Here is a 56255-nt window from a genome sequence, read left to right on the forward strand (position 1 = left end):
CCCCCCCCCCCCCCCCCCCCCCCCCCCCCCCCCCCCCCCCCCCCCCCCCCCCCCCCCCCCCCCCGCGCCCCCCCCCCGCGCCGGTGTCATTCGTGTTGCCCTGAACGCCGTGTCCCCGTTTCCGTGGCAAAGCCATAGATCAGCGCCAGCCGGTCCAGGCATTCACGAAAACGCCGCGCAAAATAGTCGATCCAGCGCTGCGTGCGCACGGCGCGACGTTGGCCGATCTCGTCCATGGTCAGGCCCAGCACCAACACGTCGTGCACTAGCGCGGCACCGTCTGTGCCGAGTTCGCGCTCGATCCGGTTCAGCCGCAGCACCGCCTCGCGTTGGCTCTCGGTGACCGGCTCGCGCGTGCGCGCCCCATCGACATATTCGCGAGTCGGGTCCATTGCCTGAAGGCCTCGTTCGGCCCTCTCCCAATCGTTCTGGAAGGCGCGCCCGCCGCGATACTGCGCCTCGTCGATCTGATGGTGCGCATGCAGCCGGCCGAGCGGATCGCTGCGGATCGACCGCACGGCCACAATCTTCTCGCCGGGGTCGAGCGCCAGCGGATTGTCAACCTCGACTTCCGCCACCTCCGCATTGAACGGTATCTCACGTGAGCGTCGGTCGTAGACATTCGCCAATTTGTAGGACCTGTTGCGTCGGACACGTGCCACTCGGATACTCCTTGCGAAATTGACGATTGAACGGGCGGTGCGTCAGGCGGCAGAGACCAACCGCAGCACGACGGGGCCGGCGACGCGGGCCGATCCAGTTCCGGCGCGGCGCGTTAGGCGCGCATGCGGCGTGCAATAGCTCGAGCCCGGCTCACGCGGATGGCCGCAGAAGGTGATCTCCTCCCCGTCCTTGTCGCCGCCATAAGGATAGCGACAGTCCTCGCCCGCGAGTTCGAACAATGGGACCAGGCGCGGCTGGACGCCGACGCAGCGCAATTTGACCTGCGCGGCAGGCTTCATCGCAGATTTCGGCGGCAGGTTCAGTAACGCGGGACGGTGCGGGAGGATAAGACAGGCTCCAGACGGCAGCGCCGGGACGATCGACGGGCCCGTCGTCCGTATCTGCACGACCAGCCCGAGCCGCTTGGCGCGGCCGACCACCGCGTTGCGCGTGTAAGCCGTTCCAAACCTTGCGTTAATCCGTCTTCCGATCTCAGCATAAGACATTCCCTTGAGAAAATAGTCGCGAAGCGCGTCGGAGTGCTCCGACGACCAATGGCCCGGTTCCATGCTGCTGTCCTGTGATGCGCCTCCTCCGATCGCACGATCGCGAGGCGGAGCCCACATTCCGGTATTCCGAAGTCGAAGTCAAGCGGTAATTCTGATATTCATAATTGCATCAATTCCGAATTTCGGATTACAAGAGACGGACGATAGACAATCGAGGGAATCACCATGTTGGACGCTGCAATGATCGAACGGGGCCTGGAAAAGACGGGCAAGAGCAAGGGCGGCCTGGCGGCTGCCATGGGCGTACGCCCCGGCGCTGTCTCGGAGATCCTCGGCGGCGAACGCCTAGTGAAGGCTTCGGAAATCATACCGATCATGGAATATCTCGAGCTCAATCTCGCGCCGATCATGGGCCGGGTCGGGGCGGGTGCCGTGATCGAGCCGGATTATGAGCAGGTTCCCCCCGAAGGCCTTGGCGACATCGCGCTGCCCTTCCCGATCATGGAGGAGACCATCGCATTCGAGATCGTGGGCGATTCGATGCTGCCCAAATACGAGAGCGGCGACGTCATCGTGGTCTACAAGGACCAGCGCCATCCCCTGTCGAGCTTCTACGGCGAGGAGGCTGTGGTCCGGCTCAAGACCGGTGAGCGCTATCTGAAGACGATCGAGCGGGGCAAATCCCCCTCCGTCGTCAATCTCACCAGCTTCAATGCCAAGCAGATCGTCGGCGTGAAACTGGAGTGGGTCGGCGAGATCTGCCTGTCCATGCCCAAGGGGCAGCTGGAGCGGCTGCGCGCCAAATCGGCTCGCCCTCGCAAGAGGAGCAAGTAGGCCAAAATTCCGTTTTTACGAAATGAAGCTTGACTTGCTTCCGTTTTTCGGAAATACTCTGCCGTGCTCCGCCATGGGGCACGGCAGGATCGTTCCATGCAGTATTTCGTCGTGATGATCGACTATGGACGCCGCGGCCGCGAGGCGGTCGTCGACCCTGAAATCACCAGGCGCGAGGTCATTTCGCGCGTCGCCTCAGGTGAATATCGAAATATCTCGTTCATCCAGGAAATCGTGGAGAATTCGGTCGAAGACGTGACCGAGGCGATCCTCGCTGAGGCTGCCCTGCCCCGGATCCCGCCCGAAGAAGTCGACCTCCAGGCTCTCCGCCTCGATCACGCCCGCGATCTGCGCAAGCACGAGCGGACGTGACGTAGACCCAGGGTCGGCCTTTTCCGGTCCGATCGAATCGGATCGGATCCTAGATTGTTATTTTGACACGCTTTCTTGACGCGAACCGGAATCCACTTCGCTCGAAAACGCTCTGCCAGCGCACCACGCCCCGTTCGGAGATCACACCGTGAGAACGGTTGATCCCGTGGTCTTGCGCGCGGCGAGATCGGCATGGGCCTTGGCGGCGTCCTTCAGTGGATAGGTCTGGTGCACCTCGATCTTGACCGCGCCGGACTTGACGACCTCGAACAACTCGCCTGCCATCGCGACCAGGCTCTCACGCTTGGCGGCGTAGGTGAACAGCGTCGGGCGGGTGACGTAGAGCGAGCCCTTCTGCGCGAGCAAACCGAGATTGAGCGGCTCGACGGCGCCGGAGGACGCACCGAACAGCGCTGCGACGCCGAGCGGCGCGAGGCAGTCGAGCGACTTCAGGAACGTATCCTTGCCGACGGAGTCGTAGACCACCGGCACCTTCTTGCCGCCCGTGATCTCGTCCACGCGCTTCACGAAATCCTCGCGGCTATAGATGATGACGTGGTCGCAGCCATGCGCTTTGGCGAGCTTGGCCTTCTCGTCGTTGCTGACCGTGCCGATCACGGTCGCGCCGAGATGCTTGGCCCACTGGGAGAGAATCAGGCCGACGCCACCGGCGGCCGCATGGAGCAGGATGGTGTCCCCGGCCTTCACGCGATAGGTCTGCCGGATCAGATATTGCGTGGTGAGCCCCTTCAGCATCATCGCCGCCGCGGTCTTGTCGTCGACACCGTCCGGCAGCTTCAGCAGTCGGTCGGCCGGGATCAGCCGCGCTTCGGAATAGGCGCCGAGCGGCGAGGCGCCGTAGGCGACGCGATCGCCCGGCTTCAAATCGGTGACACCGGCCCCGACCTCCTCGACGACACCGGCAGCCTCGCTACCAAGCCCGCTCGGCAGTTGAGCCGGGTAAACGCCGGAACGGTTGTAGATGTCGACGAAGTTGAGACCGACGGCGGTATGGCGGATTCGCGCCTCGCCCGGTCCGGGCTTGCCGACACTGACCTCCTCCCAGACCAGCACTTCCGGACCACCAGTCTTGTGAAAGCGAATGGCATGCGTCATGGGCGTTGCTCCCTTATCGTTGAGGTCAAAGTCTGAACACCGGATCGGGCTTTTGAAATAGGTATTTGGTCCGCTCGTCACAGTACAGAGACGTAACAAGAATGTCACAGCGAACGACAAACCTCCGCCGTTCCGCCTCTGTTCGAAAGAGTTGATGTCGGCCTTTCGCCGGCCGGCAGTAGCCTTCGCGTGGGTTTGGAGGTCGTCTGCGAAGGAGAGCCGAGATGCCAGCTTATGTACAGCATCATCAGGATATCGAGATCGCGCCTGTGATTTGCCCTGCTTGCACGGGGTTCCTTCCAATGTATGTGCGCGAGGTCGAACCGCATTGGAGTCTTGCCAAGATCGACTTCGTCTATGAATGCGCCGATTGCGGTGCCGAGGTCAGACAGACGATCCGCAAGCCGGAGTTGCTGCGGCACTGATCCCGGGGCCGGTAGCCGCCCGACTATTTGCGTTGAGCGGAAAAACGTCATTCGCGCGGGTCTGGGCTCTCCCAAACGAGGCTTGTTCTTTGCCGTGAACGCAGGCAGAACAAGCCTCAATCAAGACCTTTGGGAGCGCCTTTTCGTGGCTGAACAGAAGCCCTCGACAGCGATCGAGGCAGTGGAGAGCGGCCTCGCCGCGCAAGGCTACATCGCGAGCCGGCAGATCGCGACCGCCGTCTATTTGTCGCAACAGATCGAGAAGCCGATCCTGGTCGAAGGACCCGCGGGCGTCGGCAAGACCGAACTTGCCAAGGCGATCGCGGCCTGGCGCGGCCTGAAGATGATCCGCCTGCAATGCTATGAAGGCCTCGACGAGGCCAAGGCGCTCTATGAATGGAAATACGCCAAGCAGCTTCTCTACACGCAGATCCTCAAGGACAAGCTCGGGGAAGTCCTGGGCGGCGCGCAGACTTTGCACGCCGCACTTAATCAGCTTCACGATTTCGGTGACGTGTTCTTCTCCAAGGAGTTCGTCGAGCCGCGGCCGCTGCTGCAAGCGCTGGAGCAGCCGGGCGGCTGCGTGCTCCTGATCGACGAGATCGACAAGTCGGATGCGGAGTTCGAATCGTTGCTGCTGGAAATTCTCTCCGACTTCCAGGTCACGATTCCCGAGCTCGGCACCGTCTCCGCGATCACGCCGCCAACTGTGATCCTCACCTCCAACAGCGAGCGCGATCTCGGCGATGCCTTGAAGCGGCGCTGCCTGCATCTGCACATCGGCTTCCCCGAGCAACGGCTCGAGGAGCGCATCGTCGAGAGCCGCGTCCCCAACATTTCGGAGACGCTGCGGCGGCAGATGGTCGGCTTTATCCACGAAATCCGCTCGCTCGACCTGAAGAAGCTGCCTTCGGTCAGCGAGACCATCGACTGGGCGCGCGTGCTGGTGCTCTTGCAGGCCTCGGAGCTCGACACCGAGATCGTCAAGGACACGCTCAACGTGCTCCTGAAATACGAGGCCGACATCGAGGCGGCTCAGCCTCAGATTACGACCTTCATCGCCAAGGCAGCACGATCCAACGTCTTCGGTTGACGCCGATGCGCGAGAATATCCACCGTTTCTTCCGTGCCGCACGGGGCGCCGGCGTCCATGTCTCGCCTGCCGAAAGCATCGATGCGATGCGCGCGGTCGCGCAGGTCGGCGTTTCCGACCGGACCATCCTGCGCGATGCGCTCCTTCTGACGCTCGCCAAGTCGCAGGACGAAAAGCTCGCGCTCGGTGACTGTTTCGATCTGTTCTTCAGCCAGCCGGAGCCGCGGCAGGAACAATCTGAAGCCAACAGCAACGATGTTTCGGAGGACGCGGATCGATCTCCGTCATCCGGCGAGGCCAGCGATGCGAGCGGCGGTTCGCCCCCCGAGGAATTGGGCCCCCTGGCGCAGATGCTGCTGTCGCAGGATCGCAACGCGATCACCGCCGCGATCGCCAGCGCCTCAGGTGCGGCCTCCCTATCCGACATCCGCTACTCCACTCAGCGCGGCATCTTCTCCAGCCGCATGCTCGACGCCATGGGGCTCCAGCGGCTACGCGACGATCTCGACGAGCTGACCGCGACCAATCCGGCACTGGCCGAGCGGCTTCGCGCCGCGCTCGATGGCTTGCGCGAAGCCGTTCGCGACACCGTCGCGCAGGGGCTTGCGCTCTATGCCCGCGAGGAGGCTGAAAATCTCCGCAACGAGATTCTGCGCAACGCGCCGCTTGCCCGCATCGAGCGGCGCCATGTCGCGGAGATGCGCGCTCTCATCCGCCAGATCGCGCGGCGCCTGCGCGAGCGCTATTCGAAACCACGCAAGCGCCAACGGCGCGGTCATCTCGACGTCCGCCGCACGCTGCGCCGCAACGCCGCCTGGGGCGGCATCCCCTTTCTCACGGCCTGGAAGCGCAAGCATCGCGACCGGCCGAAGATCGTGGCGCTCTGCGATGTCTCGGGCTCGGTCGCGCAGGTCTCGGATTTCTTCCTGCTCCTGATCCACTCGCTGCACGAGGTCGTCGACGACGTCCATTCCTTCGCCTTCTCCTCGCATCTGATCGAAGTCAGCGACATCCTGGAATCGAAACCGCCGGAAGAGGCGATGGCCGAGATCATGTCCAAGGTCGGCTTCGGCTCCTCCGACTACGGCTCTTCGCTGGCCGATTTCGAGAAGGAGTTCATGAGCGCGCTGACGCCGCAGACAACGGTGATCGTGCTGGGCGATGCCCGCAGCAACAATCTCGATCCGCGCGCCGACATCCTGCGCCGCATCTCGGAGCGCTCGAAACGGCTGGTGTGGCTCAATCCCGAAGGACGTCTCGCCTGGGGCTTTGGCGATTCCGAGATGCCGCGCTATGCAACCTTCTGCAGCGTGGTGCGCCAGTGCGCCACCGCGCAGCAGCTCGAGCGCGCGGTGTCCGATATTGTGGCGACTTATCAGTAGGCCTTACTCACAGCCGGCGTCAGTTTCGCACCAGCTCCGTCTGAGCGACATTGCACTCCCGAAAATGATAGGCGATCTCGTCAAGCGCGCGCTGCTCCCATTCTTGAGCTTGCGCAAGCCAGAAAACCCGGCGCTGGAAATCAAGCGCGGCGCGCTCCCGGCACAGAGATTCCTGACTGCGAATTTCGACCAGTCTGTTCATGCACTCCACTCCTGGCGTGTGAAGCCATTCCTCGCGAACAAGCGTAACAGAATTCCGAACCCTTCGTCTCATGATTTCTGTGCATATTGCGACGCAGAATGGGACAGCAGCGCTTCCCGTGCAGTGCGGTGGTTCGCGGACCAACATCAAGCCCACATCATCAATATGTGATCGGGCTCCGGACGATCCTCGTGATCGAGCGGTCTTTAACTCGTGTAGCGCAATGGCGTGCAGCAATTTGTGAAGAGAGGTTCTAAACGCCTCACCGAATTCCCGACTCATTGTCGTCGCACGGTGTTCATGCAGCGCCTCTAACAGAGGCGCACGAACGGCACTGCGGCTTGAGGCAACATGAGCAACGACATCGACTTCGATCTTTCGCCGGACCAATGGGAGGTTCTGAAGGCGCTTCGCAACCCGGTTTCGAACGGTCGTCTTTCCAAGGCCTATATCATCGAGAGCCTCGTCAAGCTTGGTCTTGTCGTCGTCTGCGACGGCGTGCCGGTCATGACGCCGAATGGACGCAAGGTGCTGGTACGTGGATCGTGTCGGTTGCTGGATCTCGCGGCGTGACGTGGCTACCCGCGTGCGGAACGTGACCGTAGGACCGCAAAATCGCCTGTCCACGTGACCTATGACACCTCGAACGGTCTCCCGGTGCCGATGCGCATGCCCAGTCGCACCGCAAAAAGCGACCAATTAGACCTCCTCCTCAGCGAAAACCGCGACAATCTGGCACGCTAGTTGCTCCTTTCGACGATCGAGACGTCGTAAAAACGGGGGAGTCACCATGTCGACCATTGCCGCGGCCCCGGCCGCCGAGCCAAAGCCGCTCTACACATCGCTATTCGTTCAGGTCCTGGCCGCGCTGATCCTCGGCATCATTCTAGGGGTGGCCGCGCCAGATTTTGCGATCTCCCTCAAGATTCTCAGCGACGCCTTCCTGAAGCTAATTTCGATGATAGTGGCGCCGATCGTGTTCTGCGTCGTCGTGCATGGCATTGCCGGCGCGGGCGACCTCAAGAAGGTCGGACGGGTCGGCGTCAAGGCGCTGGTCTATTTCGAGGTGATGACCACAGTCGCGCTCGTGGTCGGTCTTATCCTGGCCTACACTTTCGGCCCCGGTCATGGCATGAACATCGACCCTTCGACGCTGGATGCCAAGGCGCTCAACACCTATGCCGACAACGCCCACAAGCTTCAGGGCGGCGGCATCGGCTCCTTCCTGCTCAACGTGATCCCGAGCACCTCGTTCGACGCCTTGTCGCGCAACGACGTGCTCCAGGTGCTGTTTTTCGCCGTGCTGTTCGGCGTAGGCCTCGCACTGGTCGGCGGCGAGAAAGGCAAGCTCGTCACGTCGATGATCGATGCCGCCTCGACCGTGCTGTTCCGCGTCATGGGGCTTATCGTCCGCGTCGCTCCACTTGGCGTTCTCGGCGCAGTCGCCTACACCGTCGGCAAATACGGCGTCGGCTCGCTCAAACAGCTCGTCTCACTGGTGGCGCTGTTCTACGTCTCGGTCGGCATCTTCGTGCTGGGCGTGCTCGGCGGCGTCATGGCGCTCGCCGGCATCAACATCCTCAAATTCCTCGCCTACCTGCGCGAGGAGTTGACCATCGTGCTCGCGACCGCCTCGTCGGACGCCGTGCTGCCGCAGATCATGAAGAAGCTCGAGCGGATGGGCGTAAAGGATTCCGTGGTCGGCCTGGTGATCCCGACCGGATATTCCTTCAACCTCGACGCCTTCTCGATCTATCTCACGCTCGCGGTCGTCTTCATCGCGCAGGCGACCAACACGCCGTTGTCGTTCGGCGACCTCCTGCTGGTGCTCGGCGTCTCCCTGATCACCTCCAAGGGCGCGCATGGCGTGCCGGGCTCTGCGATCGTGATTCTGGCGGCGACGCTGAACGCCGTGCCGAGCATCCCTGCGATCGGTCTCGTGCTGGTTTTGTCGGTCGACTGGTTCATCGGCATGGCTCGCGCGGTCGGCAACCTCACCGGCAATTGCGTTGCGACCGTGGTGGTCGCCGCTTGGGAAGGCGATCTCGACCGCGCCAAGGCGGCCAAGGTCCTCGACGGTGGCGAGCTTGTGGACGTGACGGCGGGGTAACGACCGCCGTTCAGTCATTCCACTGGAGGAGCGGCGTTCCATGCGCCCTCCTCCAGACGGAGAGGAAACGCGGAAACCAGGAGTGGGCCACGGCGCCCTTGTAGGCCCAGGTGCGATACTTCAGGCCCTGTTCCGAGATCAGTTCCTGATAGCCGCCGTGGACTTCGGTCGCGGTGCGAATGTCCTTCAGAATTCCCTGGGCGCAGGATCGGTAGGTATCGCTCCCCGAGCATTCGTCGTAATCCAGCATGCGATCCGCGAACTCGACGTTGAACGTCGGCCAGGAGGAACGCCCCTGGTAAGCGGGAGCCGCGATCTTGTGGATCATCTTGTTCCGCGGATTATCTGCGGACACCAGGAAGTGGAATGTGCCGGGGATGCGAAAGCGCGGCTCCGCGACGATCAGATCCGCCGTGGCCGCGAACAGGGCGCGCTCGCTTTCCTTGTTCATATCCCAGAAGCCGCGATGCACGCTGACGAAATCCAGCGCAACTGAGAACACCGGTGATTCCGTGGGGCCATCCAGGGAATGCCTGATATAGCCGCCTTTGCCGAACAGGTGGAGCAGGTCCCTCTTGTACTGCGCCAGGTCGCGTCCGAGCCGCCGCTTCAGCTCGTTCTCGTCGACGATTCCGAGCCGCACGCCCCACACGAATGTCGTGTAGACGCAGGCATTGGTGACGAAACGCCTGCGCTCGGCGCGCGTGTCGGTTGCCGCGGAGCGCGGAGCACTAGCGTCGCACAGCAAATACGTGGAGCCATCATCGTTGAACGGCTCGAGCTCGCTTGCGAGCTGGAGGATCGCGCGCTTCAGATCACCGCAATATTCGGCCAGGAGCAGGCGGCCGGCATGCGCGCATTGCGACATCGCCAGATAGGATGACGCTCTCTCCTCGGCAGAGATCATCTGCCGGAGGCCGGCCAGAATGCCGAGCAGCGTATCCGAAGGGCACGAGAAATAGTTCACGCCGAGATACCGGGCGCGCCCGGCCGGAACGATGGTCGTCGTGACGACGTTGGCGCGAACCGCTTCCAGCAGCAGGCGGACGCTCTCTTCGAGCAGACGAGCCCGCCGCACCGCATCCTGCGAATCCATGATGGTGTCGGGGTCGAGGACGTCGGGATAGAACCAGGCGAAGTCGCGCGGATAGTACGCAGAAGCGTGCGGTGCGCCGGTGACGAGAAAGGACTCGGTCAACGAAAAGGCGCTGTCCATCGAATGCCGATAGAGGTCCTCGATGGACGTGAACGGATGATGCGACTTCCTCAGGAATCGATCGCCGAGAAAGTTCACGGCCTGAAGCGCGTTGGCAACGAAGGTCGCCATCACGCCCTGGTAAAACCGGTTTCCGCGATGGTATGGAGAAGAGATGCAGCTGTTCATAGGCGCCGTCGAATGGTCTCTCGTGGTTCGGCGGGAAGCCGTCGCGGCTCTAGACCTGTCTGATTCGTGTCTCTATCCCGTGACTTGCGGGTTCAGTTTAGCCCTCCCGCGGCCGGAAGTTCTCGATGACGCACAGCAACACCCGCGCGCCGGCGTCGGCATCGGCGAGCTCGACATGCTCGTCCGGGTGATGGCTGATGCCGCCGCGGCAGCGGACGAAGATCATGCCGACGTCGGCAATGTCGATCATGGCCATACCGTCATGCCCCGCTCCGCTCGGCAGCTCGAACACGGAAAAACCTTCCGCTTGGATGGCCTGCGCGATCTGCTCCTTGAGCCAAGGCGCGCAGGGCGCGGTGCGGTTCTCGTGGGTGACGCCGAGCTGAAGTGTCAATTGGCGACGCTTTGCGATGGCTTCGATCTGCCTGACGACATCGGCGACCGCGCGCTTGCGGTGCATGTCGGTCGGCGCCCGCATATCGATGGTGAACGACACCTCGCCCGGAATGACGTTGGTTGCGCCGGGCCTCGCCTGGATGTAGCCGACGGTGCCGACCAGCCCACCTTCGTCGGTGCGACAAAACTGCTCGATCGCGCCGATGCATTCGGCCGCGCCCGCCAACGCATCGCGCCGGAGCGCCATCGGCACCGTGCCCGCGTGCCCCGCCATGCCGGTCAGCCGCGCGGCAAGCCGTGTCGCGCCCGCGATCGCGGTGACCACCCCGACGGGCAGGTTTTGTGCTTCCAGCACCGGCCCTTGCTCGATGTGCAGCTCGAGATAGGCAAGCAGCTCGCGCCGCGCCCGAGCGGCCGCGCCGATATGATCAGGATCGAGCCCGAACTGCACCAGCGCATCGCGCATGGCGACGCCATCGCTGTCGCGTGTGTTGAGGACGCTTTCGTCAAACGTGCCGGCCACCGCGCGGCTGCCGAGCAGGGTCGAGGCAAAACGTACCCCTTCCTCATCCGCAAAACCGACGATTTCGATCGCGAACGGCAGGCGCTTGCCGCGACGGTTGAGATCCGCGACGCAGGCGATCGCCGTGATCACACCCAACGGCCCATCCCATTTGCCGGCATCGCGCACGGTGTCGTAGTGCGAGCCGAGCATCAGGCACGGCGCGCCCGGCCGCTCCCCTTCGTAGCGCCCGCAGACATTGCCGATCGCGTCGAGACGCGCACTCATGCCGGCGTCGCGCATCCAGCTCAGGATGAGGTCCGCCGCCTTGCGCAGCTCGCCAGTCAGATAGATGCGGGTGAGCTTGTCGCCTTCTTCTGAGATCGCCGCGAGCTCGTTGATCCCTCGCACGATCTCTTCGCCGAGCGAACCATTCTGAACGGCGTTACCAGCAGCCATCTCGGCGAGCTTTCCATCTTGGGACCGCGGCGCCGGCGGTCCTGGCGACAATCGATTCAAGTTCGGTGCCAGCGAAATCACGCTGCCGACATCGTTCCGATCAGCGCGTGGTTAGCATGAATGCGGTCGTCGGCAGACCGCCCGGCCCTCGTCATGCACATGTCCAAGCCGGTTAAGACTGCTTAACTCCATTGCATACAATCATAAAATACTGCCTATATTTTCATCTGCTGCTTTCCTGATCAAGCTCGGATCACAGAAAATAGCAAATAACTTTCAATAACTTAATTGGAAATTCTCTTTCGGTAGCCTCTGGCACGAAGCTTGCGACAATCTATCCCGGGCTCCGCCAGACCGGCGCAGCGCGAGATGAGGCGGTGCATCCGCCAAGGGGAGCAAGCAATGGAATTTGGCAGGATCTCACGACGTCATTTGTTGCAGGGCGGTGCGGCCCTCACCCTCGGTGCGGCGACGGGCATTCGTCCGGCTTTCGCGGCCGAGACCACCATCGGATTCATCTACGTCGGCTCGCGCGACGACTATGGCTACAACCAGGCGCATGCCCAGGGCGCGGCGGCGCTGAAGAAGATTCCCGGCCTCAAGGTCGTGGAAGAAGAGAAGGTGCCGGAGACCGACGCAGTCGAGAAGACGATCGAGTCCATGATCAATCTCGACGGCGCCACCCTGCTCTTCCCGACCTCGTTCGGTTACTACAATCCGCACATGGTCAAGATGGCCAACAAATTCCCGAAGCTGCACTTCGAGCACTGCGGCGGCCTGTGGAGCGACAAGGACCCGAAGAACGCCGGCAGCTATTTCGGCTATATCGATGAAGCCCAGTACATCTCGGGCATCGTCGCCGGCTACAGCTCGAAGAGCGGCAAGCTCGGCTTCGTCGCCGCCAAACCGATCCCGCAAGTGCTGCGCAACATCAACGCATTCGCGCTCGGCGCGAGGCTTGCCAATCCCAAGGCCACCACACAGGTCATCTTCACTGGTGACTGGTCGATGCCGGTCAAGGAAGCCGAGGCCACCAACAGCCTGATCGACCAGGGCGTCGACGTCCTGACCTGCCATGTCGACGGTCCGAAGACCATGGTCGAGAACGCCGCGCGTCGGGGCGCCATGGTGTGCGGCTATCACGTCAACCAGTCGCCGCTCGCGCCAAAAGCGTATCTCACGGGGGCCGAGTGGAACTGGGAAGCGCTGTACCCCAAGTTCGTCAAGATGATCGCCGCCGGCGAGAGCATCCCGAACTTCTATCGCGGCGGCCTCAAGGAAGAGATCGTCAAGACCTCGCCGTATGGCGAAGCGGTCTCCGCCGAGGCGCGCAAGCACGCCGACGACGTCAAGGCCAAGTTCTTGTCCGGTGACGGCTATGCCATCTTCAAGGGAGGGCTGGTCGACAACAAGGGCAAGACGGTGATCGCGGCCGGCACCGATCGCGGCCAGAAGGACCCCGAACTCGAGAAGATGGACTATCTCGTGGAGGGCGTGGTCGGGGCGACTTCGTGACGGCGGAAGCTGCGGATCCCGTTGAAGCGGTCGGGACAGTTGCCCCGGCCGCCGATCCGGGATTCCTCCAGCGCCACGGCGGAGCGATCGAATATATCCTGATCCCGGGCGCGGCGCTGGCCGGCGCGCTCGGGGTCTTCGGCATCTTCGTCGCGATGTCCGGCAAGAGCCCGCTCGACCTCTATTTCTTCATGTACTACGGCGCGTTCGGCACCTGGTTCTCATGGCAGAACACGCTGACGCGCGCGGCGCCGCTGATCCTTACCGCACTCTGCACGGCGCTGCCCGCGCAGCTCGGCATGGTCATCATCGGCGGCGAAGGCGCACTCCTGATCGGCGCGCTGTCGGCAACCAGCGCGGCACTGGTGCTTCAGGGCATGCCGCCGCTCATCGTGCAGATCGCCATGGTGGTCGCCGGCGTGATCGGCGGTGGCCTGTGGGTCATGCTTTCCGGCGCGCTGCGGCAATATCGCGGCGTCAACGAGACGATCTCGAGCCTGCTGCTCGTCTACATCGCACTCGCGGTCCTCAACCATCTCGTCGAAGGCGTGATGCGCGACCCCGCCAGCCTCAACAAGCCGTCGACCCGCGAGATCGGTGCGGCCAACATGATCGGATCGATCCCCGGCACCGACGTGCATTGGGGTCTCGTGTTCGGCCTGATCGCCGCGATTGCCGCCTATATCCTGATCTATCACACCGTGTTCGGCTTCGCTGCGCGCGTTGCCGGCGGCAACATCCGCGCTGCGAAGATCGTCGGCCTCAATGTCAGCAAGCTGATCCTCACCGTCTGCTTCCTCGCCGGCGGCGCCGCGGGCCTTGCCGGCATGGTCGAGGTCGCCGCCGTGCAGGGGCGCACCAACGCCAACCTCGCCGCAGGCTACGGCTTCACAGGGATTCTCGTCGCCTTCCTGGCGCGGCAAAATCCGCTTGCCATTATCCCCGTCGCGATCCTGCTCGGTGGTATCAGCGCCAGCGGGGGGCTGTTGCAGCGCCGCCTTGGATTGCCGGATGCATCCGTGCTGGTGCTGCAAGGCATTATCTTCGTCTTCGTACTGGCCAGCGATGCGCTCTACGGCCGTATCGGGTTTCTGAAGGGAAAGTCCTGAGATGGCAGACGGCTCGATCGGACTCTGGACGGTCCCGCTCGCCGTGCTCGGCGGCGCAATTCGCGTCTCGACCCCGTTCCTTTTCGTGAGCCTGGGCGAATGCATCACCGAGCGCTCAGGCCGCATCAATCTGGGGCTCGAAGGCACGCTGGTGATGGGCGCGATGAGTGCCTACGGCATTTCCTACCTCACGGGATCGCCCTGGCTGGGCGTGCTCGCCGCTGGCATCACCGGCGCGCTGCTGGGCGCGCTGCATGCCGGCATCTGCTCGCTGCCGCGCGTCAACGACGTCGCGGTCGGCATCGCGCTGATGCTGTTCGGCGCCGGCCTAGCTTTCTACCTCGGCAAACCGTTGATCGAGCCGACGGCACCTCGACTGCCCGCAATCGATTTCGGCTGGTGGAGCGATATCCCTCAGGTGCGCGCGGCCCTTCGGGTCAACGTGCTCTTCCTGATCGGCGTCGCGCTCGCGCCAATTCTTTACTGGGCCTTCCGGACTACGCGCTGGGGCCTCCTGATCCGCACCGCTGGCGAGAGTTCGGACGCAGCGCGTGCGATGGGCCACTCCGTGCTGCTGATCCGCCTGCGCGCGACCATGGTCGGCGGCTTCCTCGCTGGCATCGGCGGTTCGTTCCTGTCGCTGTTTTATCCCGGGAGCTGGAACGAGGGCCTGTCCTCGGGCCAGGGTATCACGGCCGTGGCGCTGGTGATCTTCGCGCGCTGGGACCCGCTGCTTTGTCTCTGGGCCTCGCTCGCCTTCGGCGGCGCCGCGGCGCTGGGCCCGGCGCTGCAATCGGTCGGCGTCACCTCCGGCTACCACCTCTTCAACGCCGCCCCTTACATCCTGACGCTGGGGATCATGATCATCACCTGCTCGCCGAAACGCACGCTGACCGGAGCCCCGGCCGAATTGTCGATCACCCGCTAGAGAGCGAAATTATGCCCGAGCGCACCATCAAGTCCGAGCCCTATGCATGGCCCTATAACGGCGACCTCCGTCCCAAGAATACCGCGCTCATCATCATCGACATGCAGACCGATTTCTGCGGCGTCGGCGGCTATGTCGACAAGATGGGCTATGACCTCTCACTGACGCGGGCGCCCATCGAGCCGATCAAGAGACTGCTCACGGCAATGCGGAGCCAAGGCTTTCACATCATCCATACCCGCGAAGGCCACCGTCCCGATCTCTCGGATTTGCCCGCCAACAAGCGCTGGCGGTCCCGGCAGATCGGCGCCGGCATCGGCGATCCCGGCCCGTGCGGCCGCATCCTGGTGCGCGGCGAGCCCGGGTGGGACATCATCCCGGAGCTCGCGCCGCTGCCCGGCGAACCGATCATCGACAAGCCCGGCAAGGGCTCGTTCTGCGCCACCGATCTGGAGCTGATCCTGCGCGTGCGCGGCATCGAGAACATCGTGCTCACCGGGATCACCACCGACGTCTGCGTTCACACCACCATGCGTGAGGCCAACGACCGCGGCTTCGAATGCGTGCTGTTACATGACTGCTGCGGTGCGACCGACAAGAGCAATCACGAGCACGCGCTGAAGATGATCAAGATGCAGGGTGGCGTGTTCGGTGCGGTCTCGACCTCCGACGCCTTCATCGGAGCGATTTCGTGATCGTCGGCGAAACGCCGCCACCATCGGGCGCCTTCGGCGTCGATGCGATCGCCATGACCATGCGCTTCGGTGATTTCCTGGCGCTGGACAATGTCGCGCTGAAAGTGCGACCGGGTTCGTTCCACGCGTTGCTCGGTGAGAACGGCGCCGGCAAGTCGACCCTCGTCAAATGCATCATGGGTTACTATCACGCCACCGAGGGCGACATTCTGGTCGGCGGGCGCGAGCAGGCGATCGGCAATCCGAAGGACGCCCACGCACTCGGCCTCGGCATGGTCTACCAGCATTTCACGCTGGTGCCGGCGATGACGGTCGCCGAAAATCTGGTGCTGGCCCGCGATGACGTGCCGGCTGTCGTGAACTGGCCGAAAGAGATGAAGGAGCTCGAGGCCTTTCTCGCGCGCATGCCGTTCAAGGTGCCGCTCAGCTCAAAAGTCTCCGGCATCTCCGCGGGCGAACGGCAGAAATGCGAGATCCTCAAGCAGCTCTACCTGAAGCGCCGCTTCCTGATCCTGGACGAGCCGACGTCGGTGCTGACCCCGGCGGAAGCCGACGAAGTGCTCGGCATGCTCCGCGACATGGTCGTCAAGGGCGAGCTGACCATCCTGATGATCACGCACAAGTTCCGCGAGGTCATGGCGTTCGCCGACGACGTCACGATCCTGCGCCGGGGCAAGCTCGCCGGTGCCGGCAAGGTTTCCGAACTGACGCCGGACGCGATGGCGCGCACCATGATCGGCGCCGAGGAGCTGACGGTACAGCCGCCGCGCACTGGTGAGGCAGGCAAGGCGAGGCTGGAGCTGGCGAAGATCCGCGCGCTCGACGACGCCGGCGCCATCGCCGTGCATGACGTCTCCCTCACGGTCCGTGCCGGCGAGATCGTCGGCATCGCCGGCGTCTCCGGCAATGGCCAGCGCCAGCTCGTCGAGGTGCTGGCCGGGCAGCGCGAGGCTGAGAGTGGCGAGATCCGCGTCGCCGGCGATCCCTATCACGCCAGCCGCGAGGAGATGCGGCGGCACAACATGTCACTCCTGCCGGAGGAGCCGCTGAAGAACGCCTGTGTCGGCGGCATGAGCGTCGCCGACAACATCGCCTTCCGCGAGTTCGACCGGGCGCCTTTCGCGAGCCTCGGCTGGTGGCTCAACCGCGGCGCCTTCCGCGTCGACGCCAGGAAGAAGATCGCACAGTACAAGATCAAGACCCGCACGCCCGACACGCCGATCTCGGCGCTCTCGGGCGGCAACGTCCAGCGCGCCGTGCTGGCGCGCGAGCTCGGCGGCGACGTCGAGGTGCTGATCGCAGCCAATCCCTGCTTCGGGCTCGATTTCGCGGCGGTGGCGCAAATCCATGCCGAGATCATGGCCGCACGCAACCGCGGCGCCGCGGTGCTGCTGGTCAGCGAGGATCTCGACGAACTGCTTGAGCTCTCCGATCGCCTGGTGGTGATGTTCCACGGTGAATTCGTGTATGAAGCACGGACCAGCGAAGCCGATCTCACCGTGGTCGGCCGGCATATGGCGGGGCATTGACCAGGGAAGAGCGATGAGCGGCGGGTCCGAGCGCGACGAGCACTTCCTCCGCCTTTCCTTTGCGGTCGCCCGCCGTTCCCTCACCCACGGCAACCATCCCTTCGGCTGCATCGTGGTCGATGCCGAAGGCAAGGTCCTGATCGAGGCAGAGAACGGCTATATGCCGGATCACGACGGCACCGCGCATGCCGAGCGCCTCGCCGCCACGCAGGCCTGCCGCACGCTCGGACGCGAGGTGTTAGCGAGGACCACGCTCTATTCCTCCGCCGAGCCCTGTGCGATGTGCGCCGGCGCGATCTACTGGGCCGGCATCGGCCGTGTCATCTATGGCCTCAGCGAGCACCGCCTGCGCGGCATCACCGGCGATCATCCGGAGAACCCGACCCTCGACCTGCCGTGTCGCGAGGTTTTTGCCAGCGGCCAGCGGCCGACAGAGGTTGCAGGGCCGCTGCTCGAAGACGAGGCCGAAGCGTTGCATGACGGCGTGTGGACGAAATAGGCGGCGCCGAGGGGCCTCGCCCAGCGTTCGCCGCCTGATGGCACCGGCCTATCCACAAACGAAGATGACGCCGCGGAGGTTTACGCGGCGTCATCTGAAGCGTGTCAGCTGGTTAGAACTTCACAGTGACACCGGAGTAGAGCGAGGACTCGGTGCAGGATCCGGTGCTCACCCTCGCGCCGCCGACCAGGGTGGTGCAGGCCACGGCGTTGTTGTGATCGAGGCCGAACTTGTTCTGCCAATAGCGGTAGGCGACCCAGACGTCCACGAAGTGCGAGTACTTCTCACCCCAAACCGCCTTCGAGGCATCGAGGGTCAGGCGGATCGGCTCGGAGTTGAACTCGACCTTGGTGGGATAGACGCCGTTGGCGACGCTGGCGGGAAGCGGCTCAGTGTCGGTGCCCTTCTTGCCGTACCACGCCGCGCGGCCGCTGATCGAGAAATACTGCATGTTCTGCGGCAGGAAGCCGAGGTCCATATAGTAGTTGGTTTCGATCGCCCAGGTCGGCTTGAACGACGTGTTGCCGTCCGCAATACACGGAGCGGACCAACCGGCGCCGCACTGCGAGAACGAGTTGTGGTTGGCGAACTCCCAATACACCAACGGCGCGACGTTGAAGTAGCCCTTATAGGGAAGATCGAAGGCGAACTGTAGACCGGCGACAACGTCGCGCTTGGCAGCGCCGAAATACCGGTTCTCCGTATTGGCATCCATGCCAACCTCGAACGAGATGTTATGCAGCGGGCCCTGCGTGAACGCCTTGGTGTTGAAGATCTCGTTCCAGCCGAAGGTCGAGCGGAAAAGGCCGTAGATTTCTGTCGCGCCGGCACAGCTCGTCGGCGTCGCTGCGAAGCCCGCAGCCGGCGAAACGACCACGCCTGTGGCGGTACACGGGCCTGCCGGATCGTTGTGGTCCGACTTGAACATCGAGATGGTGAAGAAGTTGGTGCCGTAGGTCCAGGCATCGAAGTGGGTGAAGGAGTAGACCTGCTTCGTCGTCTTGGCGTTGATCACGCCGTTGGTGTTGGTGAACGCACCGGGCTGCGAGGCGTTGAAGATGTAGGAGAAGGTGACGCGGTCGTCGATCACCAGGAAGAACGGAAGGTCGGCCGCCTTCTTGGCAGCCTTGACCGGCAGATCCGCCGCCTGAGCCAGGCCACTGGTAGCAACCGTAGCAAGTGACAGCGCGCCTGCTGCAATTGCCTTGAAACGAAACGACATCCTGAATACCCCCAAGTTTGGACACGTAAAAATGAACGTCCCTTGGGTGCGACACTTGCGCCGATCTCCCGGAGTGAGAAGCCTCAACTTGTTTCAAGGCATGCCGCTTGTTTGCACAGCGCGCTGCGTTTCACCGGCGAATTTGGAAGGCCAACGTCACCGCCACGCCGTCGGGCGAGAGTGGCCATTGCCGGATATCCCCATTTGATTTCGCTCGCCTTTTCATATCGACCGGACAATGCAGACAAGACGGGCGGGAGCCACTGTTGAGGTGTTCGCAAATGCATACACTCGATGGCGCGTCTCTGCTCAACTTCACGCCAAGCCTGCATAGCGGGTTCCGATTTGGCTTGAGCCGTCACAAATTTGCAACAGGCGTCACACGCAAGCCGTGACTGCAAAGGCTGCTCGGAAGGTATCTGAGGACGATCGCCGCCGGCGAGAGCCGCGACTCGCCGACCCACCTGCCTGCCGAAGCGTTGAGCAAGGGATGACGCTTTTTCACACCTTACGCAGCAGTTCAAACTAGCCCAGTATTGAGGCACTTCACCCCATGCAAGCGCATCAGCGAATGTTGGATCCCACGGCTAACAGCCTGCATTCCGGCGAGTCCCCGCTCCTCAAGACGGTCGGGCTCACCAAGCACTATGGCGATTTCCTCGCCAACGACGCCATCGACATCGATATCTGGCCAACGGAAATCCATGCGCTGCTCGGCGAGAACGGCGCCGGCAAGTCGACGCTGGTCAAGGCGATCTACGGGCTGATCCAGCCCAGCGCCGGCCAGATTTTCTGGCAGGGCCAGCCGATCGTGCTGTCCGGTCCCTCGGAAGCGCGCAGCCGCGGCATCGGCATGGTGTTCCAGCATTTCTCGTTGTTTGACAATCTCACGGTCGCCGAGAACGTCGCGCTCGGCCTCGACGGGAAAGAATCCTTCAAGGACATGTCGGCGCGGCTTGAGCAGGTGTCGAAGACTTATGGATTGCCGCTCGATCCCAAACGCGAGGTCTGGCAATTGTCGGTCGGCGAGCGCCAGCGCATCGAGATCGTTCGCGCGCTGATGCAGGATCCGCAATTCCTGATCCTCGACGAGCCCACCGCGGTGCTGACGCCGCAGGAAGCCGACCAGCTCTTCGTCGTGCTGGAGCGGCTCAAGGCCGAAGGTCGCGCCATCCTCTATATCAGCCACAAGCTCGAAGAGGTGAAGCGCCTGTGCGACACTGCAACGATCCTGCGCGGCGGCAAGAAGGTGCAGACCTGCAACCCCAGGCTTGAGACCGCCGCGTCGCTCGCGCGCATGATGGTCGGCGGCGAGATCAAGGAGGTGAAGGCCGCCGCCGGCCGGCAGACCACCGTGCCGCGCCTCGTCGTCAACGATCTCTCGCTCGCCCCTGGCGAGGCCCACGGCGTGCGGCTCGAGCACATCTCGTTCGAGCTGAAGGGCGGCGAGATCCTCGGCATCGCCGGGGTCGCCGGCAACGGCCAGGACGAACTGTTCGCCGCGCTGTCCGGCGAACGTCTGTCGAAGGATCCCGGCACGATTGTGATCGAAGGCCTTGCTGCCGGCCATCTCTCGATCACGCAGCGCCGCAAGCTCGGCGCGGCTTTCGTTCCCGAGGAGCGGCTCGGCCATGGCACCGCGCCGCGCATGAAGCTTTCGGAGAATGCGCTGCTCACCGGCCACGCCGCCAGCGGCATGGTTCATCACGGCTTTATCGATACTGCGGCCACTCTGAAGACGGTCGACCGCGCAACCGAGACGTTCGACGTCCGCAAAGCCAAGCGCGATCCGGAAGCAGCATCCCTCTCCGGCGGCAATTTGCAGAAATTCATCGTGGGACGCGAGATCCTGCGCAATCCCGCGGTGCTGGTGGTAAGCCAGCCGACCTGGGGCGTCGACGCCGGTGCTGCCGCCGTGATCCGGCAGGCGCTGCTTGATCTCGCAACCGCAGGCGCCGCCGTGCTCGTGACCAGCCAGGACCTCGACGAGCTCGCGGAAATCGCCGACCGCATCGCCGTGATGTTCCATGGCCGTCTGTCTGCGCCGCTCGCCACCAGCGAGGCGACGCGCGAAAAAATCGGCCTGTTGATGGGCGGCAGCATGCTGGAGCCGAAGGAGGCCGCGCATGCAGTTGGTGCTTGAGAAGCGCGCCGAGCGCTCCAACACGATCGCGCTGATCTCTCCGCTGATCGCGATCGGCCTCACGATCGTGACCATGGTCATCCTGTTCGCGATCCTCGGCAAGAATCCGCTGCTCGCGCTGCACGCCTATTTCATCGCGCCTTTGACCGACAGCTATTCGCTCCAGGAAATCGCGGTGAAGGCGACACCGCTGGTGATGATCGCGATCGGACTATCGCTCTGCTATCTCGCCAATGCCTGGAACATCGGCGCCGAAGGGCAGTTCCTGATCGGCGCCGTCGCCGGAAGCTGGATTGCGGTGAAGACGCAGGGCACCGACGCCGGCGTCTGGGTGCTGCCGGTCATGCTAGTGCTCGCTGCCGCCGCAGGCGCGCTCTACGCGTTGATCCCGGCAATCTGCAAGGTGAAGTTCGGCGCCAGCGAGATCCTGACCAGCCTGATGCTGGTGTATGTGGCCGATCTCTTCCTCGACTATCTCGTGCGCGGCCCCTGGCGCGATCCGCACGGTTTCAACTTCCCGACTACAGCCGAGTTCGATCCGGTCGCAACGGTGCCGCTGCTGATCGAAGGCGGCCGGCTGCATCTCGGCTCCATCATCGCCCTCCTTGTCGTCGCGGCGGCGGCGATCCTGCTCGGACGCACCATCAAGGGATTCGAGATTCGCGTGGTCGGTGCGGCGCCTCGCGCCGCGCGGTTCGGCGGCTTCAATTCCAACCAGTTGATCATCCTGACCTTCGCCGTCTCGGGCGCCCTGGCAGGCCTCGCGGGCATCATCGAGGTCGCGGGTCCGGTCGGGCATCTGCAGCCCGGCATCTCGCCGGGTTACGGTTTTACGGCGATCATCGTTGCCTTTCTCGGCCGGTTGAATCCCCTTGGAATATTAATTGCAGGCCTTTTTCTCGCGTTGACCTTTATCGGCGGCGAGCAGGCGCAGATCGCGATGAAGATCCCGTTGGACGTCACCAAGGTTTTTCAGGGCATCCTGCTGTTCTACGTGCTCGCCTGCGATTCCCTCATTCTCTACCGGTTCAAGCTGGTCTTCCCGAACCGACAGGTGGCTCGTGGAACTCATTGAAGCCATCATCCTCGCGGTGCTCGCCGCCTCGACGCCGCTCCTGATCGCTGCGACCGGCGAGCTCGTGACCGAGCGCTCCGGTGTGCTCAATCTCGGCGTCGAGGGCATGATGATCGTCGGCGCCGCATGTGGCTTTGCAGGTGCGTGGCTGACCGGCTCGATCTTTATTGGCGCACTGTTCGGCATGGTCGCTGGCACCTTGATGTCACTGGTCTTCGCACTGATGGCGCTCGGGCTTGCGGTCAACCAGGTTGCGACAGGGCTGGCGCTGACCATCCTGGGCGTCGGACTCTCCGGCCTGATCGGCGCCGGTTTCGTCGGCGAGCGCATCACGCCGGCGCTGCATCTCAACATTCCCGGCCTTACCGACATCCCGCTGGTCGGCCGCGTGTTGTTCGGCGAGGACGCCTTTGTCTATTTCTCGCTGGCGCTGGTCATCGGCGTGTGGTGGTTCCTGTACCGCACGCGGCCAGGATTGATCCTGCGCGCCTGCGGCGACAATCATATCTCCGCGCATGCGCTCGGTTATCCCGTGCTGCGCATCCGCACCTTCGCGGTGATGTTCGGAGGCGCCTGCGCCGGGCTTGCCGGCGCCTATCTGCCGCTCGCCTATACGCCGTTCTTCATTCCAGGCATGACCGCGGGCCGCGGCTGGATCGCGCTGGCGCTGGTGGTGTTCTCGTCCTGGCGGCCCGGCCGCCTCGTGGTCGGCGCGTATCTGTTCGGCGCGGTGACGATCCTGCAGCTGCACGCGCAGGGCTGGGGCGTCGGCATTCCCTCGCAGTTGATGTCGGCGCTGCCGTATCTTGCGACTGTCATCGTCCTGGTCCTGCTCTCCCGCGCGCGCACGGGCGGATCGACGGCGCCGGCTGCACTCGGCACCGTGTTCGTGCCGGACCGCTAACGTTTCATTTCCGCGGCGTGCGCGATGGGGCGCGCACGTTGGGGATCGTGGCTTTCCCCTGATGTTTGGAGATTGATGATGAGGAAATCACTTCTTGCGCTGACTGCCGGGCTTTTGCTTGCCGGGAGCGTCAGTGCAGCCTCCGCCGCCGACAAGCTGAAAGTCGGATTTATCTACCTCGGCCCGGTCGGTGACCTCGGCTGGACCTATCAGCATGAGCTGGCACGCCAGGCGCTGGTGAAGGAGCTCGGCGACAAGATCGAGACCACCTTTCTCGAAAACGTGCCTGAAGGCCCCGACGCCGAACGCTCCATCGAGCAGCTCGTCCGCGCCGGCAACAAGCTGATCTTCACCACCTCGTTCGGCTACATGGATCCGACGCTGAAGGTCGCGAAGAAATATCCGAACGTGCATTTCGAGCACGCGACCGGATACAAGCGCAATCCGAACATGTCGACCTATTCGGCCAAATGGTACCAGGGCCGCTACATCCAGGGCCTGATCGCGGCCAAGATGTCGAAGTCCGGCGTGCTCGGCTATATCGGCTCGTTCCCGATTCCCGAGGTCGTCTCCGGCATCAACGCGACGATCCTCGCCGCACAGACAATCAACCCGAACATCAAGGTCAAGATCATCTGGGCCAATACCTGGTTCGACCCGGGCAAGGAGGCCGACGCCGCCAAGGCGCTGATCGACCAGGGCGCGGATGTGATCATGCAGCATACGGACTCGCCGGCGGCAATGCAGATCGCCAGCGAACGCGGCAAGCTCGCCTTCGGCCAGGATTCGGAGATGATCAAGTTCGGGCCGAAGACCCAGCTGACCTCGATTCTCGATACTTGGGGCCCCTACTACATCGCCCGGGTCAAGGCCGAGCTCGACGGAACCTGGAAATCCGAGGACAGCTGGGGCGGCCTCGACAGCCACATGTTCGCGATGGCGCCCTACACCAACATGCCTGACGACGTGAAGAAGATCGCCGAGGATGCCCAGGCCGCGATCACCGCGGGCAAGTTGCATCCGTTCAAGTGCCCGGTCCTTGGGCAGGACGGCAAGCCCGTCGAGTGCAAGAGCGGCGCCAATCTCGACGACGGCCAGATCCTCGGCATGAATTTCTACGTCAAGGGCATCGACGACAAGCTGCCGGGCAAGTAGCACGCTTCTTGCAATGACTTAAACACCTGCTCCTCCCGGAACAGGTTCGGAGGGGGTGGCCAGAAGCACCCGGCACTTGTGGCTGCCCCCTCTTTCTATTTTGGCTGGTTATCCCGCCTGCATCGCCCGCGCCGCGGAACTGTGGCGACGGATCAGATCAGCGACATCCAGGCCCGGGATCGCTCCGTCGATCACCGCCCATTTCCCCGCCACCATGACCCGATCGGCCCGATGCGCCCCGCACAGGACGACCGCGGCCAGGGGATCGCCATGGCCGGAGAAGCGCAGCTCGTCGAGCCTGAACAGCGCGAGATCGGCCGCCTTGCCGACGGCGATCTCGCCAAGTTCCGGCCGGCCGACGCAGGCTGCCGAGCCCTTGGTGGCCCAGCGCAGCGCATCCTTGTGACTGACCTTCGTCACCCCGTAGCGCGCCCGCTGCAGCAGGAACGCGGCCCGCACCTCCTGCATCAGGTTCGATCCGTCGTTCGAGGCCGAGCCATCGACGCCGATGCCGATGCCGACGCCGGCCTCCTCCATCTCGCAGACGGGGCAGCAGCCGGAGGCCAGAAGCTGGTTGCTGCAGGCGCAATGACTGATCGTCGTCTTCGCCTTGCCGAGCCGCTTCATCTCGTCGGCATTGAAAAAGATGCCGTGGGCGAGCCAGGTCCGCGCGTTGAGCCAGCCGCATTGCTCGAGATAGTCGAGTGGGCGGCAGCCGTACATCTGCTGGCAGAATTTGTTCTCGTCCTCGGTCTCGGCGAGATGGGTGTGCAGGCGCACGTCGAGCTTGCCGGCAAGCTCTGCGGTGGCGCGCATCAGGGACGTCGTTACCGAGAACGGCGAGCAAGGCGCAAGCGCAATCTGTACCATCGCATCCGGACCGCGCTGGTGATATTTCGCCACCACGCGCGCGCTGTCGGCGAGGATGGTGTCCTCGTCCTGCACGACGCTATCAGGCGGCAGACCGCCGTCGCGCTGCGACAGGTTCATCGAGCCGCGCGTGAGCAGCACGCGAACACCAAGCCGCTTTGCGACTTCGACCTCGATGTCGACGGACTCCTCGAGGCCCGCGGGGAAGATGTAGTGATGATCCGTCGTGGTGGTGCAGCCCGACAGCAGCAGCTCGGACATCGCCACCGTGACAGCGAGTTCGAGCGCATCAGGCGTCAGCTTCGCCCACACCGGATAGAGCGCCTGGAGCCAGGGAAACAGCTCGCGGTCCATCGCCGCCGGCAGCGCGCGCGTCAGCGTCTGGTAGAAATGGTGATGGGTGTTGATGAGGCCCGGCAGCACGACGTGGTCGCCGGCATCGAACACCGCGACGTCAGCGGTTGCGGGCGCAGCGCCGGCCGGCACCAGCTCGATGATCCGGCCGCCTTTCACCACGATCCCGCGCTCGGCGCCATCGGCGAGGACAGCCAGGGGATCCCTGATCCAGATCGGCTTTGCGTCGCTCATGAAACTGCTCTCCTCACATCCGCTGACGACAGGCCTGCAAGGCAGGGGCCGGTCTGGTCGCGTTTTGCTGCGACTTGTTGTTGCGACTTGGCGCTCGTCTTGCAAGACTTTCTCCTGGCTCGATTCACTCGTTGGAAGCGTTGGCCTCGCCATGGACTTGAATACCATCACAGCGGTCGCCCATCCGCAAACGCGCGCGCAGCTGCCCGTTTGGACGCCAGGCGATGCTTGGCTCGCGGGCGGCACCTGGCTGTTCTCGGAGCCGCAGGTTCACTTGACTAGGCTCATCGATCTCACCGATCTCAAATGGTCGGCGCTGACGGTCACCGAGAGCCATTTCAGCATCGCGGCCACCTGCACCGTCGCGCAGCTCGATGGATTCGCCTGCCCACCCGACTGGTTTGCAGCGCCGCTGATCAACCAGTGCTGCCGCGCCTTCCTTGCTTCGTTCAAGATATGGAAGACGGCGACCGTCGGCGGCAATCTCTGCATGTCGCTGCCGGCGGGACCGATGATCTCGCTCACCACTGCGCTGGAGGGCATCTGCACCATCTGGAAGGCCGGCGGCGGCGAACAGATGATGCCCGTCGTCGACTTCGTCACCGGCAACCAGCGTAACCTTCTGGCGCCGGGCGACCTGCTCCGGCAGATCGATATTCCGATCGCCGCGCTGAAGCGTCGTACGGCCTTTCGCCAGATCTCGCTGGCGCCGGTCGGCCGCTCGGCGGCGCTCCTGATCGGCAGTCTGGATGCCGATGGCACGCTGACGCTATCGGTCACCGCGTCGACGGTGCGGCCGATCCGGTTGTCCTTTCGCGAGGGCCCCGACGTGACAGCGCTTCGCGACGCTATCGCGCAACAGATCACGGATGATCTGTACCACACCGACATCCACGGCAAGCCGCTCTGGCGCAAGCACATGACACTGCGGCTTGCCGAAGAGATTCGCGACGAACTCCTCGGAGCACCGTCGCCATGAGCTTCGAGGTCAACGGCAAGCCGTTTTCGCAGGAGCCACGCGCCGGCCAGTGCCTGCGCACGTTCCTGCGCGAGCTCGGCCATTTCGGCGTGAAGAAGGGTTGCGACGCCGGCGATTGCGGCGCCTGCACCGTGCTGCTGGACGGCGAGCCGGTGCATAGCTGTCTGATCCCGGCGTTTCGCGCCGAGGGGCGCGCCGTGACCACAATCGAAGGTTTCGGCGGAGACGGCGGCGCGCATCCGATGCAGCAGGCTTTCCTCGATGCACAGGGCTTTCAATGCGGCTTCTGCACCGCCGGCATGATCCTGACCTGCGCCTCGCTGAACCAGGCGCAGCGCACCGATCTCGGCGTGGCGCTGAAGGGCAATATCTGCCGCTGCACCGGCTATCGTTCGATCGAGGATGCGTTGCTCGGCAAGACCAATATCGAGGAGAACGTCGAGGCCGGCGCCGCATTCGGCCGCAGCCTGCCGGCGCCGGCCGGGACCGATGTCGTGCGCGGCAAGGCGCGCTACACGTTCGACACGCAGATCGACGGCTTGCTGCATATCAAGCTGCTCCGTTCGCCGCATGCCCACGCGAGGATCGTCGCGATCGACAAGTCGGAAGCGCTGAGCGTTCCCGGCGTGCACGCGGTGCTGACGCATGAGGATGCGCCAACCACTCTGATGTCGACCGCGCGGCATGAGAAGGACTGGATGGATCCCGAGGACACCCGTGTTCTCGACGACATCGTCCGCTTCATCGGCCAGAAGGTCGCCGCCGTCGTCGCTGACAGCGAAGCCGCCGCCGAGGACGCTTGCCGCCGGTTGAAGGTCAGTTACGAGATATTGCCCGCGCTGGTCGATCCGGAGCAGGCGATGGCGCCCGGCGCGCCCGTCATTCATCCCGACCGCACCACCGAAAATCGTGTTGCCAACGCCCAGCGCAACCTCGCCGCGGAGACGCATGGCGAATTCGGCGACGTGGCGGCTGCGCTCGCGACATCCGCCGCCACCTTCGAGGGCACCTTCCATAGTCACCGTGTGCAGCATGCCGCACTGGAGACCCATGGCGGCCTCGCCTGGCTCGATGCTTCCGGCGTGCTCAACGTTCGCACCTCGACGCAAGTGCCGTTCCTGACCCGGCGCGCACTGTCTGATATCTTCGAGCTTCCCATGGACAAGGTCCGCGTGTTCTGCGAGCGCGTCGGTGGGGGCTTCGGCGGCAAGCAGGAGATGTTCGTCGAGGACATTCTGGCGCTCGCCGCGCTCAAGACCGGACGGCCGGTGAAGCTGGAGCTCACCCGCGAGGAGCAGTTCGTCGCAACGTCGACGCGGCATCCGATGCGGGTCCACATCAAGGCCGGGGCAGACGCGGACGGCAAGCTCACGGCGCTCCAGCTCGACGTGCTCTCCAACACCGGCGCCTACGGCAATCACGCCGGCCCCGTGATGTTCCACTCGCTGGCCGAATCCATCAGCGTCTACAATTGCCCGAACAAGCGGGTCGACGGCTACGCGGTCTACACCAATACGGTGCCGGCAGGCGCGTTTCGCGGTTATGGCTTGCCGCAAACACTGATCGCGGTCGAGGCCGCGATCGACGAACTGGCCAAGCAGCTCGGCATCAGCCCTTACGAGATGCGCCGGCGCAACGTCGTCAAGCCCGGCGACCCCATGCTGTCGCCGCCGCCGTCGGAATTTCACGATGTGCACTACGGCTCCTACGGGCTCGACCAGTGCCTCGACCTCGTCGAGCGCGCGATGCAGGCTGATGGCCCACAGCCGGACCTGTCGCCGGAGTGGCTGATCGGCGACGGCGTCGCGCTGACCATGATCGACACGGTGCCCCCGGCGGGCCATCTCGCGGATGCGATGGTCACGCTCAACGACGACGCCAGCTTCGATCTCACCGTCGGCACCGCCGAATTCGGCAACGGCACCAGCACCGTGCACCGGCAGATCGCGGCGACCACGCTTGCGACCACCGTCGACCGCATCCGCCTGCGCCAGTCCGACACCGCCCATGGCGGCCACGACACCGGCGCCTATGGCAGCGCCGGCATGTTCGTCGCCGGCAAAGCGACGCATGCCGCGACCATGCAGCTTGCGACCGAGCTGAAGGCGGCCGCCGCCGGCGCATGGCTCTGCGACGTCGGGAGCTGCACCCTCGAGAGCGAAGCCGTCGTCAGTGGCGTGCGGCGCATGTCCTTTGCGGAACTGGCAAAGCTCGCGCGCGAACGCGGACAGCCGTTCGCAGGCGCCGGCAATTCCGGCGGCACGCCGCGTTCGGTCGGCTTCAACGTGCACGGCTTTCGCGTCGCCGTGAACAAGGGCACCGGCGAGCTCCGGATTCTCAGGAGCGTGCATGCGGCGGACGCCGGCGTCGTCGCCAATCCCATGCAGTGCCGCGGTCAGGTCGAAGGCGGTGTCGCGCAAGCGCTCGGTGCTGCGCTCTACGAGGAGATGGTGATAGACGCGGACGGCCGCGTCACCAACCCGAAATTCCGCGACTACCACCTGCCCTCCTTCGCCGACGTGCCCCGCACCGAGGTCTTCTTCGCCGAGACCTCCGACACGATTGGCCCGCTGGGGGCGAAGTCGATGAGCGAGAGTCCGTACAATCCGCTCGCCGCCGCGCTCGGCAACGCGATCGGGGACGCCACCGGCATCCGCTTCACGGCGCCGCCCTTCAAGCCGGACCGGCTGTTTCCGGCGCTGCACGATAAATTCGGATAGGCGTATTTTGGGGGATTGATCCATGACCAGCGAAGTGCATCCCGTCGACGAGGTCTTGCCGGTCCCGCGCCTGCTGGCGCTCGGTCTCCAGCATGTGCTGGTGATGTATGCCGGCGCGGTCGCGGTGCCGCTGATCATCGGGCGCGCGCTGAAGCTGCCGCCGGAGGATGTCGCTTTCCTGATCAGCGCCGACCTGTTCGCCTGCGGGCTTGCGACGCTGGTGCAATGCCTCGGTTTTGCCGGCGTCGGCATCCGACTGCCGGTGATGATGGGCGTGACCTTCGCATCCGTCGGTCCGATGCTGTCGATGGCGGCTTCACCCGACATCGGCCTGCTCGGCATCTACGGTTCGGTGATCGCGGCCGGCCTGTTCGGCATTGTCGTGGCGCCGTTCGTCAGCCGGCTGCTGCCGCTGTTCCCGCCCGTCGTCACCGGCAGCATCATTCTCGTCATTGGCATCTCCTTGATGCGGGTCGGCATCAACTGGGCGGGCGGCGGCCTGCCGACGCTAACCAAGGTGGTCGACGGCGTCGCCGGCAGCTTTCCCAATCCGGCCTACGGACAGCTACAGGGACTCGGCATCTCGCTGTTCGTCCTGCTGTTCATTCTCGGCCTGATCAAATGGGCGACCGGCTTCCTCGCCAACGTCTCGGTGCTGCTTGGCATCATCGCCGGTGCCGTGCTCGCGACCATCCTGGGCGTTATGCATTTCGACAAGGTCGCTGCGGCGTCCTGGGGCGCCGTCGTGATTCCGTTCCGCTTCGGCATGCCGCAATTCCATCTGGTGCCTGTTATCACCATGTGCGTCGTCATGGTCGTCGTGATGATCGAATCGCTGGGCATGTTCCTCGCGCTCGGCGACATCACCGGCAAGATGGTCGACCGCGAAGCCCTGAGCCGAGGCCTGCGCGCCGACGGCGTCGGCACGCTGCTCGGCGGCATCTTCAACACCTTCCCGTACACGTCGTTCTCGCAGAATGTCGGCCTGGTCTCGGTGACAGGCGTGCGCTCGCGCTGGGTCACGATCACAGGCGGCTGCATCATGCTCGTGCTCGGCCTGTTGCCGAAGCTCGCCGCGCTGGTCGAGGCCGTGCCGCTGGTCGTGCTCGGCGGCGCCGGCCTCGTGATGTTCGGCATGGTCGCCGCGACCGGCGCACGCATCCTCACCTCGGTCGACTTCCGCACCAATCGCTACAATCTCTTCATCGTCGCGATCTCGATCGGCTTCGGCCTGATCCCGCTGGCCGCACCCGGCTTCTTCAGGAATTTGCCGCATGATCTGCAGCCGCTGCTGGAGTCGGGCATTCTGCTCTGTGCGATCGTCTCGGTGCTGCTCAACGCCTTCTTCAACGGGTTGAGCGGCGGCGCAGCGGCGGAAACGGATGCAGCAGCGGTCGCCTCATCTGCGCAACATGTTTAACTGCCGCGATAGGTCGAATAGCTCCATGGCGTGACCAGCAGCGGCACGTGATAGTGGCTTTCCGGCTCGCTGATCGCAAAGCGCAGCGGGATCTCGTCGAGGAACGGCGGGTCTGACAGCGGCACGTTGCGCTCGGCGTAATATTTGGCGACGCCAAACCGGAGCTCATAGCGGCCGATCGGCAGCGGCCGGCCGCCGATCAGCGGCTGGTCGGTGCGGCCGTCCGCATTGGTGATGGTGCGCGCAATCACCCGGCTCTCGCCGAGGTGTGCGAGCTCGACCAGCTCGACCGCAATGCCTGGCGCAGGCTTGCCGGCGTGGTTGTCCAGCACATGGGTCGAGAGCCGGCCGTGCACTTTCAGCTTGTCGTCAGCACTGACGAGCTGGTCCAGCCGCAGCGCAGCGATGCGGGAGATTTCCTCGAGCGCACGGCGTGTCTCGGTCTTGGCAATGTTCTGCAGTCGCGACTCGAAGTCACGCAGAATGGAATCCTTGGTGTGCCGGCGCGCGCAGACGATATAGGGGATACCAAATTTTTCGCGATACGCATTGTTCGCCCGCTCGAAGACCGCATATTCGGTGTCCGACAGACGGTCTAGACCAGCGCTGCTCTGCTCGGCAGTCGAGTCAGGCGTGAGTCCCGCTGCGCGCTGGGTCTTGTTCGCGAGGTCGGGATGCGCGCGTATCAACGCCAGCTGCACCTCGGGCTCAGCGCTAGCGATCGCCGCCTTGATCGCGTCGAGCAGTGAATTGATCCCGGCAAACGGACGGCGCGCCGCGGCTTCTTGGGCAATCCAAGGCGAGTACTCGACCACGTTTTCAAGTACGGCCACGAATTCATCGAAGCTCGCAGCATTGAGATCAGACAAGGCGATCTGCGACATTGCTTCCCTATCCGATCTCCAAAGCATCGTCCGCAAGGCCCGCATGCTTGTCGTGCCAATGCTGTGCGATCTGCAACCGCGTCGGCACCCAGACGCGCTCGTACTTGCCGATGTAGTCGAGGAAGCGGATCAGCCCCGCCGCGCGGCCGGGGCGGCCGGCGAGACGACAGTGCAGGCCGACCGACATCATCTTCGGCGCGCTCTCGCCTTCAGCATAGAGCACGTCGAAGGCATCCTTTAGATAGGTGAAGAACTGCTCGCCTTCGGCAAAGCCTTGCGGGTTGATGAAGCGCATGTCGTTGGCGTCGAGCGTATAGGGAATGACGAGCTGCTTGCCGCTCGCGCCCTTGACCCAATAGGGCAGATCATCGGCATAGGAATCGCTGAGATAGAGGAAGCCGCCCTCCTCCATCAACAGACGGTTGGTGTTGATCGAGGAGCGTCCGGTATACCAGCCGAGCGGCCGCGAGCCGGTCGCCGCGGTGTGGACGCGGATCGCTTCCGCGATCTCCGCGCGCTCCTGCGCCTCGGTCATGTCCTTGTGCTCGATCCACTTCAGGCTGTGGCTGGCGATGTCCCAGCCCGCCTCCTTCATGGCGGCAACGATTTCCGGATTGCGCTTCAGCGCTGTGGCGACACCGAACACGGTGGTCGGCCACTGCCGCTCGCTGAATATCCGCCACAGCCGCCAAAAGCCGGCCCGCGAGCCATATTCGAACATCGATTCGATATTGGCATGGCGCTGGCCAGGCCAAGGCTGCGCGCCGAGCACGTCGGACAGAAACGCTTCCGAGGCGGCATCGCCATGAAGGATGTTGTTTTCGCTGCCCTCCTCGAAATTTACGACGAACTGCACCGCGACCCGCGCGTTGCCGGGCCATTGCGGGTGCGGCGGGTTGCGGCCGTAACCGCGGAGATCGCGCGGGTAGCGGGGCTCAGTCACTCAGACTTCCTCGAAGCGGATCGGCAGCGCGCCCTTCCACAGCACGCTCTTGCCGAGCGTCGCCAGATTCTCCAGACCAGAGGTCAGCGTGATGAAATGGTTGCCGGCGAGCTGGCCCATCTTGCTCGCGAAGTGCACGCCGCCATAGGCCATCAGGATCTCGGTCTCGCTGATGCCGCCGGGATAGAGGATGATCTGGCCGGGCGCGGGATAGCTGGTGTGGTTCTCGTAGCCGACACCGAAATCGAGGTCGCCGAGTGGCATCCACACGCCCTCGCCGCTCCAGCGCACGTGGATGATGTGGCTTTCGAACGGCAGCGCCTTGCGGAACGCGGCGACAGTCTTGGGCGCCGCTTGCTCCTCGAAACGGGCATCGAAGGTGAAGTCGCCGGCGCGGATCACGAGTTTGGTCATCTCATCTCTCTGGATCGGGGGCGGTGGCCCCACGGGGAATTTTCAGGCAAAGAGCACTCCGTCGGGCTTCGCGCAAGGGGCGCGGCCCGTTACCTGCGGTCGTAGGACCAGCCGAAAACGCCGCTCCGCCGCGTCTCGGGCTCCGGCTCGGCGGCGGGCTGCGGCGCCTCCCTCAGTTGCGCCTGCGGCGGCGGAGGCGGCACCGGCAAATTCTCGCATTTCATGGAGTAGACCAGCTTGCCGTCTGCGGTCCGCCCGATCGGCGCGCAGGGGTCCGGATGCGCCGCCGATGTTTTTGGGGTCAGCTTGACCTGCGCCACGGCCGGCGAGGCGATCAGCAGAAGGACCAGCAGATATTTCGACATCATTGTCGCCTGAAAACCGAATTTGGCCCATTGAACCGGATTGGAGGAGGCAAGTCCACCGGTGCCACGAGCGCGATTGCCGAATATTTAGCCGAGGCTAGAAAATTGGCTCGCCCCAATGTGATGTCGCGAGCGCTGATATCTGCTGGACGCATCGCCATGTCAGCCGCGACGGCGACATACAAAACAGACACCTCACAGCCGGGCGTCGTCACGGGAGAAACAAACAATGCAAAAGACTTTCATTATTCTGGGCGCGACGCTGATTGCCGCCGCGACCATCCAGACTGCCGCGGCGAACGACCGCCGTCATGTCCGCAAGGCGCAACCCCATCCCATCACCCAGTCGGTGCGCGACTCCAATGCCGCGCTCTGGCCGTCGCAGCCGACCGAGCCCGACTGGTCGCGCTATACCAACGGCGCGATGTCTGCACCAGCGGGACGGTGATATTGAAAGCATAGCGTTCGGTTACTCGAACCTCGTCATCGCGAGCCAGCCCAATTCGCTCTCGTGTCCCGGACGCGCTGCAACGCGTGAGCGTTGCTGCGCAGAGCCGGGACCCAGGGGCGACACGGCGCAATGCGGCGAGATGGGCCCCGGCTCTGCAGTGCACCGCTGAAGAGGCGCTGCGCTGCGTCCGGGGCACGAGAGCGGATCTTCTTCGCGTTCATTTTCGACTTGCAGACACGCCATCGCGTTCTCGCGACGCATTCGCCCGAGCTTTGCTTGGTCGCTTCACCCCCTTGTCCAAGAGGGCGCAGGGAAGGCCGGGTGCTGACCTCGCACCCGCGGTCCGCTGCGCGAAAAGCACACGCAGGAAAACCGCACAGCAGCATACAGGTGATGCCAATCACTCGGCCTTCCCTGCGCGATGGTTGGACGGCTTATGCCGTGCTCTCCCGGGAGCCGAGTTCCTGCTGGCCTCCCTCGTCCCAACGAAATTCACCGACACCGCGCCGGTTGACGCAGATGCCGCATTCGCCGGGGCTTGACCGTAGCAACGACGGCCAGGACCACACGGTTTTGCCGTACGCACGGCCCGCCATTTCGCCGCAGTTTTTCCAGCCCTGTCGACGGAGCCGGAAACTTACAGACGAGACGAAGCCTGACAGCGCCGCTCGTCGGAACGAAGCCTTGGGCTCACGGAGAGCAATCCGCCCTGCCCTTGGCCTCTCGCACCCGAACGCTGCCGCGTCCACCGCAAGCCCCGGCTCGCGAACGTGACGACCACAAGATCGCCCCTCAAGGATGAGCCGGGATGACCGATACATACGCCGTTTCCGAATTTCGGTAAAGTGGAATATTTTTCCCGGAGGGGATTGACGCGCCCGCGACACAGGCCGGGCAATGAGACCTCGCGCAGACGCAACAAGGGGCGGTGCAAAACACCGCCCCTTGGCGCTATCTTGGCGCGAAACGAGACTGCGGCGAGGACAGGCGCCTAATACGGCTGATAATAGCCACGCGGACCATAGTAGGGACCGCCGCCGTAATATCCCTGGCCGCCGTAGTAAGGACCGGGGCCGTAATTATAGCGGTCCTCGTAGTACTCCTGGCGCCTGCTCTCTGCGATCGCGCCGCCGATCAGACCTGCCGCCACGCCCATGAAGGCGAGGCCTGCAGCGTTCGGGCCTCGACGATAATAGCGATGGCGGCGAGCCGCGCTGAAATCGGTGGCAGCCGGAGCGGCCGGGCTCGCGGCAGCGGCCTTGGTGGGCGCGGGCGAGTTGGCAGACGAAGGCGTGATAGAGGCCGCAATCAGAACAAGACTTGCGAAAGCTGCCAACGCAACGTTACGGCCGGCTGCAGAAATCATCGGTCCCTTATTCATCTTGACCTTCCCTGTTCTCGCTCAAAGCGACACAATCAAACAAGACTTAATGCGCAAACCACTGAAATGGTTTCGGGATCGCGGCAATCTGCCACGCTTTGAACGATTGTAAGCCGAACGACCAGATCCAGCTTGAACCATCCAACATGAGCGGATAATGAACGGGCGCACCGTTTTTCGGTCGCCGTAAGCGTTTTACGTGAACCAACGCATCAACCGACGCCGTCGGGATCGATGCCATTCTTGGGTTCACCGTGACTGACGCGTCCTATTCCAAAGAGAAATCAGATGATTGCGGTTCGCAAACTGCCGGCGCGCTATGCGCCGATCGTGATGCCATTCGTGCTGTCCGTCCTCATGACGGCCCGTGGTGTCGGTCATTTCCACGCTTCGAAGCCTCGGCGCAACGCCGGCGTTTCTCGCGACCTGGCCGGGCGCCTGGGCGCTGTCATGGATCGTCGCGTTTCCGACGCTGCTGATGGTGCTGCCGCTGGTCCGCCGGATCGTGGCGAGCGTCGTTGCGGCTCCCTCCCAAGCGGGCCGATAGCAGGTGCGGACGGCGGCGCATGACGCACGCTGTCCCGCTTCCGCGCGACCTTTACGACAGCGCGCCGAGTACGCCGCGCGTCGCCTTGTCGATCTCCTCGACATAGCGGCGGCGGGCGAAGGTCTCGGTGAGGAAGCCGACCACCTTGCGGCTGTCGGTGGAATCGACCACCGCCAGCATCTCGGCCTCCGCCTCGTCGAACACCGCCATCGCCGACTTCACGTTCATTTCCGGGATCAGCACGATCTCGGTCAGGCGGGCGAGCTCGATCACCTGGATCTCGTCGGCGATGGTGTCGAGGTCGCCCGAGAACAGGTCGGGCAGCAGGACAAGGCCGACATATTCGTCCGCATTGTTGACGATGACGATCCCGGGCCGCGAGCCCAGCGCGAATTCACGGCGGACCGCGGCGATCGTCGTGGTCGACGGCACCTTGCCGACATCGGAGCGCATCAGCCGCTCGACGGTGAGGTTGCGCAGCCAGCCGACGTCGTTGGCGCTGCGGATGGTCTCGCCGCGCAGATGCAGGCGCCAAGTCGAGAAGGAGTGCCCGAACATGAAGCGGACGCAGATCGAGGTGACGATGCAGCCGGCGAGCACCACGGCGGTAACGTCGACGTTGCGGGTCATCTCGAGCACGAGGAACGACATGGTCAAGGGACCGCCGACGATGGCGACGCCGAGCGTCGCCATGCCCGTCAGCATCGCGACCAGCGGATCGATCACGAAGTTCGGGCTGATCAAGAGCAGCACCGCGGAAAAGAACTTTCCGATCAGGCTGCCGACGAACAGCGAGGCAAAGAACAGCCCGCCGCGGAAGCCGGAGGCGAGCGAGATCAGGCAGGCCGTCACCTTCAAGGCGATGATCAGTGCGATCAGGCCGATCGTCATGTCGTGAAAGAGATCGAGCACCATCGCGCCGTGGCCGGCCGCCAACACCTGCGGCGTGACAATCGCAAAGCAGCCGACGATGAGGCCGCCGATCGCCGGGCGCAGCCAGACCGGCAGCCATTTGAACAGGCGCTCGAACATCGAGGACGAGCGCATCACGGCGATGCCGACGCCGCTGGTGACGAGCGCGAGCCCGATCAGCGCCAGATATTGCTCGACGCCGACGGCGCTGACCTTGGGTATTTCGAGCGAGTATGGCGCGCCGCCGAGCCATTGCGCGGTCAGTGCACCCGCGAGCGAGGCGGCGAGGATCGGTGCGGCGCTGCCGACCGAATAGACGCCGACGATCAGCTCGCAGGCGTAGAAGGCCCCGGTGATCGGTGCACCGAAGGCGGCTGCGATCGCCGCGGCGGCGCCGCAGCCGACGATCAGGCGCAGATCGTTGCGGCGCAGATTGAAGAACTTGCCGAGCAGCGAGGCGATGCCCGAGCCGATCTGGGTATAGCCGGCCTCGAGGCCGACGGAGGCGCCGCAGCCGTTCGAGATCAGCGTCTGGCTCGACACCACCACGCTGTCGCGCATCGACAGATTGCCGCCACGCAGCGCGTTCGCCTCGATCGGATCGACCGCGCTGGAGAGCTTGAGCCGTCGCCGCCACCACTCCATGATACCGAGGGCCAATCCGCCCAGCGCGGGCGCGATCAGCGCGGCCCAGGGACTGACGCTGGTATTGGCGGACAGACGCACGTCGATGGGAATGCCGTAGATCACCATATGCGCAATCTGCGCAATCTCGGCCATCAGCGTCACGATGGCGCCGGCGAGCGTGCCGATCACCAGCGCCAGCGGGATCAGATAAAATTCGTTGCTGCGCAGCAGCGCCCGCAGCCGAACCATGACGCGGTTCGTCCCCTTGCGGTCGGCGAGATGTCTGATCCGCAGGAACACTTTGTGTCCGCCCTACCCTTCCGACATGCCGTAACCGGACATGCGCTGGCGGACCCGCTCGATCTCGGCACTAGACAGCAGCGGCGGCTCTCCGATCTGGAGACAGCCGTGATATTGCCGCGCCAGCGTCTCGACCTCGACGGCGAGCCACATCGCCTTGTCCAACGACTTGCCGATCGCGATCATGCCGTGATGGTCGAGCAGGCAGGCAAGCCGGCCCTCCAGCGCCCGCACGGCATGCTCGGACAGCTCGGCGGTTCCGAAGGTGGCATAGGGCGCGCAGCGGATGCTGTCGCCGCCGGCGGCTGCGATCATGTAGTGCACGGGCGGGATCTCCAGGCCCATGATCGCCAGGATGGTGCAATAGGTCGGATGGGCGTGGACGACAGCGTTGACGTCTGGCCGGGCCTTCAGGATGTCGAGGTGGAAGCGCCACTCGCTGGACGGCTTCTGATCGGGCGCGTGCGAGCCGTTCATCGTCATGAACACGATCTGGTCCGGCGTCATGGCGTCGTAGGGCACGCTCGTCGGGGTGACCAGAAGCCCGTCCACATGCCGGACGCTGATATTGCCCGAGGTGCCCTGGTTGATGCCGAGCGCATTCATGCGGCGGCAGGCGCCGATGATGGCCTGTCTCTTGTCGAGCTCGTCCGCTGTCATCGACATCTCGATTTCCTGACGATGGGCGCCTGTCAGACGGGGAGTACGTCAAGCAATATGGCAGCGCAAGAGAAAGCGGACCGGATCGCGCGCGATCCCGCCAGCCCCCTCATGGCATCATGAAGTAAACATGAAAATCAACGGATTAACAGATTGTCGCAGCTCTACGGCAAGCTCGCCCGGACCGCCGCGATCCCGTTGATCACGAACTGCACCGAATAGGCCGCGAGCAGCATGCCGAGCACGCGCGACAGGACGGCGTTGCCGGTGCGCCCAAGGCTCCGCGCGATCATGTTCGCGGAGACAAAGCAGAGCATGCAGAGCAAGCACACGCAGAGCACGACCGCGATGATGATCGCGAGCCTCGGCCCGTAACCGGCATCGCCCGTCAGGAGCAGCGTGGTCGCGATCGCGCCGGGACCGGCCATCATCGGGATCGCCAGCGGGAATACCGCGACGTCGGAGGCATGCTCGGAGCTTGCCTTGTCGGCCTCGCGGGCCTCGCGATGCGGACGGTCGCCGAAGATCATCTGATAGGACACGCCGAACAGCAGCAGCCCGCCGGCGATCTGGAAGGCGGGGATGCCGATCCCGAGCTGGCGCAGCAGCCAGTTTCCGATCAGGGCGATCACCACCAGGACCGACGCCGCAATCAGCGGCGCGCGTAGCGCGATGGTGCGTTTGGTCCCGTCGGGCATGCCTCCGGTCGCGGCGAGGAAGGCGGGCACGAGACCAACGGGATCGACCACCAGCAGCAACGTGACGAAGGCGGACAGGGAGAAATCAATCATGGCGCCTCTTCCGGTCCGACGGACCAAGCACGTCGCAATAACAAAAGTTAGTTCAGGGTCGGGTCAAAAAGATCAACCAGCTCAATCGCGAAGCAACCATTCCGCAGGATTGCCGTTGCACTCGGCATCAACACACGAACAGAAGCAGCCGAGACAATTGCACGAGCCCCGTTCCAGAATTGATCCGCACGATCCCATTTCCTGCAGCCGCTGGGCGCTTCGATTAGGGACAAACGTCAGAGAACTCAAGGCCGCCATTCACCAATTCGGCAGCGCCGCGGACGCAGTCGCCTACGGCCTTCAGCAGTGGCTGCTCACCGCATCCCGAGGCCAGTGGCAAGCCCGCAGCGACGCGCCGCAGGTCGGCATCCTCTCGGATTCCATCGTTGCGCGCGGCGAGCAGCTTGCCTCCGTCGCCTTGGTCTGCGTCAACGCCGTCGGCCTCGTCGCTGGCGCGGTGCCGCGGGTCCTGCCCGCGGCTCCCGAAGCAGATGTCGATGCGTATCTCGACGGCCTCCACGGCCTCTTCATCGACGGTGGACAGACCAACGTCCATCCTTTCCGCTACGGACAAACAGCCGACGAACCGCACGACGGTCCGTTTGATGAATTCCGCGACGAGGTCGCGCTTCGCCTGATTCCGCGCGCGCTAGCGCGCGGCATTCCCGCCCTGTTCGTCTGCCGCGGAATCCAGGAGCTCAACGTCGCCTTTGGCGGCACGCTGGTGAAGGAGCCGGACGGTTTGCCGGAGGACAAACGCCACGGCACGCCCGAGGCGGACAATGAGGATGCCCGCTATCGGCTGCGGCAAAAAGTGACGCTGCGCAAGAGTGGCGTCTTGCAACAGATCTGCGGCGCAGATGCCATCACGGTCAATTCGCTGCACAGCTTCCTGATCGCCGATCTGGCACCGGGTCTGGTGGCGGAGGCCGTGGCCGAAGACGGCTCGGTCGAGGCCGTCAGCGTTGAAGACGCGAGCGCTTTTGCGCTCGGCACGATCTTTCATCCGGATTATTGGGCGAGCTCCGACCATGCGTCGGCCCGCATTCTCTCTGCCTTCGGAGACGCGGTTCGCCAGCATGCGAAGGCGCAAGGGGCAGCGTAGGTCATGCACCGTTACCGCTTCGGCATCGAGGAGGAATACTTTCTGGTCAACCGCCAATCGGCGGCACCGAAGTCCGAGCTGCCCAAACCCTATATGGCAGCGGCCCAGAAACGCCTCGGGGAGCGGCTGACCACCGAGATCCTGCAATCGCAGATCGAAGTGGCGACGCCGCCATTGGCGACTTCAGCCGATGCCATCGCCGAGCTTGCACACTACCGCGCGGTTCTGGCCGAGGTCGGCAAGGACCACGAGGTCGGCATCGTCGCGGCGGGGACGCATCCGTTGGCTCAACCCCAGCAACAGCGCATGACGCGCAAGCGCCGCTACAGCAAGGTCATCAACGACCTCGGGATGGTCGGCCTGGGCAATCCGATCAGCGGGCTGCACGTCCACGTCGAGGTGCCCGAGCCGGACCACCGGGTCGAGATCATGCACCGCCTCGTCCCGTTCCTGCCGCTGCTGCTGGCGCTGTCGACCTCGTCGCCGTTCTGGTGCGGCTACCCCACCGGATTGCTCGGCTACCGCAATGCCGCAAACGACGCCCTGCCCCGGACCGGCTTTCCCGAGATGTTTCGCAACCTCGCAGAATATGAGACCTATGTGAGAACCCTGGTCGATGCAGGCATCGTCCCCAATGCCACCTATGTGTGGTGGGCGCTCCGGCCTTCGCTCCAACATCCCACCCTGGAGCTGCGCATCACCGATTGCTGCACGGCAATTGCCGACTCGGTGGCGATCGCGGCGCTGTTTCGCGCGCTGGTCAGGCACGCCGTGCACCATCCGGATCTGAACGCCACCTATTCGGCCGTGCACCGCGCATTGATCGAGGAGAACCGCTGGCGTGCCCAGCGCTACGGAACCGACGGGACGTATATCGATCTGGTTTCGTTCGAGCCGATCTCGTTCAGGACCTGGCTCGAGACGGTGATCGCCATGCTGGCGCCCGACATCGCGCATCTTCGCATCGAGGACGATATCCAGCATCTCAAGACCATCCCCAAGCGCGGCACGTCGGCCCATCTTCAACTGGAATATTTCCGGGGCTTGAGGAAATTCGGCCGATCGCCCCGGGACGCGATCGGCGACGTGACGAAATGGCTGCGGACCTCGACCGAGGCCGGCGACTTCACCGCGCAGGCGGGCGAGCCGAAAGGGACAGCGGTGCGGCAGCCTGTCGCCAATCCAGTGTGAGGCGTCGGATGCGACGAGGGCTGGTTGAGGAACGACCTTCCGCCGTCCGACTTAGCAGACCATGACCGCAAGGGACATGGTGGAGATCATCTATGAGCGACAGCGGAGTTAGCATGTTGCTGGGCCACGCCTCGACCCAGATGCTTTGGCTCTGGTTCATCGGCGCGTTCGTGCTCGGCGGCGCTCTCGTCTACGGCGTCATGAAGGCCGGTCACCTCCGTCGCAGCGAGCGCGCGCGCCTCGACCGCGCGACGGAAGCGCGACAGCGCCAGGACGATCCGTACAAGCGTCCGGGTTAATCCACACTGCGTTGCAGATTGGGAACCTTTGGCCGCGCAGAGTCTTGATCGCCCGAGGATAGAGGAAGGCGGGGCCTTCCCGTTCACCTCGACAGGAGGATTTATGGCCAAGAAAGCGAAGAAGCGCACAACCAAGAAATCGTCGACGGGCCGCGCCCGTCAGGCGCCAAAGATGTTGAGCGACCTATTCCTGGAAACGCTCAAGGACATCTATTTCGCCGAGAACAAGATCATCAAGACCTTGCCCAAGATGGCCAAGGCTGCCAACTCGAAGGAGCTCGCGGCGGCTTTCAACAAACATCTGCGCGAGACCCAGGGCCAGGTCAAACGTCTGGACCAGATCTTCAAGATGCTCGGCAAGCCGGCTCGCGGCAAGCCTTGCGAGGCGATCAACGGCATCACCGACGAAGGCGCCGAGATCATGAAGGAGTTCAAGAACGCTCCTGCGCTCGACGCCGGCCTGCTCGCAGCCGCGCAGGCGGTCGAGCATTACGAAATCTCCCGCTACGGGACGCTGCGCACCTGGGCCGAGGAGCTCGGCATGCAGGACGCCGCAAGGCTGCTGCAGGCGACGCTGGACGAGGAAGAGGCGACCGATCACACCCTGACCGAGCTCGCCACCTCCGTCATCAACCTCGAGGCGGAAGAGGAATACCGCCAAGCGGCCTGAGCCACACGTGGCGTGACGACGAAACGCCGCGGCCGGAAGGCCGCGGCGCATGTGTTTTCGGATCGCACGATCCGCATGGCACCTCCGCGCCGCCGGGCTGGAATTCTCGGGAACCGGCCCCATATTCAGCGTTCCCCACCGCCGAGCCCGCATCATGCAACCCAAAAATCCCCTCGACTGGATGCTGTCCGAAGCCCTGGACTCGCTGACCCGCGCCGAACGGCTGCGCCAGCAGTTTGGCCGCCAGGAAGCCTGCTGGGAGCCTCCCATCGACGTGCTCGAAACCGAGCATGAGCTCCTGATCCTGGTCGCGCTTCCCGGCGTCAATCCCGACAATGTCGAGACTGTCATCCATGACGGCGTGCTCGTCATCTCCGGCCAGCGCACCCTTCCGCCGGAGCTTCGCAACGCCCGCATTCACCGGCTCGAACTGCCGCAGGGGCGTTTTGAGCGCCGCATTGCATTGCCCGTTGGCCGCTACGCTATCAGCCGCTTCGTGATGGACGGCTGCGTCGCGCTGCGCCTCGCCAAATCCTGAGGTCGATCATGGCCACCGAACCAATGAATACCGCACCGACCAATCCCCAGAGCAATTCCGACGTGAAGATTCCCGAAGACGCGCTGATCATCATTCCCGTGCGCGAGATGGTGCTATTCCCCGGCGCCATCGCGCCGATCGCAATCGCGCGGCCGAAATCGGTCGCCGCCGCGCAACAGGCGCTGCGCGAGCAGCGGCCGGTCGGCATCGTCCTGCAACGCAGCCCCGAGACCGAGGAGCCCGGCCCGGACGACCTCTATCGGGTCGCGACCATCGCCAACATCGTGCGCTACATCACCGCGCCCGACGGGACCCATCACATTGTCTGCCAGGGCGTGCAGCGCGCGCGCATCCTCGACTTCCTGCCGGGGACGCCGTTCCCGGCCGCGCGGATCCAGCAGATTCCGGAGCCGACCACGAGCACGCCCGAGATTGAGGCCCGCGGGCTGAACCTGCAGCGCCAGGCCATCGAGGCGATCGAGCTGCTGCCGCAGGCGCCGCCGGAGCTGATCGCGATGTTCCAGGGCACCACCGCCCCCGGCGCGCTGGCGGACCTGGCGACCTCGTTCATGGACATCAAGCCGCAGGACAAGCAGGAGGTGCTGGAGACCATCGACCTTGCTCTGCGTGTCGAGAAGGTGTCGAAGCATCTGGCCGAACGGCTGGAGGTGCTGCGCATCAGCAACGAGATCGGCCAGCAGACCCGCGCCAGCTTCGACGAGCGGCAGCGCGAAGCGATCCTGCGCGAGCAGATGGCGACCATCCAGCGCCAGCTCGGCGAAGGTGACGGCAAAGCGGCCGAGATCGCCGAGCTGACCGCTGCCATTGCCAAGGCCAACATGCCGCCCGAGGCGGACGCGCATGCGAAGAAGGAGCTGCGCCGTTACGAGCGCATGCCGGAGGCCGCTGGCGAAGCCGGCATGGTCCGCACTTACCTGGACTGGCTGATCGAGCTGCCGTGGGCGCTGCCCGCGGAGAAGCCGATCGACATCAAGGAAGCGCGCCGCATCCTCGACGCCGATCACTTCGGCCTGGAGAAGATCAAGAGCCGGATCATCGAATATCTGGCGGTGCGCAAGCTGGCGCCGCAGGGCAAGGCGCCGATCCTGTGCTTCGTCGGACCGCCCGGCGTCGGCAAGACCTCGCTCGGCCAATCCATCGCACGCGCGATGGACCGTCCCTTCGTGCGCGTCAGCCTCGGCGGCGTGCATGACGAGGCCGAGATCCGCGGCCATCGGCGCACCTATATCGGCGCGCTGCCCGGCAACATCATCCAGGGCATCAAGAAGGCCGGCGCCCGGAACTGCGTCATGATGCTGGACGAGATCGACAAGATGGGCCGCGGCGTGCAGGGCGATCCTTCCGCCGCGATGCTGGAGGTGCTCGACCCCGAGCAGAACGGGACGTTCCGGGATAATTACCTGGGCGTGCCCTTCGACCTGTCGCGCGTAGTGTTCATCGCGACCGCCAACATGCTGGACCAGATCCCGGGTCCGCTGCTGGATCGCATGGAGCTGATCAGCCTCACCGGCTACACCCAGGAAGAGAAGCTGGAGATCGCCAATCGCTATCTGGTACGGCGGCAGCTCGAGGCTAACGGCTTGACGGCCGAGCAGGCCGAGATCGAGCCCGAGGCGCTGAAGCTGGTGGTCAAAGGCTACACCCGCGAAGCCGGCGTGCGTAACCTGGAGCGCGAGATCGGAAAGCTGTTCCGCCATGCTGCCGTGCAGGTCGCCGAGGGCACGGCCGCCAAGGTCGTCGTGACGCCGAAGGACATCGGCACAGTGCTAGGCCAGCCGCGCTTCGAGGGCGAGATCGCCCAGCGCACCAGCATTCCAGGCGTGGCCACCGGCCTTGCCTGGACGCCGGTCGGCGGCGACATCCTGTTCATCGAGGCCTCGCGCGTATCAGGCCGGGGCGGCATGATCCTGACCGGCCAGCTCGGCGAGGTCATGCGCGAGAGCGTGCAGGCTGCGATGACCCTGGTGAAGAGCAAGGCCACGCAGCTCGGCATCGATCCGCAGCTGTTCGAAAAGAGCGACATCCACGTTCACGTCCCGGCGGGCGCAACCCCGAAGGACGGGCCGAGCGCGGGCGTCGCAATGTTCACGGCGCTGACGTCCCTGCTCACCAATCGCACGGTGCGCAGCGACACCGCCATGACCGGCGAGATCTCGCTCCGCGGTCTGGTGCTGCCGGTCGGCGGCATCAAGGAGAAGGTGGTGGCGGCTGCGGCCGCGGGCCTGAAGCGGGTGATGCTGCCGGCGCGCAACAAGCGGGACTACGACGACATCCCGAAGAGCGCGCGGGACAACCTCGAATTCATCTGGCTGGAGCGCGTCGACGAGGCCATCGCCGCGGCGCTCGAGCCGGCCGAGGCCAAGGTCGAGGACAAGATCGAGGCCAAGGTCGAAGCGGCGGAGTGAATGCGACGAAAAAACTGCTGGAAAGAGCGAAGCGATCGCGGAAGGCGCAACGGCTGCGCCAGTTGCTCGATCGCGCCATCGACGGGTTTCGCGATGCGCTGGCGGCATCAGGACCGCGGCTTCAGCCGATCCCGGTCCGCGCGAAGCGCCGCAAGGGTTGAGCCCTCCGTCTCAAGTCCTCGCGGCAGCCCCAAACAAAAGGCCCCCTCGGTCGAGGGGGCCTTCGCGTTGTTAGCCCACTGCGTCCTTGGCAGCCTTGACCGGGCGGGCGCGGACGATCTTCCGGGCCGGCTTGGCCTTGAACATCATCTCTTCACCCGTGAACGGGTTGGTGCCCTTGCGCGCCTTGGTCGCGGGCTTCTTGATGACCACGAACTTGGCGAAGCCCGGCACCAGGAACAGGCCGTTCTTCTTGAGCTCCTTGTGACCGACGTCGGTCAGCGTCTCCATGACGCTCTTGACGTCACGCTTGGAAAGCTCGGTGGTGGTCGCGATCTTTTCGATCAGCTGCGATTTCGACATTTGGGTGGCCATCGTGTCTCCTCTGATTCGTTGACGGCTGCATATTAGACCAACCGGTGAAGGCCTATAGCCTTCTGCACAGTTTTGTCGGGGTTTTACGGGCTTTTTTGGCCCTCTGTGGCAAAAAACCCTGCTTTTTAGCCACTTCCGGAGCGGGAGAAGCCTCAGGCAGCGGATTTTACCTTGTTTCAAAGGCCCGCACGCAGCCTTGCTAAAGCTGATTCGATGCTTTCGACAAGCGACGACCGGCCTCTTTGTGAAAGGCCGGTCGCGATTCACCCTGGAAAATAAGACTAGACGCGCTCGATGATGACGGCCGGGGCCATGCCGCCGGCCGCGCACATGGTGACGAGACCGCGCTTCAAGTCGCGCCGTTCGAGCTCGTCGAGCACGGTGCCGATCAGGATCGCGCCGGTGGCGCCGATGGGATGGCCGAGTGCGATCGATCCGCCATTGACGTTGACCTTGGCGCGGTCGAGCTTGAGGTCGCGGATGTATTTTTCAGCAACCACGGCAAAGGCCTCGTTGATCTCGAACAAGTCAATGTCGTCCACGGTCAGCCCCGCTTTCGCCAGCACCTTGCGGGTCGCGGGCACCGGCGCGTTCAGCATCAGGGTCGGCGAGTCCCCCATGTTGGCCATCGCGACCACGCGGGCGCGCGGCTTCAGGCCATGCGTCCTGGCGTAAGCGGGTGACGCCAGAAGGATCGCGGCGGCGCCGTCGACGACGCCGGACGAATTGCCGGCGTGGTGCATGAAGTCGATCTCGAGGTCGGGGTACTTCTGCAGGATCAGGCCGCGATAGGTCGTGCCCTTGTCGTCGAGCGCATAGTCGGCGACCGCGGGGAATGCCGGCTTCAACGCGCTCAGCCCTTCCATCGTGGTCTGCGGCCGCGGATATTCTTCATGGTCGAGCGCGAGGCTGCCGTCCTCGCGATGCACCGGCACGAGGCTGTTCTTGAAGTGGCCGCTCTCAATCGCATGCGCGGCGCGCTTCTGGCTTTCGAGGCCGAGCGCGTCGACGTCCCTTCGCGTGATGCCTTCCAGCGTCGCGATCGCATCGGCGCAGACGCCCTGATGCGACTGCGGATGCCGCGCACGCAGGCGCAGATTGCCGTTGTCCATCATCATCGGACCGCCGCCGCGACGTCCTTCCATCGACATCATCTCGCAGCCGCCGGCGACGACGAGGTCTTCCGCGCCCGCCATGATCGAGCTTGCCGCCATATTGACGCTGGTGATGCCGCTTCCACAGAAGCGATCCAGCGTCACCGCGCTGGCGCGCACGTCGTAGCCGGCATCGAGCGCCGACATGCGGCCGAGATCGCCGCCTTGGGTTGCGACCTGCGCGCTGCAGCCCCAGATGATGTCGTCAACGTCAGCGGTGTCGATGCCGGTGCGCGTCGCGAGCGCGCGCAGCACGGTTGCTCCCAGCTGCTGCGGATGAATGCCCGAGAGCGCGCCCTTGCCGACCTTGCCGACGCCCCGTGGGGTCCGGCAGGCATCAATGATGAGTGCATCGGTCATTGGCGTTATCCTCTATTTTGAATTGTTGGAGGCGTTTTGAATCAAGGTGCGAAGGGAGTCAATGCGCGCTGGCGGAACCGCCTCACCCCACCCTCTCAGCGCAAGCCAAGCTCGTCGCGCCTCCGCAAGAACAGGGAGAGGGAGAGCAATCACACCCCCGCCGCGTTCTTCGCGATCACGTTGCGATAGAAGCTGGCGCTGAGTTTCGGCGTGCGCACCTGGGTGTCGAAATTGACGTGGTAGAGCCCAAAGCGCTTGTTAAGCCCGAACACCCATTCGAAGTTGTCCATCAGGCTCCAGAGGAAATAGCCGCGCACCGGCACGCCTTCCGCGGTGGCGCGCTGGAGCTGGGCGAGGTAGTTGCGCAAATACATGATGCGATCGGTATCGTAGATCTTGCCGTCGGGCGTCACAACGTCTTCGCCGGAGGTGCCGTTCTCGCTGATATAGATCGCGTCCGTCTTCCAGATCTTCGCCGCCAGCTTCGGCACCCAGTAGATCGTCTCGGGGCCGACGCGCAGCCAGTCCGAATTCATGTGCGGGAACGATTTCGGGATCGGCAGCGGCATGAAGCCCGCGCCCTTGTCGGAGGCCACCACGTAGTTCTGCGGCGCGTAGATGTTGAGGCCGAGGAAATCGACCGGTGAGGAGATGATCTTCAGCTCCGCATCGGTATATTTCGGCGCGTCGCGCCCCGCGAACTTCAGGAAGGCGTCGGTGTACTGGCCCGTCATGATGACGTTGAGATAGCCGGCGTTCATCTCGCGCAGCGCGATCTCGGCAGCACGGACGTTCTCGGGCGTGTCGATCGCGGGCGCGCAGGCGTCGATGTTCTCGGCCGGCCCCACCCTGGTGCCGCGGCGGCCATGGGCGCGCACCGCCTGTACCGCGAGCCCGTGCGCGAGCGCGCTGTTGTGCCTGATCTGGTTGACCTCGGCTTGTGGCAGCGTCACGCCCGGCGCGTCGATGCCGATGCCATAGCCGAAATGGACGAAGCGACCGCTCTCGTTCAGTGTGAACACGTTCTTGACGCGATCGGTCAGGTGCCCGGCGACATAGGCCGCGTAATCACCGAAGATCTTGCAGGTCTCCGTCGAGCGCCAGCCGCCAAACCGGTCCTGGAGCGATTGCGGCAGGTCCCAATGATAAAGCGTCAGCCACGGCTCGATGCCGTTCTTGAGGAGTTCGTCGACCAGGCGGTTGTAGAAGTCGAGCCCCTTCGGGTTGGGTTTGCCGTCGCCGTCCGGAAACAGCCGCGGCCAGGCCACCGAGAAGCGATAGGCCTTGCAGCCGAGCTCCCTGATGAGCGCAATGTCCTCCTTGTAGCGGTGATAGTGCTCGTTGGCGCGGTCGCCGGTCGAGCCATCCTCGATCTTGCCGGGGATGCGGACGAACTTGTCCCAGATCGAGGCCCCTCGCCCGTCCTCGTTGACCGCGCCCTCGACCTGATAGGACGAGGTCGCGGTGCCCCAGACGAAGCCCGCCGGAAAGCCGTCCCCGCTCCGTGGCGGCGATGCGGGCTTGGCGTCCGCCCCTCCGAGAGGATTGGCGATGCCGGCTGCGGACAATCCCGCCAGCGTGGCGAACTGGCGACGCGAGACCTTGTCCGACATTGATAGTGCTCCGGGGTGATGCTCTGGCGGCGGCACCATGGCGAATCGCCGGTCGTTTGAGAAGCGGGCGAGCGGAAGGCTGAGGATGCAGAATTGCCGAATGCGAACAAAGTTGTCCGAAAGGGGCCACGGCGATCGTCAGCCAAGCTTATCCCAAAGCCGAAATACCAGCCCCACGGTCGTTCGAATTACCAGCCCAATCCGGCGAGGAAGCTGTCGGTTCCCCCCCCATGCTTACAGAATGCCGTAAACCGCTCGGAAATTAGGACCAAAGTTCGCAAATATGGCGTATGGTGCACCATCGCCGCTCCGCTCTGGGCGATTGTCTGTCTGCACCGGTCAAGCAAGAGAACCACTGACTTAGGACGCGGTTTGACCGCATGAGACTGTGGTAACCTCTTCCGCTGAGCAAGCGCCTGCCCTGTCAGGGATACAACGACCGGCCCCACGCCAGAGCCACTGTGAATTCGAGGTAGATCTATGTCGTATGCCTACAAGCTGAATGAAGACGTTCGCCACCAGCCCCAAGGCCCACAAGGACGCGCCGCAACTGAGCCACCGATGATTTACACGATCGTCCAGCATATGCCCATCGAGGCCGATGGACGTCTCCGATACCGCATCAAGTGCAAGTCGGAGAAAATCGAGCGAGTCGTGACGGAAGATCAGCTTTCGTATTCGCAGTGAACTGCTCGATGACGGCGGCTCCCTCGCTCAGCGCGAGCGCTTCGGCAATTTTGGCAGCTTGTCGGGATTGAACGGCGGTATCTGCCGGGTTCGTTCTGGCGCGGGCGCCTGCTGTTCCGTTAGGATCAGCGTACCCTGAAGGATCATTCCCGGCGCTTGCGCTGCCGTCGCCGTGTAGGTCGCGACCTTGCCCGGGCAGTTTCCCTCGATGTCCAGCGTGAGCTCATCGTCGACACCGAACACCGTTGCGCGTCCGTCGGTATGGCGCTTCGTCGACACGGTGGCGGTGAAGCGATCGCCGTCGACCTTGCAAGAGCCGTGATAGGTCATCAGGCTGTCGCAGCCCCAGATCTGTCCGTCTGCGATATGGACGATCCCGGTCCCCTGATCGAGGGGCGTCTTGTACCAGGCGGCATAGGTGCCGTCCTTCAACATGGGAGCAGTCTCCCGGTATTCCCTCGCGCATCATCGACACGATCAGCGCTAACAAAGCGTTAATCGCGCGGCCCATGCCAATCGGGGCTATCCCTGCGCAGCTCGGCTTCCAGGTCTTCAATGATGCTGTGAAGCAGACACGCGGCAAGTGGATCGGTCACTTCGCGCTCCAACCGCCGGTAACGCGCGATCTGGAATTCCTGCTCTCTCAACTGGTGCTCTGTCATCGGACGGGCCCTCCGACAGATCGACGCCGAGACAGCCAAGTCGTTTCGTTACAATTTTAGGATCATTCGCTATGGTTTCCGATCGGTAAAAACAGCGCGACGCCAAGCTTCGCCGGCGCGCGGGATCATCGGAGGTTTCGAAAGGTCGATACGCCGACATGCGCCGCTGTTACGGCACGTCACCGCTTCTCCGGTTCTCACCGATGCTGTGCGGCTTGTTGAGGAAGAACTCCCGGTTGCCGAGAGCCGCCTCCGCGTACTGGTCGATCGCGACCTGGATGGCCTCGATGTGCATGCGGCACCAGCCCTCGAGGCAGGACAGGCGCCGCGCATGATGGAGAGCCTTTAGAAACTCCGGCGGCTCCTGCATGTCGGAGAAGTAGGTCGGCCTCTCCCCCTTCATGCTCGTGCCATCTCTCGCGGCGGAACAAGACGGCGCTTCTCGACACCGACGCGCGACGGCATCGGCCGACGGCGGGGAACAAAGAGGCTGGCGACGACGATCGGGTCGGTATCTCCGAGCGCGGCCCGCTCCTGAACGAGCCCGCTCATCACCGTGCGCATCTTCATGACTTCGCCTGCGACGAAGCTGCAGTCCTCGTCCCTGTTGATCTGCTCATGCATGATGGCCTCGGCTTCGCGCATGCTGACGCGCAACGCCCTGATGATCCTGCGGATTTCGTTAATGCGGTTGTCCATGGCTCGCTCCCTTGGCTGGACGAGCAGCATAAGAACAAAACATGAACAATGAGTCAATCGGCTTGAGGTAGAACAGAGCCGGCGTGACACGCCGTTTCGCGCGGTGCCACCCCGCGTCAGCCCCCGGGCTTACCGAGCCAAGATCAGAACGTCACCCGCATCCCCGCATAGAAGGCGCGCGGTCTTGCCGGGCTAAGCGAGCGCGGGTCGGTGAACTCGGCGGCGCCATTGGTGAAGTTGGGCACGGCTGTGCGGTCGAAGAACTGTCCATAGGTCGCGTAGCGCCTGTCGAAGATGTTGTCGATCTTGCCGTAGAGCTGGACGTTCTTGGCCACCTGGTAGGACGTGTGCAGGTTGAACACGGTGTAGGACGGCAGCTTCGCATATTGGTTGGACTCGTCGCCGACCAGATATTGGCTGGAGACGAACAGCGCGTTGCCGCCGACTTTCCAGACGTCGGTGACGGCATAGTCGATGCCGACCTTGACGCGATGGCGCGGGATCGCCGGGAGCTGGTTGCCGGGCAGCACCTGAATGGTCTCGGTGACAGTATCCCTGAACGGGCTCTCGGAACCGAGCGCGAAAGCGTCGAGATAGCGTGCGTCGACGAACGCGTAGCTCGCCTGAAACTGAATCGTGGGCGACTTGATGTTGATCTCGGCTTCGAGCCCCTGACGCCTGGTACGGCCGACGTTGGAGAAATAACCGAAGCCGGTGCGGCCGACTGCGGGAACGGCGACGATGTCGTCGTAATTGGTGGCGCGGAAGCCGCCGATCTTCCAGCCGAGCGTGCCGATGTTCAGGTCCCTGCTGCCGCGCAGGCCCGCTTCCACGGTCTTGGACACCACCTGCTTCAATGGCGGATCGGAGACGAGAAACGCGGCAATGAGACAGGGACGAGCTGGATCGGAGCAGCCTAGCTCCAGCGGAGTCGGAACGCGGTTGGCCTCTGAATAGCCGGCATAGGCCGTCAGCTCCGGCGTGATCTTGTAGGTGCCGCCTATCACCGGATTGAACCGGGTGAAGGTGTGATCGCCGTTGAGATCGGTCCCGAGCTGATCCTCCAGCGTGATGCGCGCCACGTTGAAACGGCCGCCGCCGGTGACGGCGAAGGCGTCCGTGATATTGAACGTGTCCATCGCGTAGAGGCCGTTATATTGATTGACGGTCCGCAGCGAGACAGGGCCGGCAACGGTATCAGGTACGCCGGTCGGCCCCAGGAACAGGCCGGCGCCGCTGACGACGTAATTTTCTCCGATCGTGCCGATTTCGGCGGTGGCGTTATAGCGCGTGACACTGGCGTCATAGGTCGCGCCCATCACGAAGCGGTTGTCGTGGCCGAACAATTGATCGGTGTTGGTGGCCTGCCCCGACACGCCGAAGGTGGTCGAGCGTATCGAGCTGCGGTCGATCTCGCCGAGGATGGTCCCGGACGCGAAAGGATTGGCGAGCGGCAGACCGTTCACACCGTTTGCCGGTGTGGCGCCGTCGCCGAAGCAAAGAAGGCCGGTGAGCCCCGGATCAGTGCATTCCTGCGCGTCGGTCGGATTGCCGTCCACGAGCTTCTGCTCGTAGCGGCGCACATGAGCGGTGCCTTCGAGCGTCCAGGTCGGCGTCGCATCGACCTTGCCCGTCAGATTGAGATAGCCGACGCGATTGGAGGTGGTCTGCGGTGACGTGTAGGTCGCGCCCCAATATTTGTCGAGCAGCTCGGCCGGAACGGTGGCGCTGGCGCCGAAATCGTTCTTGGCGACGCCCATGTTGGCGTGGAATTCGCTGTCGCCGGCCTTGTAGCCGACGTCGCTGTAGAAGCGCCGCACATCCGATTGGGAGAAATTGCGGAAGCCGTTGTCGTGCAGGCCTTCGAGCGCGGCATAGACGCCGTAGTTCTTGTCGACCGTCTTGCCCCATTGCGCCGAGCCCTGGATGCGGCCGAACGAGCCGCCCATGAGATCAAGCTCCGCGCCCTGATAGGTGAAACCGTCCTTCATTTGCAAATTGATCGCGCCGCCCAGCGCGTTGAGGCCGAAGGCGGGATTGTTGGTCACGAGCGTCACCGACCGGATCGCCGCGGTCGGGATCAGGTCCCAGTTGACGGCGTCTGAGAAGGCTTCGTTGATGCGAACGCCGTTCTGATACACGGCGAGGCCTTGCGGCGTGCCCGTCACGGGCGAGGCAACGAAGCCGCGGAATTCGACATCCGGCTGAAACGGATTGCCGGTGACCTCGCTGATGTTGACGCCAGCGATGTTGTCGCGAAGCGCGTCGGTGATGTTCAGCGAGCCGGTGCGCCTGATCTGGCCGGCGTCGACGGCGTTGATCGCCGACGGGACCTTGTCGACGTCAAGACCTCTGCCGGTACCCGGCGCGGTCGGATAGACGTAAAGGCGCGTCTTGGGGCTGGCGGATGACGGCGCGCCGATGTGCGCAACCGGACGCGATGACGCGGTGCGCCGCGCCGTTGACGGCGGCGGCGCCGTCACCTCGACCGGCGGCAGGTTCTGGACGTTGGTCTCTTCATCCTGCGCGGCTCCCGCGGGGACCGCGAAGACGGAGACCACCCCGGCAGAAACCGAGGCCATCAACAAACAACGCTTGAACCCAAGAGGCTCGAACCCAAAACGCTTGAACCGAACACGATCGCCCATCCCAGCCTTCCCATCCGTCACCGCCGGCTGTTTTGATTTTCGCCGGTTGGTCGAAACGAGTGTAATCGGCGGCGATGCGTGCGCCAGCCACAAAAGGTCGGGGCATATCCGCACCCATTTTCCCGACCAAATCGGGAATTTTTCCCGACGCGATCAGGCCGCCGCCGTCGGAACCAGTGCTTCGACGGTCAGACCGCCATCACCGGACACGACGTTGAGCGTGCCGCCCAGCGCCAGGATTCGCTCGCGCATGCCGACGAGCCCGAAGCCGAGCTTCTGGCCCGGCTCCATGCCACGGCCATTGTCGCTGACCCGCACCCGGGCGCAGCCGCGGCCGTCACTTGCCGTCTGCGCCACCGGCTCGATGACGACATTGACCGAGGTCGCGCCGGCGTGGCGGAACACGTTGGTGAGCGCCTCCTGTACGATGCGGTAGATGGTGAGGTCGGCGGTCTCGCCCGTGACGCCAAGCGCCGGCGAGATCGCGGTCTCGATGGTGACATCGGGATGCGACTCCCGCCACAGTCGCGACAGCGATTCCAGCGCCTGGCGCAGGCCGAGCTCGGCCAGGCCGACGGGACGGAGGCGCTCCAGCACGCGGCGATTGAACTGCTGCAGCGCGTTGATCTGCTCCAGCATGGCACTGCCGTGTTTTCGCACGGCCTCCGCACTCGGGGCGCGTCCGTCCGCCTGCTTCGCCAACGCGCTGGCATGCGCGCGTAGCGAGAACAGGTAGGGCCCGAACTCGTCATGCAGCTCGCGCGCGATCTCCTTGCGCTCGACATCCTGGAGCGACACCGTGCGCTCGGCGAGGCGCCGCTTGTCCTCAATGGCGTCACTGAGCGTCGCCGCAAGATGGTTGAGCTTGGTGCAGATCGCGGCCAGTTCCGGCGCGCCGCCCGGCGCGACGCGCGCCTGATAGCGACCGTCTTCAAGCTCGGCCATCACATCCGCCAGGGACTGGAGCGGCGCCAGTGCCCGGCCGACCACATTCATCATCACCAGGAACAGCGCCAGCGCGATCACCGAGCCGACCTCGAGCTGGGTCACGATGGCGTCCCAGATCTCGGCGATCTCGTCATCGGGATGGGAGGTGATAAGCAGCGAACCCGGCTTGCCATGGATGGAGACGGGTACGCTCACCGCGGTCTGCTCGGGATGCACCAGGCTGACGAACCAGGCCGGCGGCGCGCGGGTGTCGTCATCGGCGTCGGTCCGCGGCTGCGTCAGCGGACGACCGGCTTCGTCCCGGAGCGCGATGCTGACATGGCGCAGGCGGCTGAGGTCGCGTGCGATCTGATTCAGCCTCGCATCCGGATCGGGCGCCTCGTTGAGATCCGCAACGATCATTTCGATGAATTCGCGCGCGAGCCGGATCACGCTCTGGTCCTCGGCCTGCACGCGCGGCCCGGCTTCCGCAACCTGGCGGCCGATATTGACGGCGAGCCCCAGCGCCAGCAGCAGCGCCAGCAGCAGGTTGATGCGCCCGCGCAAGGATAGATTTTGCCACATTGGTCTCGCCCGTGCCCCCGCGAAGGATCGGCTTGCGCCTGTCCGATAACGTTGACAGAGGCGAAGCGCCCGATATCTAATCGAAAGCGTACAGCAATCCCGGCCGGGCGCGAAACAGGCCAAGACGCTGTCGCGAGGAACGCCTATGCGCATTTTGATCGTCGACGATCATCCCATCGTCGCCTCCGGCTGCCGTGCCGTGCTGGCCGACGAGGGCGAGATCGAGATTTTGGAGGCCGCCGACGCCGAAGACGGCGAGTGCGTCTTCATCGTCGAGCGCCCCGACCTCTCGATCATCGACATCAACCTGCCGACCGTGTCCGGCTTCGAGCTCGCGCGCCGCATTCTCGAGCGCGCCCCCGATGCCCGAATCATCATGTTCAGCATGAACGACGACCCTGCTTTTGCCGCGCGTGCGATCGAGTGCGGCGCCAAGGGCTACGTCTCCAAGACCGGCGACCCCGACGATCTCGTCGAGGCGATTCGCATCGTCGGCGGCGGCGGCACCTATCTGCCGAGCGCGATCGCGCGCAGCATCGCCTTTGCCGGACCCGCGCTGGCGCAAAGCCCGCTGTCGAAGCTGAACGCGCGCGAGATGGAGATTTTGCGGTTGCTCAGTGCCGGAAAGAGCCTTTCCGAGATCGCCTGGCTGGTGCAGTCGTCCTACAAGACTGTCGCCAACACCTCGTCCATCATGCGCCAGAAGCTCGGAGTGAAAACCTCCGTCGAGCTGGTGCGGCTGGCGATCGACTGCGGCGTGGCCTGACGGCGCCACGAATTCGGTCACACAAGCGTTGCAATCCTGATGTGGTTTGATGCCACGGAGCATAATGGCATGACGATCCAGACTGTCTCGACCAATACATCCTATGGCGGCGTGCAGGGCGTGTATCGCCACGCCAGCCAGGCGACCGGAACCGACATGATGTTCTCGGTCTATGTTCCCCCGCACGCGCAGGGCGCCAAGCTGCCCGTGGTCTGGTATTTCTCCGGCCTCACCTGCACGCACGCCAATGTCACCGAGAAGGGCGAATTCCGCAAAGCCTGCGCCGAGCTCGGCCTGATCTTCGTGGCGCCCGACACC

54 protein-coding genes and 1 pseudogene (1 of these 55 running past the window's edge) are annotated in these 56255 nt (G+C 64.1%); 30 read left to right on the forward strand and 25 right to left on the reverse strand.

What is annotated here, in order from left to right:
- Nucleotides 1-86: 86 nt before the first annotated feature.
- Complete coding sequence (locus AC0L21_RS27840) at nucleotides 87-662, reverse strand: hypothetical protein (protein ID WP_473264891.1); 576 nt, start codon at nucleotides 660-662, stop codon at nucleotides 87-89.
- Nucleotides 663-704: 42 nt separating this feature from the next.
- Nucleotides 705-1232, reverse strand: coding sequence for a GcrA family cell cycle regulator (locus AC0L21_RS27845; protein WP_473264892.1), 528 nt, complete (start codon nucleotides 1230-1232; stop codon nucleotides 705-707).
- Between the two features lie 165 nt (nucleotides 1233-1397).
- Here AC0L21_RS27845 and AC0L21_RS27850 point away from each other — a divergent pair, with 165 nt between their 5' ends.
- On the forward strand, nucleotides 1398-2006 hold the full coding sequence (locus AC0L21_RS27850) for a S24 family peptidase (protein ID WP_007601486.1): 609 nt from the start codon (nucleotides 1398-1400) through the stop codon (nucleotides 2004-2006).
- A 96-nt stretch (nucleotides 2007-2102) separates the two neighbouring features.
- Nucleotides 2103-2378 carry a hypothetical protein gene (locus AC0L21_RS27855; RefSeq protein WP_085395314.1) on the forward strand — a complete coding sequence of 92 codons (276 nt, stop codon included), beginning with the start codon at nucleotides 2103-2105 and terminating at the stop codon, nucleotides 2376-2378.
- Nucleotides 2379-2519: 141 nt separating this feature from the next.
- On the opposite strand, the gene AC0L21_RS27860 is transcribed toward AC0L21_RS27855, so the two are convergent.
- Entirely contained in the window at nucleotides 2520-3494 is a 975-nt protein-coding gene (locus tag AC0L21_RS27860) for a quinone oxidoreductase family protein (protein ID WP_473264893.1), read from the reverse strand.
- A gap of 224 nt (nucleotides 3495-3718) precedes the next feature.
- On the opposite strand from AC0L21_RS27860, the gene AC0L21_RS27865 reads away from it, so the two are divergent.
- From AC0L21_RS27865 to AC0L21_RS27875, 3 genes are all read left to right on the forward strand, one after another.
- Nucleotides 3719-3919 (forward strand): hypothetical protein, encoded by a 201-nt coding sequence (locus AC0L21_RS27865; RefSeq protein ID WP_247356466.1) that lies wholly within the window; start codon nucleotides 3719-3721, stop codon nucleotides 3917-3919.
- A 145-nt stretch (nucleotides 3920-4064) separates the two neighbouring features.
- Nucleotides 4065-5012, forward strand: coding sequence for an AAA family ATPase (locus tag AC0L21_RS27870; RefSeq protein WP_473264894.1), 948 nt, complete (start codon nucleotides 4065-4067; stop codon nucleotides 5010-5012).
- Nucleotides 5013-5017: 5 nt separating this feature from the next.
- Nucleotides 5018-6394, forward strand: coding sequence for a vWA domain-containing protein (locus AC0L21_RS27875; protein ID WP_473264895.1), 1377 nt, complete (start codon nucleotides 5018-5020; stop codon nucleotides 6392-6394).
- Nucleotides 6395-6413: 19 nt separating this feature from the next.
- Here the strand turns inward: AC0L21_RS27875 and AC0L21_RS27880 are convergent, their stop codons facing one another.
- Complete coding sequence (locus tag AC0L21_RS27880; protein ID WP_007601478.1) at nucleotides 6414-6596, reverse strand: hypothetical protein; 183 nt, start codon at nucleotides 6594-6596, stop codon at nucleotides 6414-6416.
- 351 nt (nucleotides 6597-6947) lie between these two features.
- Between AC0L21_RS27880 and AC0L21_RS27885 the strand changes: the two genes are divergently transcribed.
- Both AC0L21_RS27885 and AC0L21_RS27890 read left to right on the forward strand, forming a co-directional pair.
- Nucleotides 6948-7169, forward strand: a complete 222-nt coding sequence (locus tag AC0L21_RS27885) for a hypothetical protein (RefSeq protein ID WP_473264896.1) — start codon at nucleotides 6948-6950, stop codon at nucleotides 7167-7169.
- A gap of 217 nt (nucleotides 7170-7386) precedes the next feature.
- The gene (locus AC0L21_RS27890) at nucleotides 7387-8706 is read left to right on the forward strand and encodes a dicarboxylate/amino acid:cation symporter (protein WP_018456682.1); all 1320 of its coding nucleotides are present in this window, start codon (nucleotides 7387-7389) and stop codon (nucleotides 8704-8706) included.
- A 10-nt stretch (nucleotides 8707-8716) separates the two neighbouring features.
- Here AC0L21_RS27890 and AC0L21_RS27895 read toward each other — a convergent pair whose 3' ends face one another.
- Both AC0L21_RS27895 and AC0L21_RS27900 read right to left on the reverse strand, forming a co-directional pair.
- Nucleotides 8717-10090: a hypothetical protein gene (locus AC0L21_RS27895; RefSeq protein WP_473264897.1), complete on the reverse strand. Its 1374-nt coding sequence runs from the start codon at nucleotides 10088-10090 to the stop codon at nucleotides 8717-8719.
- A gap of 97 nt (nucleotides 10091-10187) precedes the next feature.
- Nucleotides 10188-11447, reverse strand: coding sequence for an allantoate amidohydrolase (locus tag AC0L21_RS27900; RefSeq protein ID WP_473264898.1), 1260 nt, complete (start codon nucleotides 11445-11447; stop codon nucleotides 10188-10190).
- A gap of 402 nt (nucleotides 11448-11849) precedes the next feature.
- Here AC0L21_RS27900 and AC0L21_RS27905 point away from each other — a divergent pair, with 402 nt between their 5' ends.
- From AC0L21_RS27905 to AC0L21_RS27930, 6 genes are read left to right on the forward strand one after another with little or no spacing between them, the layout of a single operon-like run.
- Nucleotides 11850-12962 carry a BMP family ABC transporter substrate-binding protein gene (locus AC0L21_RS27905; protein WP_007612830.1) on the forward strand — a complete coding sequence of 371 codons (1113 nt, stop codon included), beginning with the start codon at nucleotides 11850-11852 and terminating at the stop codon, nucleotides 12960-12962.
- On the forward strand, nucleotides 12959-14071 hold the full coding sequence (locus tag AC0L21_RS27910; protein ID WP_473264899.1) for an ABC transporter permease: 1113 nt from the start codon (nucleotides 12959-12961) through the stop codon (nucleotides 14069-14071). Before AC0L21_RS27905 ends, AC0L21_RS27910 begins: the two co-directional genes overlap by 4 nt.
- A 1-nt stretch (nucleotide 14072) precedes the next feature.
- Nucleotides 14073-14999 carry an ABC transporter permease gene (locus AC0L21_RS27915; protein ID WP_473264900.1) on the forward strand — a complete coding sequence of 309 codons (927 nt, stop codon included), beginning with the start codon at nucleotides 14073-14075 and terminating at the stop codon, nucleotides 14997-14999.
- 11 nt (nucleotides 15000-15010) lie between these two features.
- Entirely contained in the window at nucleotides 15011-15694 is a 684-nt protein-coding gene (biuH, locus tag AC0L21_RS27920) for a biuret amidohydrolase (protein WP_473264901.1), read from the forward strand.
- Nucleotides 15691-17223, forward strand: coding sequence for an ABC transporter ATP-binding protein (locus AC0L21_RS27925; RefSeq protein ID WP_473264902.1), 1533 nt, complete (start codon nucleotides 15691-15693; stop codon nucleotides 17221-17223). Before biuH ends, AC0L21_RS27925 begins: the two co-directional genes overlap by 4 nt.
- A gap of 13 nt (nucleotides 17224-17236) precedes the next feature.
- Nucleotides 17237-17722 carry a nucleoside deaminase gene (locus tag AC0L21_RS27930; RefSeq protein ID WP_473264903.1) on the forward strand — a complete coding sequence of 162 codons (486 nt, stop codon included), beginning with the start codon at nucleotides 17237-17239 and terminating at the stop codon, nucleotides 17720-17722.
- A gap of 112 nt (nucleotides 17723-17834) precedes the next feature.
- Here the strand turns inward: AC0L21_RS27930 and AC0L21_RS27935 are convergent, their stop codons facing one another.
- Complete coding sequence (locus AC0L21_RS27935) at nucleotides 17835-18944, reverse strand: hypothetical protein (RefSeq protein WP_473264904.1); 1110 nt, start codon at nucleotides 18942-18944, stop codon at nucleotides 17835-17837.
- Nucleotides 18945-19515: 571 nt separating this feature from the next.
- Between AC0L21_RS27935 and AC0L21_RS27940 the strand changes: the two genes are divergently transcribed.
- The 4 genes from AC0L21_RS27940 to AC0L21_RS27955 all read left to right on the forward strand — a co-directional run bounded on the left by AC0L21_RS27940 (nucleotide 19516) and on the right by AC0L21_RS27955 (nucleotide 24221).
- Nucleotides 19516-21087 carry an ABC transporter ATP-binding protein gene (locus AC0L21_RS27940; protein WP_473264905.1) on the forward strand — a complete coding sequence of 524 codons (1572 nt, stop codon included), beginning with the start codon at nucleotides 19516-19518 and terminating at the stop codon, nucleotides 21085-21087.
- Complete coding sequence (locus AC0L21_RS27945) at nucleotides 21071-22162, forward strand: ABC transporter permease (protein WP_456653741.1); 1092 nt, start codon at nucleotides 21071-21073, stop codon at nucleotides 22160-22162. Before AC0L21_RS27940 ends, AC0L21_RS27945 begins: the two co-directional genes overlap by 17 nt.
- Nucleotides 22149-23066, forward strand: a complete 918-nt coding sequence (locus tag AC0L21_RS27950; RefSeq protein ID WP_473264906.1) for an ABC transporter permease — start codon at nucleotides 22149-22151, stop codon at nucleotides 23064-23066. Before AC0L21_RS27945 ends, AC0L21_RS27950 begins: the two co-directional genes overlap by 14 nt.
- 78 nt (nucleotides 23067-23144) lie before the next feature.
- Nucleotides 23145-24221, forward strand: a complete 1077-nt coding sequence (locus tag AC0L21_RS27955) for a BMP family ABC transporter substrate-binding protein (protein WP_473264907.1) — start codon at nucleotides 23145-23147, stop codon at nucleotides 24219-24221.
- A gap of 108 nt (nucleotides 24222-24329) precedes the next feature.
- Here the strand turns inward: AC0L21_RS27955 and AC0L21_RS27960 are convergent, their stop codons facing one another.
- The gene (locus AC0L21_RS27960; RefSeq protein WP_473264908.1) at nucleotides 24330-25679 is read right to left on the reverse strand and encodes an 8-oxoguanine deaminase; all 1350 of its coding nucleotides are present in this window, start codon (nucleotides 25677-25679) and stop codon (nucleotides 24330-24332) included.
- A gap of 151 nt (nucleotides 25680-25830) precedes the next feature.
- Here AC0L21_RS27960 and AC0L21_RS27965 point away from each other — a divergent pair, with 151 nt between their 5' ends.
- The 3 genes from AC0L21_RS27965 to AC0L21_RS27975 are packed head-to-tail and all read left to right on the forward strand — an operon-like array spanning nucleotide 25831 to nucleotide 30798.
- Nucleotides 25831-26658, forward strand: coding sequence for an FAD binding domain-containing protein (locus AC0L21_RS27965; protein ID WP_473264909.1), 828 nt, complete (start codon nucleotides 25831-25833; stop codon nucleotides 26656-26658).
- The gene (locus AC0L21_RS27970) at nucleotides 26655-29378 is read left to right on the forward strand and encodes a molybdopterin-dependent oxidoreductase (protein ID WP_473264910.1); all 2724 of its coding nucleotides are present in this window, start codon (nucleotides 26655-26657) and stop codon (nucleotides 29376-29378) included. Before AC0L21_RS27965 ends, AC0L21_RS27970 begins: the two co-directional genes overlap by 4 nt.
- Before the next feature lie 22 nt (nucleotides 29379-29400).
- Nucleotides 29401-30798 carry a nucleobase:cation symporter-2 family protein gene (locus AC0L21_RS27975; protein WP_473264911.1) on the forward strand — a complete coding sequence of 466 codons (1398 nt, stop codon included), beginning with the start codon at nucleotides 29401-29403 and terminating at the stop codon, nucleotides 30796-30798.
- On the opposite strand, the gene uraD is transcribed toward AC0L21_RS27975, so the two are convergent.
- The 4 genes from uraD to AC0L21_RS27995 all read right to left on the reverse strand — a co-directional run bounded on the left by uraD (nucleotide 30795) and on the right by AC0L21_RS27995 (nucleotide 33407).
- Entirely contained in the window at nucleotides 30795-31682 is an 888-nt protein-coding gene (gene uraD / locus AC0L21_RS27980; protein ID WP_473264912.1) for a 2-oxo-4-hydroxy-4-carboxy-5-ureidoimidazoline decarboxylase, read from the reverse strand. The two genes, AC0L21_RS27975 and uraD, sit on opposite strands and share 4 nt — an antisense overlap.
- A 7-nt stretch (nucleotides 31683-31689) precedes the next feature.
- Nucleotides 31690-32625, reverse strand: a complete 936-nt coding sequence (gene puuE / locus AC0L21_RS27985) for an allantoinase PuuE (protein ID WP_473264913.1) — start codon at nucleotides 32623-32625, stop codon at nucleotides 31690-31692.
- Complete coding sequence (locus AC0L21_RS27990) at nucleotides 32626-33039, reverse strand: DUF3830 family protein (protein ID WP_007601448.1); 414 nt, start codon at nucleotides 33037-33039, stop codon at nucleotides 32626-32628.
- An 89-nt stretch (nucleotides 33040-33128) separates the two neighbouring features.
- Nucleotides 33129-33407: a hypothetical protein gene (locus tag AC0L21_RS27995; RefSeq protein WP_473264914.1), complete on the reverse strand. Its 279-nt coding sequence runs from the start codon at nucleotides 33405-33407 to the stop codon at nucleotides 33129-33131.
- Nucleotides 33408-33633: 226 nt separating this feature from the next.
- Here AC0L21_RS27995 and AC0L21_RS28000 point away from each other — a divergent pair, with 226 nt between their 5' ends.
- On the forward strand, nucleotides 33634-33852 hold the full coding sequence (locus tag AC0L21_RS28000) for a hypothetical protein (protein ID WP_473264915.1): 219 nt from the start codon (nucleotides 33634-33636) through the stop codon (nucleotides 33850-33852).
- A 994-nt stretch (nucleotides 33853-34846) separates the two neighbouring features.
- Here AC0L21_RS28000 and AC0L21_RS28005 read toward each other — a convergent pair.
- Nucleotides 34847-35236, reverse strand: a complete 390-nt coding sequence (locus AC0L21_RS28005; protein ID WP_473264916.1) for a hypothetical protein — start codon at nucleotides 35234-35236, stop codon at nucleotides 34847-34849.
- Between the two features lie 288 nt (nucleotides 35237-35524).
- Here AC0L21_RS28005 and AC0L21_RS28010 point away from each other — a divergent pair.
- Nucleotides 35525-35783 (forward strand): annotated as a pseudogene (locus AC0L21_RS28010) (DUF2798 domain-containing protein).
- 51 nt (nucleotides 35784-35834) lie between these two features.
- Here AC0L21_RS28010 and AC0L21_RS28015 read toward each other — a convergent pair.
- From AC0L21_RS28015 to AC0L21_RS28025, 3 genes are all read right to left on the reverse strand, one after another.
- The gene (locus AC0L21_RS28015) at nucleotides 35835-37622 is read right to left on the reverse strand and encodes a chloride channel protein (RefSeq protein WP_473264917.1); all 1788 of its coding nucleotides are present in this window, start codon (nucleotides 37620-37622) and stop codon (nucleotides 35835-35837) included.
- A gap of 12 nt (nucleotides 37623-37634) precedes the next feature.
- Complete coding sequence (locus AC0L21_RS28020) at nucleotides 37635-38288, reverse strand: L-fuculose-phosphate aldolase (protein WP_473264918.1); 654 nt, start codon at nucleotides 38286-38288, stop codon at nucleotides 37635-37637.
- 158 nt (nucleotides 38289-38446) lie between these two features.
- Nucleotides 38447-39073 carry a MarC family protein gene (locus tag AC0L21_RS28025; protein ID WP_473264919.1) on the reverse strand — a complete coding sequence of 209 codons (627 nt, stop codon included), beginning with the start codon at nucleotides 39071-39073 and terminating at the stop codon, nucleotides 38447-38449.
- Here AC0L21_RS28025 and AC0L21_RS28030 point away from each other — a divergent pair.
- The 6 genes from AC0L21_RS28030 (at nucleotide 39042) to lon (ending at nucleotide 45302) form a co-directional block, all read left to right on the forward strand.
- Nucleotides 39042-40178: a gamma-glutamyl-gamma-aminobutyrate hydrolase family protein gene (locus AC0L21_RS28030; protein ID WP_473264920.1), complete on the forward strand. Its 1137-nt coding sequence runs from the start codon at nucleotides 39042-39044 to the stop codon at nucleotides 40176-40178. The two genes, AC0L21_RS28025 and AC0L21_RS28030, sit on opposite strands and share 32 nt — an antisense overlap.
- Nucleotides 40179-40181: 3 nt before the next feature.
- Nucleotides 40182-41369: a carboxylate-amine ligase gene (locus AC0L21_RS28035; protein WP_473264921.1), complete on the forward strand. Its 1188-nt coding sequence runs from the start codon at nucleotides 40182-40184 to the stop codon at nucleotides 41367-41369.
- A 92-nt stretch (nucleotides 41370-41461) separates the two neighbouring features.
- Entirely contained in the window at nucleotides 41462-41668 is a 207-nt protein-coding gene (locus AC0L21_RS28040) for a hypothetical protein (RefSeq protein WP_027519345.1), read from the forward strand.
- A gap of 103 nt (nucleotides 41669-41771) precedes the next feature.
- The gene (locus AC0L21_RS28045; RefSeq protein WP_007612902.1) at nucleotides 41772-42338 is read left to right on the forward strand and encodes a YciE/YciF ferroxidase family protein; all 567 of its coding nucleotides are present in this window, start codon (nucleotides 41772-41774) and stop codon (nucleotides 42336-42338) included.
- 154 nt (nucleotides 42339-42492) lie between these two features.
- Nucleotides 42493-42876 carry an Hsp20/alpha crystallin family protein gene (locus AC0L21_RS28050; protein WP_007601432.1) on the forward strand — a complete coding sequence of 128 codons (384 nt, stop codon included), beginning with the start codon at nucleotides 42493-42495 and terminating at the stop codon, nucleotides 42874-42876.
- A gap of 8 nt (nucleotides 42877-42884) precedes the next feature.
- Nucleotides 42885-45302 (forward strand): endopeptidase La, encoded by a 2418-nt coding sequence (gene lon / locus AC0L21_RS28055; protein WP_473264922.1) that lies wholly within the window; start codon nucleotides 42885-42887, stop codon nucleotides 45300-45302.
- A 231-nt stretch (nucleotides 45303-45533) separates the two neighbouring features.
- Here the strand turns inward: lon and AC0L21_RS28060 are convergent, their stop codons facing one another.
- The 9 genes from AC0L21_RS28060 to AC0L21_RS28100 all read right to left on the reverse strand — a co-directional run bounded on the left by AC0L21_RS28060 (nucleotide 45534) and on the right by AC0L21_RS28100 (nucleotide 55171).
- Nucleotides 45534-45836, reverse strand: a complete 303-nt coding sequence (locus tag AC0L21_RS28060; protein WP_007601427.1) for an HU family DNA-binding protein — start codon at nucleotides 45834-45836, stop codon at nucleotides 45534-45536.
- A 281-nt stretch (nucleotides 45837-46117) separates the two neighbouring features.
- Nucleotides 46118-47350 (reverse strand): acetyl-CoA C-acetyltransferase, encoded by a 1233-nt coding sequence (locus AC0L21_RS28065; protein WP_473264923.1) that lies wholly within the window; start codon nucleotides 47348-47350, stop codon nucleotides 46118-46120.
- Between the two features lie 149 nt (nucleotides 47351-47499).
- Complete coding sequence (locus AC0L21_RS28070; RefSeq protein ID WP_473264924.1) at nucleotides 47500-48963, reverse strand: GH1 family beta-glucosidase; 1464 nt, start codon at nucleotides 48961-48963, stop codon at nucleotides 47500-47502.
- Nucleotides 48964-49677: 714 nt separating this feature from the next.
- Entirely contained in the window at nucleotides 49678-50085 is a 408-nt protein-coding gene (locus AC0L21_RS28075; RefSeq protein WP_473264925.1) for a hypothetical protein, read from the reverse strand.
- Nucleotides 50086-50144: 59 nt separating this feature from the next.
- Nucleotides 50145-50312: a hypothetical protein gene (locus AC0L21_RS28080; protein WP_007612915.1), complete on the reverse strand. Its 168-nt coding sequence runs from the start codon at nucleotides 50310-50312 to the stop codon at nucleotides 50145-50147.
- Nucleotides 50313-50481: 169 nt separating this feature from the next.
- The gene (locus AC0L21_RS28085; protein WP_007601418.1) at nucleotides 50482-50715 is read right to left on the reverse strand and encodes a hypothetical protein; all 234 of its coding nucleotides are present in this window, start codon (nucleotides 50713-50715) and stop codon (nucleotides 50482-50484) included.
- Nucleotides 50712-51011 carry a hypothetical protein gene (locus tag AC0L21_RS28090; protein ID WP_007601417.1) on the reverse strand — a complete coding sequence of 100 codons (300 nt, stop codon included), beginning with the start codon at nucleotides 51009-51011 and terminating at the stop codon, nucleotides 50712-50714. The genes AC0L21_RS28085 and AC0L21_RS28090 overlap by 4 nt, the downstream gene beginning before the upstream one ends.
- A 143-nt stretch (nucleotides 51012-51154) precedes the next feature.
- The gene (locus tag AC0L21_RS28095) at nucleotides 51155-53659 is read right to left on the reverse strand and encodes a TonB-dependent receptor (RefSeq protein WP_473264926.1); all 2505 of its coding nucleotides are present in this window, start codon (nucleotides 53657-53659) and stop codon (nucleotides 51155-51157) included.
- A 153-nt stretch (nucleotides 53660-53812) separates the two neighbouring features.
- The gene (locus tag AC0L21_RS28100) at nucleotides 53813-55171 is read right to left on the reverse strand and encodes a histidine kinase (RefSeq protein WP_473264927.1); all 1359 of its coding nucleotides are present in this window, start codon (nucleotides 55169-55171) and stop codon (nucleotides 53813-53815) included.
- 145 nt (nucleotides 55172-55316) lie between these two features.
- On the opposite strand from AC0L21_RS28100, the gene AC0L21_RS28105 reads away from it, so the two are divergent.
- Both AC0L21_RS28105 and fghA read left to right on the forward strand, forming a co-directional pair.
- Entirely contained in the window at nucleotides 55317-55937 is a 621-nt protein-coding gene (locus AC0L21_RS28105; RefSeq protein ID WP_473264928.1) for a response regulator, read from the forward strand.
- 69 nt (nucleotides 55938-56006) lie between these two features.
- Nucleotides 56007-56255 carry the beginning of an S-formylglutathione hydrolase gene (gene fghA / locus AC0L21_RS28110; RefSeq protein WP_473264929.1) on the forward strand. It continues 597 nt past the right edge of the window, so the window shows 249 of its 846 coding nt (coding positions 1-249); its start codon is at nucleotides 56007-56009; its stop codon lies beyond the right edge, outside the window.

Source organism: Bradyrhizobium sp. WSM4873 (assembly GCF_055811355.1).

Bases quoted from the DNA above. Each gene is read 5' to 3' on its own strand.
- AC0L21_RS28090 (WP_007601417.1), bottom strand. From the start codon at position 51,011: ATGGACAACCGCATTAACGAAATCCGCAGGATCATCAGGGCGTTGCGC.
- AC0L21_RS27915 (WP_473264900.1), top strand. From the start codon at position 14,073: ATGGCAGACGGCTCGATCGGACTCTGGACGGTCCCGCTCGCCGTGCTC.
- lon (WP_473264922.1), top strand. From the start codon at position 42,885: ATGGCCACCGAACCAATGAATACCGCACCGACCAATCCCCAGAGCAAT.
- AC0L21_RS28035 (WP_473264921.1), top strand. From the start codon at position 40,182: ATGCACCGTTACCGCTTCGGCATCGAGGAGGAATACTTTCTGGTCAAC.
- AC0L21_RS27970 (WP_473264910.1), top strand. From the start codon at position 26,655: ATGAGCTTCGAGGTCAACGGCAAGCCGTTTTCGCAGGAGCCACGCGCC.
- AC0L21_RS27955 (WP_473264907.1), top strand. From the start codon at position 23,145: ATGAGGAAATCACTTCTTGCGCTGACTGCCGGGCTTTTGCTTGCCGGG.
- AC0L21_RS28080 (WP_007612915.1), bottom strand. From the start codon at position 50,312: ATGACAGAGCACCAGTTGAGAGAGCAGGAATTCCAGATCGCGCGTTAC.
- AC0L21_RS27935 (WP_473264904.1), bottom strand. From the start codon at position 18,944: ATGTCGTTTCGTTTCAAGGCAATTGCAGCAGGCGCGCTGTCACTTGCT.
- AC0L21_RS28075 (WP_473264925.1), bottom strand. From the start codon at position 50,085: ATGTTGAAGGACGGCACCTATGCCGCCTGGTACAAGACGCCCCTCGAT.
- AC0L21_RS27960 (WP_473264908.1), bottom strand. From the start codon at position 25,679: ATGAGCGACGCAAAGCCGATCTGGATCAGGGATCCCCTGGCTGTCCTC.
- AC0L21_RS27860 (WP_473264893.1), bottom strand. From the start codon at position 3,494: ATGACGCATGCCATTCGCTTTCACAAGACTGGTGGTCCGGAAGTGCTG.
- AC0L21_RS28085 (WP_007601418.1), bottom strand. From the start codon at position 50,715: ATGAAGGGGGAGAGGCCGACCTACTTCTCCGACATGCAGGAGCCGCCG.
- AC0L21_RS27865 (WP_247356466.1), top strand. From the start codon at position 3,719: ATGCCAGCTTATGTACAGCATCATCAGGATATCGAGATCGCGCCTGTG.
- AC0L21_RS27845 (WP_473264892.1), bottom strand. From the start codon at position 1,232: ATGGAACCGGGCCATTGGTCGTCGGAGCACTCCGACGCGCTTCGCGAC.
- AC0L21_RS27990 (WP_007601448.1), bottom strand. From the start codon at position 33,039: ATGACCAAACTCGTGATCCGCGCCGGCGACTTCACCTTCGATGCCCGT.
- AC0L21_RS28005 (WP_473264916.1), bottom strand. From the start codon at position 35,236: ATGAATAAGGGACCGATGATTTCTGCAGCCGGCCGTAACGTTGCGTTG.
- AC0L21_RS27900 (WP_473264898.1), bottom strand. From the start codon at position 11,447: ATGGCTGCTGGTAACGCCGTTCAGAATGGTTCGCTCGGCGAAGAGATC.
- AC0L21_RS28000 (WP_473264915.1), top strand. From the start codon at position 33,634: ATGCAAAAGACTTTCATTATTCTGGGCGCGACGCTGATTGCCGCCGCG.
- uraD (WP_473264912.1), bottom strand. From the start codon at position 31,682: ATGTCGCAGATCGCCTTGTCTGATCTCAATGCTGCGAGCTTCGATGAA.
- biuH (WP_473264901.1), top strand. From the start codon at position 15,011: ATGCCCGAGCGCACCATCAAGTCCGAGCCCTATGCATGGCCCTATAAC.
- AC0L21_RS27995 (WP_473264914.1), bottom strand. From the start codon at position 33,407: ATGATGTCGAAATATCTGCTGGTCCTTCTGCTGATCGCCTCGCCGGCC.
- AC0L21_RS28060 (WP_007601427.1), bottom strand. From the start codon at position 45,836: ATGGCCACCCAAATGTCGAAATCGCAGCTGATCGAAAAGATCGCGACC.
- AC0L21_RS28045 (WP_007612902.1), top strand. From the start codon at position 41,772: ATGGCCAAGAAAGCGAAGAAGCGCACAACCAAGAAATCGTCGACGGGC.
- AC0L21_RS28050 (WP_007601432.1), top strand. From the start codon at position 42,493: ATGCAACCCAAAAATCCCCTCGACTGGATGCTGTCCGAAGCCCTGGAC.
- AC0L21_RS28040 (WP_027519345.1), top strand. From the start codon at position 41,462: ATGAGCGACAGCGGAGTTAGCATGTTGCTGGGCCACGCCTCGACCCAG.
- AC0L21_RS27885 (WP_473264896.1), top strand. From the start codon at position 6,948: ATGAGCAACGACATCGACTTCGATCTTTCGCCGGACCAATGGGAGGTT.
- AC0L21_RS27905 (WP_007612830.1), top strand. From the start codon at position 11,850: ATGGAATTTGGCAGGATCTCACGACGTCATTTGTTGCAGGGCGGTGCG.
- AC0L21_RS27930 (WP_473264903.1), top strand. From the start codon at position 17,237: ATGAGCGGCGGGTCCGAGCGCGACGAGCACTTCCTCCGCCTTTCCTTT.
- AC0L21_RS27880 (WP_007601478.1), bottom strand. From the start codon at position 6,596: ATGAACAGACTGGTCGAAATTCGCAGTCAGGAATCTCTGTGCCGGGAG.
- AC0L21_RS27940 (WP_473264905.1), top strand. From the start codon at position 19,516: ATGTTGGATCCCACGGCTAACAGCCTGCATTCCGGCGAGTCCCCGCTC.
- AC0L21_RS27965 (WP_473264909.1), top strand. From the start codon at position 25,831: ATGGACTTGAATACCATCACAGCGGTCGCCCATCCGCAAACGCGCGCG.
- AC0L21_RS27855 (WP_085395314.1), top strand. From the start codon at position 2,103: ATGCAGTATTTCGTCGTGATGATCGACTATGGACGCCGCGGCCGCGAG.
- AC0L21_RS28095 (WP_473264926.1), bottom strand. From the start codon at position 53,659: ATGGGCGATCGTGTTCGGTTCAAGCGTTTTGGGTTCGAGCCTCTTGGG.
- AC0L21_RS28070 (WP_473264924.1), bottom strand. From the start codon at position 48,963: ATGTCGGACAAGGTCTCGCGTCGCCAGTTCGCCACGCTGGCGGGATTG.
- AC0L21_RS28025 (WP_473264919.1), bottom strand. From the start codon at position 39,073: ATGATTGATTTCTCCCTGTCCGCCTTCGTCACGTTGCTGCTGGTGGTC.
- AC0L21_RS27875 (WP_473264895.1), top strand. From the start codon at position 5,018: ATGCGCGAGAATATCCACCGTTTCTTCCGTGCCGCACGGGGCGCCGGC.
- AC0L21_RS28105 (WP_473264928.1), top strand. From the start codon at position 55,317: ATGCGCATTTTGATCGTCGACGATCATCCCATCGTCGCCTCCGGCTGC.
- AC0L21_RS27890 (WP_018456682.1), top strand. From the start codon at position 7,387: ATGTCGACCATTGCCGCGGCCCCGGCCGCCGAGCCAAAGCCGCTCTAC.
- AC0L21_RS28065 (WP_473264923.1), bottom strand. From the start codon at position 47,350: ATGACCGATGCACTCATCATTGATGCCTGCCGGACCCCACGGGGCGTC.
- AC0L21_RS27975 (WP_473264911.1), top strand. From the start codon at position 29,401: ATGACCAGCGAAGTGCATCCCGTCGACGAGGTCTTGCCGGTCCCGCGC.
- AC0L21_RS27895 (WP_473264897.1), bottom strand. From the start codon at position 10,090: ATGAACAGCTGCATCTCTTCTCCATACCATCGCGGAAACCGGTTTTAC.
- AC0L21_RS28020 (WP_473264918.1), bottom strand. From the start codon at position 38,288: ATGTCGATGACAGCGGACGAGCTCGACAAGAGACAGGCCATCATCGGC.
- AC0L21_RS27945 (WP_456653741.1), top strand. From the start codon at position 21,071: ATGCAGTTGGTGCTTGAGAAGCGCGCCGAGCGCTCCAACACGATCGCG.
- AC0L21_RS27850 (WP_007601486.1), top strand. From the start codon at position 1,398: ATGTTGGACGCTGCAATGATCGAACGGGGCCTGGAAAAGACGGGCAAG.
- AC0L21_RS28100 (WP_473264927.1), bottom strand. From the start codon at position 55,171: ATGTGGCAAAATCTATCCTTGCGCGGGCGCATCAACCTGCTGCTGGCG.